Below are 55,643 nucleotides of genomic sequence, written 5' to 3' on the forward strand. Positions count from 1 at the left end.
GGCTCGTTTGCTGTGCATTGCTGCACTGGCTATCGCAAGGAGGCGACCGCGGCGCCCGGCGCGTGTGCAGGGGGAGTGTTTGATGCGGGCCCCTGAAGGTTTATAGCGAACCGCGTTGCCAAGTGATGCAGCGGTTGTTGGCCGGCATGGCCCGGTCTTCCAGCAAGTGGAGGCTCGCCTGGAGGGCCAGCGCATCAACGGCTTCAAAATCACGAAGTCCGCTGGCCGGATTGCCCGCGCGCAGCATGGCGTCAAAGTGGGCATTGCTAGCGCTGGTGAAATGGCCGCCATAGTTGAAAGGGCCATACACCGTGAGCAAGCCGGCTGGCGGCATGCGTGACTGCAGCTCGGTGAAAAGGCGCTGCACCTCTTCCCAGCCCATGATGTGCAAAGTGTTGGCGCTGAAGACAGCATCAAACTGTGCTGGCGGCCATGCCAGGCGAACATCGAGTTCGAGGGGGGCTGGTGTGTTGAGGAGGGCAGATTCCGCCAGCCACAGCTGTATGCCTGGCAAATGATCGGCGACATCAGAGGCTTGCCAGCGCAGCCAGGGCAGGGCCCGGGCAAAATACGCAGCATGCTGGCCGGTGCCGCTACCGATTTCCAGCACCTGGCGGCGGTCAGCAAAGCGTTCGCGCAGAACCTCCAGAATGGGGTCCCGGTTCCTGGTGGTGGCGGGCGCGGTGGGTTTGTCCATGGGAATCGATTGTCACCGCCTGGAACTGCTGTGGTGAAAGGAGATCCAGCATGCCCTGCTGTAGAAGCGGCGTATAACGAAGCCAGCACATTAAAAATCCGTCAGAATCATCCGACACAAAGGACAGCCATGCGATCGTTCAAAATTTTTGCCTTCCTGGCAGCCACATTGTTCTGGCTTGGCGGGTGTGCGCTGCACACTTTCGGTTCCATCGCATCGGGTATGTCGCGTGACGAGGTGGTCTCGCGCATGGGCAAGCCTGACGCGGTGGTGGTGCTCGGCCAGGGTGCACGCATGCAGTACTCTGGCCAGCCGCATGGGCAGTTTGCGTACATGGTGGACCTTGACGCCTCGGGGCGGGTAATGAGCGCCCGACAAGTGCTCAATGCACGCGACTTTGCGCGCATTGAACTGGGCAAATGGACGCGCGACGATGTGCTTCGCGAATTCGGACGACCCGCCGCCATCGAACATGTGGCTTTGTGGCAGGGCGATATCCTGACCTACCGTTGGGTGGAAGTTCACGACATGTTTTACTGGGTCTATCTGGACGCCAACCAGGTGGTTCAAAAAGCTCATCCAGGGATGGAGCTCCGCGGAGAGCGCGAAGAGAGGCGCTGAGGCCTCAGCGCATCAGTTTTTCTTCAACTGCAACGCGGCTTCATACAGCTCATTGCGCGGCGCCCCCGTAATTTCAGCGGCAAGTTTCACTGCAGTCTTCAGCGGCAACTCAGCCAGCAGAAGCTGTAGAACACGGTCGCCGTCGCTTTTTGCCTGGGCCTCTACGCCTGGGTGCAGCACCAGCGCAAACTCACCGCGGGTGCGCTGACTGCCAGCGGCCAGCCAGGCGCTGAAGTCACGCGCCGCCACCGTGGCTATTTCCTCGAACTGCTTGGTCAGCTCCCGGCCCACCGTGAGCCGCCGAGCACCCAGCGGTGCCATGGCGCGCGCCAGCGCCTCGATGCGGTGCGGCGCCTCCAGAATGACGACTGCGCGGCTGTCCGCCTGCAGCGCCAGCACGGCTTGCTCGCGCTCCGCGGCTTTGGACGGCAAAAAGCCGGCAAACACAAAGCCCCCACCGCCGCTGATGCCGGCCACGCTCAGCGCAGCCGTCACGCTGCTCGAACCGGGCAGCGGAAGGATGGCCAGTCCCGCCGCGCGCACGGCCGCCACCAGCCGGGCGCCGGGGTCGCTGACGGCTGGAGTGCCGGCGTCGCTGACGTAAGCCACACGTTCACCGCGCTGCAGACGCTCGATCACGCCGCCGGCTGCCTGCGCTTCGTTGTGTTCGTGCACCGGCAGCAGGGGCTTGTCGATGCCGTACTGGCGTAGCATGGTCTTGGTGTGGCGGGTGTCTTCGCAGGCGATGGCGTGCACCAGCTGCAGCACATGCAGCGCGCGCAGGCTGATGTCCGACAGGTTGCCAATGGGTGTGGCCACCACATACAGGGCGGCTTCGGGATAATGCTGCATGCCCGCCGCAGCGCGGGCGGCAGGCAGTGACAGGTCGAAGGAAGCGTTCAATGTGGTTTTCCAGAAAGCAGGTTGCGAAGGTGCCGGCCGCCACGGGCAGGCAACCGGGCCAGATTACCACCAAGCGGCTCGGTGACGCCGCAGAATTGCTGGCGCGGGACCACTTGGTGCGCGCCGGACTGAAACTGTTGCAGGCCAACTACCGCACGCCGGGCCGCGGCGGCGGCGAGGTGGACCTGATCATGGCCGCGCCCGACGGAACGCTGGTGTTTGTCGAAGTGCGCCAGCGCAGAAGCAGCTCGCACGGCGGCGCAGGCGCCAGCATTGGCACGATCAAGCAGCAGCGGATTGTTTTTGCGGCACGCCATTACCTGATGCGTTTTGCTTCCCCGCCGCCTTGCCGCTTTGATGTGGTGCTGGTTCAGGGCGGCATTGACACCCCGGGTGGGACGACCCTCGAGTGGCTGCGCGGCGCCTTTGATGCTGATTGAGCGGCCTGGCTCGAGATTGGCGCAGACGCCCGATTTTGTAACCATGCATTGCGCAGCGTGGCACAAGGCGGCGTATGTGTGATTTGGAAATGTCTGACCCGTTATCATCGCCCCATGCTCGAACAACGCATTGAACAGCACTTCATTGACAGTGCCGACCTGAAATACCAGGCCGCGCAAGTCCTCTCCAAACCGATTGCTGCTGCGGTGCAAGCCATTCTGGCCAGCGTCACCAGCGGCGGCAAGGTGCTGGCCTGTGGCAATGGCGGCTCGGCTGCCGACGCCCAGCATTTCGCGGCCGAGTTTGTCGGGCGCTTTGAACGCGAGCGGCCCGAGCTGGGCGCGATTGCGCTGACGACCGACAGCTCCATCCTCACGGCGATTGCCAACGACTACGACTTCAGTGTGATCTTTTCCAAGCAGGTGCGCGCGCTCGGCAGTGCGGGCGACGTGTTGCTCGCGCTCAGTACCAGCGGCAATTCGGCCAATGTGCTGGCGGCCATCGAGGCCGCGCATGAGCGCGAGATGACCGTTGTGGCGCTGACCGGCAAGGGCGGCGGCAAGATGACGTCAACACTGCGCGAAACCGATGTGCATATCTGCGTGCCACATGACCGCACGGCACGCATTCAGGAAGTTCATCTGCTGACCCTTCACTGCATTTGTGACGGTGTGGATGCCCAGTTACTTGGTGACCAGGAAAGCCCTTGATGATGAAACCGAACACCTCCCCCCGCCCGCTCAAACGCCTGCTTCTGGCGGCCTGTGCCGCCGCCGTTGTTGGCAGCTCTCTCACCGCCTGCTTCCCGCTGTTGGTGGGTGGCGCAGTCGGCGGCGTCCTGGTGGCGACGGATCGCCGCACCTCTGGTGCCCAGCTTGAGGACGAAGGGATTGAACTGCGTTCCATGGCCCGCCTGCGCGACAACATCGGCAGCCGCGCGCGTGTCAGTGTGACCAGCTACAACCGCCAGGTGCTGCTGACCGGCGAGGTGCTCAACGAAAACGACAAAAAACTGGTTGAGCAGGTGGTCTCGCGTGTCGAAAACGTCAACGGTGTGGTCAATGAGCTGGCCATCCTCAACAGCCCCACGCTGGTGCAGCGTTCGTCCGACGTGCTGATCACCGGTCAGGTCAAGGCCCTGCTGGTCGACGCCAAGGATCTTTATGCTGGCGCCTTCAAGGTGGTGACCGAACGCGGCACGGTGTACCTGATGGGCCGCGTCACCCAGCGCGAGGCTGACCGCGCCACCGAAATCGCCCGCGGTGCACGCGGTGTGCAAAAGGTGGTCCGCATCCTCGAGATCATCAGCGAAGAGGAAATGCAGCGCCTCGTGCCCCCGCCGGCCAAGTCAGCCCCTGCGCCACGTTCTTAAGGTGTGATGAGCCCAGCAAAAAGCCGGCTGCAGCCGGCTTTTTCATGTGCCACCTGAGGCGCAGCGATCCGCCATGGGGGCTCTATTTGAGCCGTTTTATCAGGCTCGACGTATCCCAGCGCTGGCCGCCCATGGCCTGTACATCGGCGTAAAACTGGTCCACCAGCGCGGTCACCGGCAGGCGCGCGCCATTGCTTTTGGCTTCGTCCAGCACCAGACCCAGATCCTTGCGCATCCAGTCCACCGCAAAGCCGAAGTCAAACTTGTCAGCCGCCATGGTCTTGCCACGGTTGTCGAGTTGCCAGCTTTGCGCCGCACCTTTGCCGATCACGTCCAGCACCTGGTTCATGTCCAGTCCGGCTTTCTGGCCGAAAGCGATGGCTTCACTGAGCCCCTGCACCAGGCCGGCGATGCAGATCTGGTTGACCATCTTGGTGAGCTGGCCGGCGCCGCTGGCGCCCATCAGCGTGAAGGCTTTGGCAAACGCCATGCCGGCAGGCTTGACGGCGTCGAAGGCTGCCGCGTCACCGCCGCACATGACGGTGAGCGCGCCGTTTTGCGCACCTGCCTGGCCACCCGAGACCGGCGCATCGACAAACTGCAGCCCGAGCGCCTGCGCAGCCGCATACAGCTCACGTGCTACGTCGGCGGAGGCGGTGGTGTGATCCGAAAAAATCGCGCCCGGCTGCATGCCGGCAAAGGCGCCGTCGGGGCCGAGTGTGACGCCGCGCAGGTCATCGTCATTGCCGACGCAGCAAAAAACAATGTCCGCGCCCTGCGCAGCTTCGCGCGGCGTTGGCGCATGTTTTGGGGCTCCAGCCCCCGCGTATTCTGCGCACCACGCTATGGATTTCGTAGCAGTCCGGTTGTAGACCATGACCTGGTGGCCCGCCAGCGCAAGGTGGCCGGCCATCGGATAACCCATGACGCCCAAGCCGAGAAAGGCGACTTTTCTGGAGACGGCGGGTTCGTAGGTTTTGGGGTTGGTGGTGGAAACGGTCATGAGTTAAATGATGGCCATGTTTTCGGTGCCGGCAGCAAGATCCTGCGTCTTCGCGCGTTGCGAGTTGAGCTTGATCTGCAGCCGAAGGTCGTTGACCGAGTCCGCGTTGCGCAGTGCGTCTTCATAAGTGATCATGTTGCTTTCAAAGGCATCGAACAGCGCCTGATCGAAGGTCTGCATGCCGAGGTTGCGGCTCTTCTTCATGATCTCCTTGATCTCGGAGACGTCGCCCTTGAAGATCAAATCGGAGATCAGCGGCGTGTTCAGCATGACCTCGACAGCAGCGATCCTGCCCTTGCTGTCTTGCTTGGGCACCAGACGCTGCGAGATCATCGCCTTCATGTTCAGTGACAGGTCCATCAGCAACTGCGCGCGGCGTTCTTCCGGGAAAAAGTTGATGATGCGGTCCAGCGCCTGGTTGGCGCTGTTGGCGTGCAGGGTGCACAGGCACAAGTGGCCGGTTTCGGCAAAGGCGACCGCGTGCTCCATGGTCTCGCGGTCGCGCACCTCGCCCATCAGGATCACGTCAGGCGCTTGACGCAGCGTGTTTTTGAGTGCCGCTTCCCAGCTGTCGGTGTCCAGGCCCACTTCGCGCTGCGTGACCACACAGTTCTTGTGGGGATGCACAAACTCAACCGGGTCTTCGATGGTGATGATGTGTCCGAAAGACTGCTCGTTGCGCCAGTCCACCATGGCTGCCAGCGTGGTCGACTTGCCTGAACCAGTGGCGCCGACCAGGATGCACAGGCCGCGCTTGGACATCACGATGTCCTTGAGCACCTGCGGTACGCCCAGGCCGTCGATGGTCGGCAGCACGGCGGGAATCACCCGCATCACCATGCCGACCTTGCCCTGCTGAATGAAGGCGTTGACACGAAAGCGCCCGACGTTCGGGGGCGAGATGGCGAAGTTGCACTCCTTGGTGCGTTCGAACTCGGCGGCCTGCTTGTCGTTCATGATCGCGCGCGCCAGGGCCAGCGTGTGGCCGGCGTTGAGCGGCTGTGGCGAGACCTTGGTGACCTTGCCGTCGACCTTCATGGCCGGCGGAAAGTCGCCGGTGATGAACAGGTCGCTGCCGTTGCGGCTGACCATCAGCTTGAGAAGGTCGTTGATGAATTTACTGGCCTGGTCGCGTTCCATTTTTTCTCCAATTGCATTTGTGCGCCTGGACTGCCCGCAAGAAGCAATCCTCGCCTCACAGCCGGACTAGCCTGGGAAGTTTTCCGGAATTTTTGCTTTGCCGCGCGCCTCGGCGGCAGAGATGACGTTGCGCTTGACGAGGTCGGTCAGGTTCTGGTCCAGCGTCTGCATGCCAACGCTGTTACCCGTTTGAATGGACGAATACATCTGCGCGACTTTGGCTTCGCGGATCAAATTGCGGATGGCGCTGGTGCCCAGCATGATTTCGTGTGCGGCGACCCGGCCCTGGCCGTCCTTGGTCTTGCACAGGGTTTGCGAAATCACGGCCTGCAGCGACTCAGACAACATGGCGCGGATCATCTCCTTTTCTTCGGAAGGAAAAACGTCAATGATCCGGTCAATGGTTTTGGCCGCGCTGGAGGTGTGCAGCGTGCCGAACACCAGGTGGCCGGTCTCTGCGGCCGTCATCGCCAGGCGAATCGTTTCAAGATCACGCATCTCGCCGACCAGGATAGCGTCCGGGTCTTCCCGCAGTGCGGACTTGAGCGCGGCGCTGAAGCTCAGCGTGTGCGGGCCGACCTCACGCTGGTTGATCAGACACTTTTTCGACTCATGCACAAACTCGATTGGGTCTTCCACGGTCAGAATGTGGCCGTATTCGGTTTCGTTGAGGTAGTTGACCATGGCCGCCAGCGTCGTCGATTTGCCCGAGCCGGTCGGACCGGTGACCAGCACCATGCCACGCGGCTTCATCGCCAGGTCGCCGAAAATCTTGGGCGCATTAAGCTGCTCCAGGGTCAAGATTTTCGAAGGGATGGTCCGGAACACGGCGCCCGCGCCACGGTTCTGGTTGAAGGCATTGACCCGGAAGCGCGCCAGGCCCTCGATCTCGAAGGAGAAGTCGATCTCCAGAAACTCTTCGTAGTTCTTGCGCTGGGTGTCGTTCATGATGTCGTACACCATGGCATGGACCTGCTTGTGGTCCAGCGGATCGACGTTGATGCGCCGGACATCCCCATGAACCCGGATCATGGGCGGCAGGCCGGCCGACAAATGCAGATCGGACGCCTTGTTCTTGACGCTGAAAGCCAGCAGCTGGGTAATGTCCATCCCGAGGGTTTCCTGAAAAGTTTTACAGTTGGATTATGACCATGATTGTTGACAGGCTCCAAGCCGTGCGTGACCGGATTACCACGGCCTGTGCCGCGTCGGGTCGCGATCCGGCCGGCGTGCGGCTGCTGGCCGTGTCCAAGACTTTCGGCCCGGATGCGGTGATGGCGGCGATTGCGGGCGGACAGCGCGCTTTCGGCGAGAACTACATTCAGGAGGGGGTTGAGAAAATTCTGACGGTTCGTGAGTCGCTTGCCGGCCTGAGCGCATCAATTTCCAGCCATGCCAGCCCCTTTGAGTGGCATTGCATCGGCCCGATCCAGAGCAACAAGACGCGGCTGGTGGCGGCGCACTTTGACTGGGTGCAGTCGGTGGACCGCCTGAAGATTGCGCAGCGCCTGAACGAGCAGCGGCCCGCGCACCTGCCGCCGCTGCAGATCTGCCTGCAAGTCAACATCGACGGCGGCCCGACCAAGGCCGGGGTAGCGCCAGACGAGGCGCCGGCGCTTGCCGCAGAGGTGGCGCAGCTGCCCCGGCTGCAACTGCGCGGCCTGATGTCCATCCCCGAACCTGCTCCTGATTTTGTAGCAACTTGCGCAGTGCACCAAAGGGCCAGGGACCTGTTTGATCATATTAATGCTGCCGGTGTGTTGCCGCAGCCGATGGACACGCTGTCCATCGGCATGACGGCCGACCTGGAAGCTGCCATCCATGCTGGCAGCACGATGGTGCGCGTGGGGACTGCAATTTTTGGAAAGAGATAGAGCCCCCACGTTCGTTCACTGCGTGTATCTCTCTGCCCCCCAGGGGGGCGCTGCGCCTGCGGACTGGCAGAGCCAGATCCGCGGCCCCTGCTTGTATTGAAGAGGCCGCTCCCGCTTTTGGCGATTATTTTTTAGGCGGCGCCAATAGTTTGATCGCACCGCAGTCGGCTGACAGCCACTTGCCAGCACCGTCCAGCGTCATCTTCTCGGGCTTGCCCTTGACCGTGGTGGTGGTCACCATCTTCATCGTGTAGGCCTCGTTGCTGGTGTACGTGATCTGACCCTCACCGCTGGACGGCGGCTGCATGCAACTGAAGCTGATCTTCTGAGTGTTGCCCACGCGCGCCGAGGTGGTGCTTTGGCAATCGCCCTGCTGCTGCGGCTGCGCGATCTCGTTGCGCTCGACCATCTCTTTGGTCAAGCACACCTTCACGCTGATGCCGCCACCCGTACCGGCGCCCATGCTCATGCCCTGTTTGGCCATCATGTCTTCCATCTGCTTGCGCTGCGCCGGCGGCATGCTGGCCATCTGCTGGTGCATCTGGGCCATGGCCTTGTCCATTTCGGCCGAGCCGCCCATTTTTTGGGTGATCTCCCACAGGCCGGGTTTGGTGTCCTGGGCCATGGAAGGCAGCGCGCAGGCCAGCAAGGCGCCGAGCAATGCGGCGCGGGTGCCGTTCAGGGGAGTAAACAGGGGCTGGGACATGGTTCCTCCGTCCGTGGTGGTCAAGCGGCAAAGTCTAGGGCTGATGCCTGCCCTTTTGCAAGTGCTTCCCTACACCCCCAGCGCCAGCCGCGTGTTGTTCTTGACCTCTTCCATCACCGCATAGGTGCGGGTTTCGCGCACGCCGGGCAGTTGCCACAGCGCGGTGCCCGCAAACTGGCGGTAGGCGGCCATGTCGGCCATGCGGGTCTTGAGCAGGTAGTCGAAGCCGCCGGCCACCATGTGGCATTCCATGATTTCGGGATACACCTGCACGGCGGCCTTGAAGGCGTCGAAGACGTTGGGCGTGGTGCGGTCCAGCAGCACCTCGACAAACACCGTCATGCTGGCGCCCAGCTTGAGTGGGTTCAGCCTTGCCTCGTAGCCGAGGATGTAGCCGTCGCGCGTGAGCCGCTGCACCCGCGCCAGCACGGCCGTGGGCGACAGCGCCACCGCCTCGGCCAGCTTGAGGTTGGCCATGCGCCCGTCCTGCTGAAGCAGGCCCAGGATCTTCAGGTCAATGCGGTCAATATCGGTGGGCAGAGTAGTCATGCTGGTGAATTATGCGGAATATGGTGCCAAATTCAGAGAAAAATTTGGATTGAATCGGTAGAACATCGCGTTATTCACCAGTTTTCAAGGACCACGCATGCCCCGCCCCCAACATTTGCCCCAGCCTTTTCGCCCAGAGGCGGCCATCGTGACCGGCCATCTTGAGCGGCTCGCCGGCGCCCTCGACTGGGCGGCGGCGGTGCCACTGGCGCTGCCCTGGGTGCAGGCCGTGCGCGACAACCCGCCGCCCTTCTGGGCCATGGAAAGCCTGCTCAAGGAATACCCCATTTCCAGCGCCGAAGGCCTGGCCCTGATGCGCCTGGCCGAAGCCCTGCTGCGTGTGCCCGACGCCGAGACCGCGATTGCCCTCACCGCTGACCAGCTTGGCCGAGCTGATTTTGAAAGCACCGGCGACGCCGTGATGGCGCGCCTGTCGGCCTCTGCCATTGCCCTGTCCAAGAAATTTTTGCCCGAAGATGGCCAAAGCAGCATCATGAGCAAGCTCGGCGCGCGCACGGTGGTGGCCGCCACCTTGCGTGCCGTGCAATTGCTGGGCCGGCAGTTTGTACTGGGGCAGACCATTGTTGAGGCGATGGGTGAAGCGCGCGCCGGCAGAAAACACACGCCCGGCCTGCGCTTCAGTTTTGACATGCTGGGCGAAGGCGCGCGCACCGCTGCCGATGCGCAGCACTACCTGGTCAGCTACACCGACGCTATTAAATCAATAGCTGACAGCGCAGACCGGGCGGGGGCTTGTGAGCTAAATGACGGTATTTCCATCAAGCTCAGCGCGCTGCACCCGCGTTATGAAGACGCGCAGCACGCGCGCGTGATGACTGAGCTGGTGCCGCGCGTCTGGGGCCTGTGCGAGCTGGCCGCACGCGCCAACATCAGCCTGACCATAGACGCCGAAGAGCTGGACCGGCTGGAACTGTCGCTGGACGTCTTTGAAGCGCTGGCAGCACGGGTGGCGCAGCAGCACCCGCAGTGGCGCGGCTTTGGCCTGGCCCTGCAGGCCTACCAGACCCGCTCGCTGGAGCTGATCGAACACGTCATAGCCATCGCGCGCACCTACGGCCTGCGCCTGATGTGCCGGCTGGTCAAGGGCGCCTACTGGGATTCAGAGATCAAGCGCGCGCAAGAGCTGGGCTTGCCGCATTACCCGGTGTTCACCCACAAGCAGCACACCGATGTGTCTTATCTTGCCTGCGCGCAGGCCCTGCTGGCCGCAACCGATGCGATTTACCCGCAGTTTGCCGGGCACAACGCGGGCACGATTGCCGCCATCATCCAGATGGCCAGTGCGAGCGGGGGTGCTTCTTCTTCACCAGCCGGGGCCGCGGAACCGGCTCTGCCGGGCCGCAGGCGCAGCGCCCCCTCGGGGGGCAGCGTAGTACGCGAAGCGACAAGCGTGGGGGCTCAGTTTGAACTGCAGCGCCTGCACGGCATGGGCGAGGGCATCTTCCGTGAGGTGCTGAAAAATCCCCAGATCGCCTGCCGCGTGTACGCCCCGGTCGGCGCGCACCGCGACCTGCTGGCCTACCTGGTGCGGCGCCTGCTTGAAAACGGCGCCAACTCCTCGTTTGTGCACCAGCTCGCCGACGAGTCGGTGGGCATGGATGTGCTGCTGACTTCACCGCTGCGCATGGAACCCGAGTCGTCATTTCCACTGCCGCCGGCCCTGTACGGCGCCGGCCGCCGCAACAGCGAAGGGCTGGACCTCACGGTGCAGGCTATGCGTGCGCCGCTGCTTGCCGCGCTGCAGGTGGTGCACGTGCCCAAGGTGCCGGAGTTTGATGCCACATTGGCCTCTGGCCCTTTATCCACGGGCGCAAGTAGCTATCAAAAGTGGAGCAAATTGCCGGTGGCCGAGCGCGCCGCCACACTCCGCCGCGCTGCGGATGCGATGCAGCAGCAGATGCCGCACTTCTGCGCGCTGCTGGTCAGGGAGGCCTTCAAAACCTGGGGCGACGCGGTGGGCGAGGTGCGTGAGGCGATTGACTTTTTGCGCTACTACGCTGATGAGGCAGAGCGCATCATGGCGCCCGTCGCCTTGCCGGGGCCGACGGGCGAGACCAATACGCTGCAGCTGCGGGCGCGCGGCGTCTGGGTCTGCATCAGCCCGTGGAATTTTCCGCTGGCCATTTTCACCGGCCAGGTCGCCGCCGCGCTCGCCACCGGCAACGCGGTGCTGGCCAAACCGGCCGAACAGACGCCGGGCGTGGCTTGGGAAGCGGTCAAGTTGCTGCACGCCGCCGGTGTGCCCGAAGGCGCGCTGCAACTTTTGCACGGCCCGGGTGAAACCGTGGGCGCCGCGCTGGTGGCAGCGCCTGGCATTGCCGGCGTGGTGTTCACCGGCTCCACAGCAGTCGCCAGAATCATCAACCGCGCGCTGGCTGCCAAGGACGGTCCCATCGTGCCGCTGATCGCCGAGACCGGCGGCATCAACGCCATGCTGGTTGACAGCACGGCGCTGCCAGAGCAGGTGGCTGATGCGGTGGTGCAAAGTGCCTTTCGCAGCGCCGGCCAGCGCTGCTCGGCGCTGCGCCTGTTGTGTGTGCACGAAGGCATTGCGGACAAGGTGATTGCGATGATCCGGGGCGCCATGCAGGAGCTGGTGGTGGGCGACCCGGCCGAGCTGGCCACCGATGTTGGCCCGGTGATCGACCGCGAGGCATTTGACACCATCCAGCAGCACCTGCAAGGCCTGATTTCAGCATCAAATAGGCCTCTAGCCCCCGTCCCCTGTGCCCAGGCAGTTCCTGATTTGATAGCAAATCTGGTCCTGCCTGCCGCTGTTGAAGTCAGCAGCATCAGCGAGGTGAAGGCCGAAATCTTCGGCCCGGTGCTGCAGATCGTGCGCTGGTCGGGCGACCCGTCCGCCGTGATCGACCAGATCAATGCCCTTGGCTACGGCCTCACGCTGGGCATCCAGACCCGCATCGACTCGCGCGCCCAGGCGCTCGCGGCGGCGGCGCATGTGGGCAACATTTATATCAACCGCAACATGATTGGCGCCGTGGTCGGCGTGCAGCCCTTCGGCGGCGAAGGCCTGAGCGGCACCGGCCCCAAGGCTGGCGGGCCGCACTACCTTTACCGGTTCTGCTCGGAGCAGACCGTCACGGTCAACACAACAGCGGCGGGCGGCAATGCGGCTTTGCTGGCCGGATCAGCCTGAAACGCCGGCCGGGTTTGACACCCCGGATTTCATGCAGCATGATGGCATGATTGATTTAAAGGATCACGTCATGCTCAAGGAAGTAGGCGCCAGCGGCCAGATCTCGCTGGGTAAAAAATTTGCAGGTCGCCTGTTTGACGTGGTTGTGCACCCTGACGAAAGGTTTGAACTCATTCCTATGAAAGCCGTGCCTGCCAACCGGGCGCCGGAAATACGGCCTGTCGCCGTGGCTGATGGCTGGTTGCCGCCAGGTGGTTACGCAGAATGCAGCCAGTGGGCACTCGACAACCGCGTGGCGCTAGACGCCTATGCGCAGCGCATTGCAGAAGACGGAACGGCCGCCGAGCAGCTGCAGCAATATCTGGCAGACCATCCAGACGCGTTGCAAGGTTGACATGGCGCGTTTCGACGTCTACCGCAACCCGAACCCGCGTGCCAGCCATCAGCTCTACGTGGATGTTCAAAGTGATCTGGTCAGCACAGCCACCCGATGGTGCATCCCCTTGTTAGCCGCCAAACCCGGGTTCCCTGTCGTCAGCCGGGCACAGGGCGTGCTGAGTCTTCTGGGTGACAGCTATGTGATGGACACCCCCAACCTGCTGGCTGTACCTGCGGCATTGCTGCGCCAGTCCGTTTGCCGTCTGGGGCCACCAGAGCAGGCCATGGCCGAAGCGTCCATCGAATTCATGTTGCGGGGATATTGAAAAACCATGACCCCCCAAACCTTCATCGCCAAATGGGGCCCCGGCGGCCCGGCCTTTCACCTCAACAAAGAGCAGGGCGCGCAAAGCCACTTTCTCGACCTGTGCGAGCTGCTGGGGGTGCCCAAGCCCGGCAGCGAGGCCGACTACCTGTTTGAAGAAAAAAACGCCATGGTGGGCGGGCGCACCGGGTATGCCGATGTGTTCAAACGCGGCGCCTTCGCGTGGGAGAACAAGGCCCCCGGCAAAAACCTTGACGCCGCGTTGCGGCAACTGCAAAGCTACAGTCTGGCGCTGAGCAACCCGCCGATTCTGGTGGTGTGTGATCGCCTGCGCACCCACATCTACACCCAGTTCAGCGGCCACCCGACCGAGACCCACGTTGTCTTGCTGGCCGAGCTGGACCAGCCCGACAAGCTGGCGCTGCTGCGCCGCATCTGGCTGGAGCCTGAAAGCTTCCGCCCCAAAAAGACCAGCCGCGACATCACCGAAGCCGCTGCCCGCAGCTTTGCCACCCTGGCCGACAGCCTGCGCAAACGCGGCCCCGCCAAAGAGGCTGACGCAGCCGGTTTTCAGACCCATGCCGACGAGGTGGCGCACTTTCTGACCCAGTGCCTGTTCTGCTTTTTTGCTGAAGACGTGGGCCTGCTGCCCGGCCGCATGTTTGAAGGCCTGGTCAACAACCGCAAGCTCACCAGCGACAAGCTCACCACCGGCCTGGCCAACCTGTTTACCGTCATGCAGGGCGGCGGGCTGTACGGCAACGACGACATTCCGTGGTTCAACGGCGGGCTGTTCAAAACCATCAAGGTGCCGCAGCTCACCGTGCTGGAGATGACCGAGCTGCGCAACGCCGCCGCCCTGAACTGGAGCGCGATTGACGTGTCCATCTTTGGCACTTTGTTCGAACGTGGGCTGGACCCGAGCAAACGCAGCCAGCTCGGCGCCCACTACACCGACCCGGCCACCATCATGCGCATCGTCGAGCCCGTGCTGCAGCGCCCCTTGCTAAAAATTTGGGAGCAGACTGCGAAAGAAATACGCGGGCTGATGGCCAAAAACAAAAAGAAGAATGACGCCAGCTACAAAGCCGCGCGCACCAGATTCATCCAGTGGCTGGACCGGCTCAAAGATTACCGCGTGCTCGACCCGGCCTGCGGCAGCGGCAACTTTCTGTTCCTCGGCCTCAAGACCCTGAAAGACATTGAGCATAAAAGCCACATCGACGCCGCGCTGATGGGCCTGGACCGCGAAGCCGACCTGGTGACCGGCCCGCACAACATGCTCGGCATTGAGCTGAACGAATACGCCGCCGAACTCGCGCGCGTGACGGTGTGGATTGGTGAGCTGCAATGGCGCCTGCAACACGGCTACGAGTTCAAAACCAACCCGGTGCTGGAGCCGCTGGACCATATTGAGTGCCGGGATGCGCTGCTGACCTTTGCTCCTGGCTCCAGTACCAAACTCCCTCTCCCCCCGGGGGAGGAAGGGGGTGCGGGCTCCTCATTTGCGACCGAAGCTGCGTGGCCCAAAGCGAGTGTGGTGATCGGGAATCCGCCGTTTCTTGGCGGGAGCAAGAAGCGACGGGAGTTGGGAGATACGTACTTTGAGGCCTTGGCCACCGTATTTAAAGGCCGGGTGCCCGGTGGTGCCGATCTGGTTTGCTACTGGTTTGATAAGGCGCGCATCGCCATCCAAACCCAAGGGCTAGGTGCTGCTGGCCTGGTTTCAACGCAGTCCATTCGCGCAGGTTCCAATCGCTCAGTGCTGTCCGCGATCTCCGAAGCGACCAACATCTACGTCGCATGGGGTGATGAGTCCTGGGTCAATGAAGGTGCTGCCGTGCGTGTGTCATTGATCTGCTTCGGCCATGCTGATCAGGAGTCAATGCTTGATGGCAGGGTTGTGTCACGCATTGGGGCTGACCTGAGCGATGTTGCGGGGGCCGATATAACAAAAGCAGTTTCGCTGGTCGAAAATCAAAATGTGAGTTTTGAGGGAACGAAAAAATACGGCGATTTCGATGTTCCAGGCGAACTTGCAAGGCAGTGGCTGCAATTGCCGAATCCTCATCAAAATCCCAATTCGTGTGTAGTGAAACCCTGGCGCAACGGGCAAGGTCTTTCTACGAGGCCGACTGATACGTGGATTATTGATTTCGGTTCTGGAGTAACTGAGTCTGAGGCCGCATTGTTTGAAGCTCCTTTTGCTCACGCACTGCGCTTTGTAAGACCCCAACGGATAAAAGCTAAGCTGCCAGAGAACTGGTGGTTGCATGAACGTCCTCGTGGGGCAATGCGCGCTGCCTTGTTGCCGGTTCTTCGATACGTTGCTACGGTTCGCGTGTCAAAGCATCGTTACTTTTGCTTTTTGGACTCCACGATCCTGCCAGATACCCGTCTGAACGTTTTTGCGCGCTCGGACGATGTAAGTTTTGGCATTCTTAGCTCGCATATCCACGAGGTTTGGGCACTCGCGCAGGCGTCCATGCACGGGGTCGGGAACGATCCCACTTACAACGCGAAGTCCTGCTTCGAAACCTTCCCTTTCCCCGAAGGCCTTACCCCCGCCGACACCGCGCACCAGACAACCGAGGCGATGGAAGGCGGTGCGCTGATTCCAGCCGGACTTTCAGCATCAAATCGGCCTCCAGCCCTTATGGAATTTGCGCAAGCAGCTATGAATACAGGAGCAACCCGCGCCGCAGCTGAAGCCATCGCCATCGCCGCCAAGCGCCTGAACGATTTGCGCGAAGCCTGGCTCAACCCGCCGGAGTGGACGCAGCGGGTGCCCGAGGTGATTCCGCTGGGCATGACCGTGAGCCCCTACCCCGACCGCATTCTGCCAAAAGATGGTTTTGAAAAAGAGCTGGCCCAGCGCACGCTCACCAAGCTCTACAACCAGCGCCCGGCCTGGCTGGACGCCGCGCACAAGGCGCTGGACAGCGCCGTGGCAGCGGCCTACGGCTGGGCCGACTACGCCGCCGACATGCCGGACGAAGAAATCCTCAAGCGGCTGCTGGCGCTGAATCTGGCGCGGTCTGGCGCGCAGGACTGAAAAGCCGTACAACACGGGTGTTCAGCTAATATCGCAAGAACTCATGCGCCCCTCTCAAACACTGGAACTCAAGCGACACGCCGTGCTGGCGGCGACTGCCCGCTTTCGCACGGCCAATCCGCGCGTGTTCGGCTCGGTCGCGCATGGCAATGATGTGGAGGGCAGCGACATCGACTTTTTGGTGGATCCCTTGCCTGGCACGACCTTGTTTGATCTGGGTGGGCTTCAGGTCGAACTCGAAGACCTGCTGGGCGTGTCTGTCGACTTGCTCACGCCCGGTGACCTACCGGAGAAGTTCAGAGGGCAGGTACTTGCGGAGGCCCGTCCGGTATGAGCGCAAACCGTGTGCCGGACTACCTGGACCACATGCTTGAGTCGGCGCATCAAGCTTGCGCCTACGTCGAAGGGATGTTGAAGGAGGTCTTCCTTGAGGACAAGCGCACGCAGCAAGCTGTCATTCTGAATCTCATCCTGATCGGCGAGGAAGCCACCAAGTTGCTCAAAGACCACGAGGGATTTGCAGACCAGCATCCGCAGGTGCCTTGGCGCAGCATGAAGGGCATGCGCAACCGTATTGCACATGGCTATTTTGAAATCAACCTGGAGACTGTCTGGGAAACCACACAGACAGCCTTGCCCAGCTTGATCGCACAGTTGCCGGCGATCCGAAACAGCATACGCTGACCCTGTTTTCCCAAAACTCAGGGATCCACTGCGGCCGGTTTCGGTGCGCAGCCCGACCAGGCCGGTCACCGGAAATTAATGATCAAAAAGTGGCCCCAGCCCCTATAGGACGGGCGCCAACAGCTATCAAAACAGTAGCGCCCGACAGCTGCGGCAGCTCTCAGACGGTCTGGCTCTCAGGCGCCTGTTGCAGTTTGGCGATAAACGCCTCCAGCTCATCGATAGGCAGCGGCCTGCTGAACAGGTAGCCCTGAAAGCAGTGGCAGCCGTGGCGCGCCAGGAAGTTGCGCTGGGCCTCTGTTTCCACGCCCTCGGCCATCACACCCAGGCCAAGGCTCTGCGCCAGGCCGATGATGGTGCGGGCAATCGCTGCGTCGTTGGGGTCGGTCAGCACGTCCTTGACAAAGGCGCGGTCGATCTTGAGCTGGTCCAGCGGCAGGTACTTGAGGTAGGACAGCGCTGAGTAGCCGATGCCAAAGTCGTCGATGGACAGCGTCACGCCGGCGTCTTTCAAAATCCCCATCTTGGCAATCGTCACATCCATGTCGTTGGCCAGCAGGCTTTCAGTCAGCTCCAGCTTGAGCCGGTGGGCGCTGATGCCGGCGCTGGCGATGGCCGCCATCACCTGCTCGACAAATTCCGGATGCCGGAACTGGCGCACGCTGACATTGATGGCGATGCTGAATTTGCAGGTTTCCGGCCGCTGGGACCACAGGCCCAATTGGGCGCAGGCGGTGTCCAGCACCCACTTGCCCAGCGGCAGGATTAGCCCGCTTTCCTCAGCCTGGCCGATAAAGTCATTGGGCGCCACCAGGCCGCGTTGCGGATGGTTCCAGCGCAGCAGCGCCTCGACCCCAACCATGTTGCCCACTGAGCCAACCTGGGGCTGGTAGTACAAAACAAACTCGTTGTTGCGCAAGCCCTGGCGCAATTCCCTGGTCAGGGCGGCGTTGGCGGTGGCCACTGCCTGCATGCCGGGGTCAAAAAAGCAGATGGTGTTGCGGCCCGCTGCCTTGGCCTGGTACATCGCCAGGTCGGCCTGCTTGAGCAGCTCGCCCACGCTTTGCTGGTGCTGCGTCACCAGCGTGACGCCTATGCTGCAGGTGCCGTCGTACTCGTTGCCGGCCAGGTCGCAGGGCTCGCACAAAGTGGCCAGAATTTTCTGCGCCACGCCCCGGGCGCGCTCGCTGGCAGCCTCTCGGTCGTCGCCCAGATCGTCCAACAGCACCACGAATTCGTCCCCACCCAGCCGCGCCACGGTGTCACGCAGCCGCACGCAGGAGCTCAACCGCTGCGCGACCTGTTGCAGCAACAGGTCGCCGACGGCATGGCCGCGCGTGTCGTTGAGAACCTTGAAGTTGTCCAGATCAATGAACATCAGCGCGCCGGTTCGGTCAGGGTTGTCGGTGGGCAACAGGGCCTGGCGCAGGCTGTTCATCAGCAACTGGCGATTGGGCAACTGCGTGAGCGTGTCATAAAACGCCAGGTGCTCGATCTCTTCCTCGGCGGCCTTGCGTGTGGTGATGTCGCGGGCCACGGCGACCCAGTGCGTGAGGCCCCGGCTGAAATAGTCGACCGGCACGATATCCAGCTCCAGCCAGAACTGCTCGCCGTTTTTCTTGTAGTTGATCAACTCGGCGCGCACCGGCTCGGCCTGCTGCAGCGCCTTGCGGATGCGGTCAAGCTCAACGCGCTGCGTTCGCTCGCCCTGCAGCAGGCGCGGCGTCTGGCCCATCACCTCGTCGCGTCTGTAGCCGGTGTGCCGCTCAAATGCATCGTTGACAAACACAATGCGCGGTCCCGGGTCATCCACGGGGCCGGCCTCGGTGATCAGCACCAGGTCATTCAGCCGGGAAATGCTGGTTTGCAGAAGCAGCAATTGTTCCTGCGACTGGCGCCTTTCAGACACGTCGCGCAGGTACAGCGCCAGCCCGTCGTCAAACGGATAGACCCGCAGCTCCAGCCACTTGCCGGCGTTGGTGTAGAAAGCCTCGAACTCATGGTGGCTGGCATTGCCGAAGGCGGCGGTCAGGTTGTGCCGCAGTTGCGCGACGCCGTCGCTGTCCAGCGCTTCCCAGATCGGCAGGCCCAGCACCTCGGCGCCGGCTTTGCCGATCAGCTTTTCGCTTAGAGGATTCAGATAGGTCAGGCGGCCTTCACGGTCCACGGTGACAAAGGCGTCATGAATGCTGGCCAAGGTGGTGGCCAGCCGCATGGTCATGCTTAGTGCTTCCTGCTCAGCGCGTTTCTGGACCGTCAGGTCCCGGATCACGCCCGAAACCTGGACTACCGTGCCGTCGTGGTCCCGCACGACGTCGCCAAGTGCGCGTACCCACAGGCGCTGGCCGGCAGCGGTGACTATTTGTGCTTCTTCGTCAAAAGCTGTTCCGTTGTCCAGACAGGCTGACAGCACCGATCTCATGCGCATGCGCCAGTCAGGGGCAAAAATGTCAGAAAAATCCGCCCAGACTAGTGGCGGGGAGCCTTCCCTGCCGAGCAGCTTGGCCAGCGGTTCAGACCACACCAGCCCGCGTTGGGGCATCACCAGCACCCAGCTGCCGGCACATGCAGCGCGTTCAAGAAGCAACAGCAGCGCGGGTGACGGGCGAAGTCCGTCCTGGCCTGGTTTGAACAGCGTGTGCTGGCGCAGAGGAGGTAGGGGCGATGGCATGGCAGCACGGTAACACGGGCGCCTGCCCCTCGGCGCTGCCGGGATTGCTCGTCAGGGTGTCGGACGTTGGCTTCGTTCCTGGCCCAGCCAGACATGAAGCCGGTCAAGTGTGCGCACGCAATCGAGCACTGAGGCCTGTACCAGGCTGGCCGACAGGCTGGCCGAGTGGTAGGGGATGTCCGGCAGCTCACCGAGATGCTCGCCCACGGCATGAAGCAAGCGGGAGCGTACCGCATCAAACATCAAATCCCAGTCCGCGACAGTAACGCTCTGGTCATCATCGGGCGATGAAGCAACCGTCCAAGCGCAGGCCTGTCGCAGGCGCGCTGAGCTTGAAGCCATTGAGGGGGGTCGACCCGCTGGCCCCGCAGCGGGGGATGTGGGAGAGGAGCTCATGGAGCCTCTTTCATGGGTGCAGGCGTGGCTTGCAGAATTTGCCGCAGGTGCGTTTGACCAAGCGCCTTTGCTGTTTGTAAGGCCTGTGCGGACGTCCGTCCGTGCGTTATCGCACATTGCCCGGCACTGCTGGCGTGCTCTTTAGGCGAAAGCGGAAATTCGGGTCAGCCGTGTCGGGCTTGCAACACTGGCGATGGCGTTCAGCCCAGCAACTCGTCGTAGGTTCGCCGGTCGGCCGCATAACAAGTGCAGGCCATTGCTTCCAGTCCGGTGCGGTTCAAAACCGTCAGTTCGCCGCGGCGGTATTCGATGAGACCGTCCTTTTGCATCTGGCTGGCAGCAGCGGTGACGCCGACACGCCGCATGCCCAGCATGTAGGCCAGAAACTCGTGCGTGACACGAAAGCTGTCCGAATGCGCCCGGTCCTGGCTCATCAGCAGCCAGCGTGCCAGGCGCTGATCGATCAGGTGAAAGCGCAGGCAGCCAGCTGAAGCGGCTTGCTGGGCCATCAGCACATATAGGTAATGCTTGAGGTCACGCTGCAGCGCCGGACTGGCTGCGAGTGCGTGTGTAAAGAGGGCTGACTCCATGCGCCAGGCCGTTCCCTGGCCTTGTACGAGCGCGCGCCAAGGCGCCTGTTTGACGCCAAGTACAAGCTGCACGCCCAGCATGCCTTCGCGCCCCACCATTCCAACCTCGACGCCAGGCCTGTCTTCCACCAGGGTGACCAATGAAACATAGCCATCCGATGGAAAATACACATGGCGGATAGGCTGGCCGGGCTCGTAGAGGATGTCCGACAGCACGAGCTGCACGGGCTCACAGAGGGACAAAAAGCGCTTGCGATAACGCAAGGGAAGGCGCTCTATGAGGTGGTTTTCGACATGGGCCATTGAGGCTCTCCGGTGATGGGCGCACCCCTCGGGCGGGGAAGAGTTCGAGCCTGCCTGCTGTCGAATCAGGTCTGGTGCCGTGATGCTTTAGGCATGCAACACGGCACGAGTCGGTGCCCAGTATGCCCTTGGGGCTGCGGGTCCTTGTAGGTCAAGGCGCCCTACCCGCGACAGGACGCGTCTAACTGGCTTGCGTGCTCGGCAGCAGGCGGTCGTATTCGCGCTTGACCACCGCATAACATTCGCAGGTCCGCTCTTCCAGACCCAGCCGATCAATGACCGTGATGCGGCCGCGCGAATAACGGATCAGTCCCTGGTTTTGCAGTTTGATCGCGCTTTCGGTCACGCCTTCGCGGCGCACGCCCAGCATGTTGGCAATCAGCTCCTGGGTCATCACCAGTTCGTTGCCCTGCAGCCGGTCCAGGCTGATCAACAGCCAGCGGCACAACTGCTGGTCCAGCGAGTGGTGGCGATTGCAGGCAGCGGTTTGTGACATTTGCGTGATCAGGGCCTGGGTGTAAAGCAGCAGCAGGTGCAGCACCGGTGCGCGCTTGAATTCTTCCTTGATGGCTGCGGCAGGCATGCGAAAGCCGCAGCCTGCGCTTTGCACCACGCCGCGGCTGGGCGTGGATTCGCCGCCCATGAACAGCGAGATGCCGACCACGCCCTCGTGGCCAACCACCGCAATTTCGGCCGAAGCGCCGTTTTCCATCACGTAGAGCAGCGAAACAATGGCGGTGGTCGGGAAGTAGACATGGCTGAGGGTGCTGCCAGACTCGTACACCACCATGCCCAGCGGCAGATCGACCGGCTCCAGCAGCGGTAGCCAGCGCTGCCACTCTGCGTCTGGCAATGCCGCCAGCAACTGGTTTTTTTTCGGGTCGGGGGAAACGGACATCGACAGGGGGCTCCGAAGCGGGACTGATTTTTAGCGGCGCATCTGGAAGAGGCTGTGGCGCACCGGCCAGCTGTTAGTCTAGGACGCTTGGAGCATTTTGTATGTGCGATATCGAACAAACCGATCAGCGGTATGTTGTTTTGGGGCAGGGTGAAAACCGCTTGCCCTGCTGCCGCTGCCGCCGGGCGCGAACATCGCACCTGTCTGTGTGTCAGCCGATGGCGCTAACGCTGCTTTGCGTGGGGTAGCGAACAGACGCTGTGTTGTTCCATAGGCAAGGTCCGGCAAGTCCAATGGGTCGTTGATCACATTGCCCGTCCGTAAACAAAGTGACCCAGGCGCCACCATTTGAGCGGGTGGCTGCGTATGGCGCTTCACCGCCCTATCGAACCGAGAGCAAGGCCGCAAGAGGCGGTGTCCTACAGCGTGTAACGATGTTCCCCCCGCGCACTTTAGCGGTCGGCTTTTATATTTCCTACAACCTAAGACTTACCCGATTAACCCGATGACTCACACTTGCAGGGGAATGACTTCATGAATATTGCTCTCGACCAGCTTCAGAAATTTTCTGATATCGGCACGCTGAAACCGGCTATTCACTCGCTTTGCTCGCGTTATGGCTCGGTGGCCCGGCTCGACATCCTGGCAGCCAGCCAGGCCGGCAAACGCCAGGCGCTGTGTTTTGTGCGCATGGACTCCGCAGAACAGGAGCGGCAGCTGATGACTGAGCTGGGCGTGGGCCGGTTTGCCGGCGACCTGGTCATGATTGTGGATATGGACACGCCGGGCTTTGTGCGGGCCGAAACTGCCGGGATGCAGCGAGCATGAGTGCGCTGCTCCCGCTGCGTGCAGGCGCCGTCGTGCACGACATTCTGCTGGTCTCGGGTACGCGCCCGGAAATCATCAAACTCGCGCCGGTGTACCACGCGCTGCGTGACGCGCCATGGGCCCGCGTATCTTGGTTGCACACCGGCCAGCACGGCGACATGGCGGACCAGATCCTCGCATGTTTTGACGTGGTGCCCGATATCTCGCTCACGCGCGGGGGCGACAGCCTGCTGGACTTCAGTACCGGTTGCCGGCAACAGCTTGATGCCGTGATGCAGCAGCGTGCTTGGTCACTGGTGATGGTCCAGGGCGACACCGAAAGCGCCTTTCAGGGCGCGCTGGCAGCGTTTTACCACCGGGTACCGGTGGCTCACGTCGAGGCCGGCTTGCGTACTTACAACCTCGCCCGGCCCTTCCCGGAGGAAGGCCTGCGCCAAATGATCAGTCGGCTGGCGCGCTTTCACTTTGCGCCCACCCAGCGCTCCCGCGTGGCCCTACAAACGGAGGGCATTGCTGATGACTTCATCACCCTGACCGGCAACACCGTGATTGATGCCCAACAGTGGACCTGTGCCCACCGTGGCGTACAGCGCAGCGTGCAGGGGCGAGGCCACCTGCTCGTGACGGTGCACCGCCGCGAAAACTGGGGCCATGATGTGCAGGAAATCTGCCATGCCATTGCCGACATTGCGCGCCTGCAACCGGAGTTGCAGGTGCTTTTCCCCGTCCACCTCAACCCAGTCATTCAGGGGCCAGTCAATGACATCCTGGGCGGCATCAGCAACGTGACGCTGACATCGCCGCTGGACTACACCGGCATGCAGCAGGCGCTGGCCGATGCGTGGATGGTATTGACGGACTCTGGTGGCCTGCAGGAAGAGGCCCCGACCTTCGGCGTGCCAGTGCTGGTGTTGCGCGACGAAACCGAGCGCCCCGAGGCCATTGAAGCGGGCTGCGCCCTGCTCATAGGCGCCACCCGCAGCGCCATCGTCAGCGAAGTCACCCGGCTCACGCAAGACAGCGCTGCATGGACACGGATGGCGCGGGCCGGCAACCCTTTCGGCGACGGCACAGCTTCCGCGCAGATCGTGGCCGCACTCCACCACAGTCTGGTCGGCGAGCCTGTGGCGCAGCCGGAACTGGCCTGATCGATCCTCTTACCGGAGCCCTGCCCATGTTGCATTCTTCTTGCGGCCTTCCGGCCGCTGTCTCCGTTCCCGTCATCCGGCGGTCTGGCCGGGCACGCGTGGCGTACGCCATTGCGGCCGCCGCCTTCATCGGCGCTGGCCCGGCCCTGGCGCAAGCCCAGTTGACCGGTGCGCTGATTCCCTCGTTCAAGGACTACCCAGTCGCGGCCGTCATGACCTCGCTGCTGTTCCTGATCGTGGTGAGCATGATGGTTTACGGCGTGCGCCATTTCATGTTCACAATCAACCGGCTGACCGGCGTGCAGCGCCATCCGTATATCGACATCGCCGTGGCGCGTTGGCCCATGGTCACCGTATTCATTGCGGCGCACAACGAGGAAAAGGTCATCGCCGGGTGCATCGAGGCGCTTCTCAATACCGACTATCCAGCAGATCGGCTCAAAATCATCCCCGTCAATGATCGGTCAAAAGACGGCACCGGCGAGATCATCGACGGTTATGTGGCGCGTTTCCCTTCGCGCATGTCACCGTTTCACCGCACCACCGGCAAGGCCGGGAAATCGGCTGCGCTGAAAGACGCCCTGCAATTCGCCGAAGGCGACATTGCGATTATTTTTGACGCGGACTACGTGCCCGGTCGCGGCTTGCTCAAGCAGCTGGTAGCGCCGTTTTTTGATCCTGAAATTGGCGCAGTGATGGGACGTGTGGTACCCGTCAATAGCGGTGCCAACCTGCTGACCCGCATGCTGGACCTGGAGCGCTCGGGCGGCTACCAGGTGGACCAGCAGGCGCGCATGAACATGAACCTGCTGCCGCAGTACGGCGGAACGGTCGGCGGGGTGCGCCTGTCGGCGGTAGAGGCGGTGGGCGGCTGGCACGACGATACGCTGGCCGAAGACACCGACATCACCTTCCGGCTCATGCTCAACGGCTGGAAGACGGTGTATACCAACCGATCGGAATGTTATGAGGAAGTGCCCGAGGACTGGGGCGTGCGCATCAAGCAGGTGACGCGCTGGGCCAAGGGCCACAACCAGGTGATGACGCGTTACTGGTGGAAATTTGCCACCAGCGCTTACCTCACGCCGGCGCAGCGCATTGACGGTTTGTTGCTGCTGTTCGTCTTCGTGATTCCGCTGGTCATGCTGGCTGGATGGTGCCTGGCGCTGGGCTTGTACTTCCTCAACGCGGGCTCTCTGCTGTCGTCGCTGATCCCCATTTTTGCGCTGATGATTTACGGAACGCTGGGTAATTTCGCCGCATTTTTTGAAATTGTGATCGCGGTGCTGATTGACGGCAATCGCCGGCGTCTCCGGTTGTTGCCTTTCAATATGCTGGGCTTTCTCGTCAGCCTGTTTGCCATTTCCGGTGCTGTCTGGAGCCTGCTGCTGGACCGAATTTTCGAACGTGAGATGGTCTGGGACAAGACCATTCGTTATCGCCCCAAGGCTGCCGAATAATGACTCAAGACTACATCACCTACGCTGCTTTTGTATCGATCTGTCTGCTGCTGCTGACGCTGCCGTTTGTGCCGGCGTTTAGGGAATGGCGGCAGCCCACTGACTTTGCGGCCTTGCCGATTTCGGCCAACTACACGACCGATATCGACCACTTTGCCCGGCGCCTGCACGCGGATGTTTCGGCCAGGCTGGGGCAGGGCGAGCCCACCGGGTATGAAGACTTCGAATTTGTCGGTGATCCAGACTGGTCGGCTGGGACCGAGCTGGATTGGGGCAAAGCGGACAAGCGGTTGATTGCACGCAGCAGCATTGCCAGCCCCTTGCCTATTCGCAGCGCGCAACCGGTTTACGTGCAGGGAAACCTGAGCGCCGGTGCTGAATCAGTCTTTCCAGCGCTGTATGCCACGGGCGATATTGACCTGGGGGAACAAAGCACCGTCAACGACTGGGCGCACGCCGACGGCATCATGCGCATGGGGCCGCGCAGTGTAGCGCTCAGGCGGGTGTCCGCAGGCAGCGCCATCGAGCTCGGCAACGAGACATGGTTTGAACGTCTGCATGCGCCTGCCCTGCGTTTTGGCTCACATGCCAGCGACGGTTTGCCACCCCTCAGCGCGGAGCAGACGCCGGGCAGTTATGCCGATCTGCCGGGCGCCGTCCAGCAAACGCCGCTGCTTTTTCTGATCCGCGGAGACTGCGCGCTGCCGCCAGCCCGCATTTACAGTGGATCGCTGGTCGTGACGGGTTTTCTGACCGTCGGGGCGGGGACCACCGTCATCGGCGACGTCAAGGCGCGCGAAGGGGTGAGCATCGGCCATCGCGCCAGCGTGCAGGGCGCCGTGACGTGCGAAAAGCGCGTGTACGTTTACAAAGATGCCCGGGCCTGGGGGCCCGTGGTGTCGGAAAGCGACATCCTGATCGGGGCCAGCGCGCTGGTGGGCTTGCCTGATGTGCCGACCACCGTCACGGCCAGCAACATCATCGTGGAAGACGGTGTGGTTGTGCACGGGACCGTGTGGGCGCGCGAAATCGGCATGGTGAAGCAGGCATGAGGCTCAAACAACTGTTGACAGTCTGTTCGATGGGCGCGATGTTGCTGATCCAGGCGGGATGCGCCAGTGCCGCGCCACGGCTAGAGCTGAGCGGCTACACCGACGACAGCGGTGCCATCACCGTGCTGCATGGCGGTGACTCTGCGGACCCCTATTTTGCAATGCAGGCCCTGTTGCTGGCGCACGAAAATGGCATGGACATCTCGGTGCCGGCTGAAAAGTTTGCCAACTGGCTGGTACCGCGGCAAAAGCCGGATGGCACCTTTGACCGGTTTTGCCGGGGCGCCGACAAAAAATGGGTGTCCTGCAAGACGGCGGACGCCGATGACTCCTTGCTCGCGATCTGGATGAAGCTGCTTGAAACCATGCCGGCCAAGCTGACTGGCAACCCGGTCTGGCGCAAGAGCCACGATGCCAGCAAGGTCGCGCTGGAGCATTTGTACCAGCCGTCGCGCGGCATCTACATGGTCTCGCCAGTGGTATTACATGGCCTGTTCATGGACAACCTGGAAGTCTGGTCGCTCAAGGTGCACCTGAAGCAGCCGCAGCAAAGAGCCGCGTCCGACAAGCTGGCGCGTGCCATTCATGACACCTTCTGGGACCCTGTCAACAAGCGGTTTTTGGTGTCCACCCAGCTGGAGCAGCGTTCGCAGAAGCCGGCGTTTTACCCCGACCATGTGGCGCAGATCTTCCCGCTGCTCTTCGATTTTCCGCTGGTGCCGGGCAACGCGCGCCAGTATTACCGCGACTGGATGAAAGTCCACCGTGCAGAGTGGCTGATCCAGGGCGAAGCCGATTACCCCTGGGGCTTGCTTGCCGTGCTCGCCCTGCGCCAGAACGACAAGGCCACGGCCGCTTGCTGGCTGCGCCAGTCAACGCCGCTGCGCCACTCGTCCCGCTGGGCAGTGAGCGATGAAGCGTCCTACCAGATCCTGTTGAGCCGGGGAGTGACGGCTGCGGCCAGCGAAGCGAATTGCAAATGAGAGGCCGCAGCGCTTTCCCTCCCGCGCCTGTGCGCACGACGTCAGTTTTTTTGGAGTGAGCTTTCATGTTTAGACCCGTTTATCTTGCCCTGCCCGTGGTGTTGACCGCAGCAATGCCGGCCCTGGCCCAGACCGGCACCCCGGTTGGCACCCCCTCCGCCACCTACAACGCAGCGGCTCCCGCTGCGCCCGGGGGCCAGGACGCGCTGCGGAGCCTGGAGCTCAGCACGGGCGTACAAAAACTCACCGGTGGCTTCGGCAAATGGGACGACGTAACACTGCGCGGCGCTTATGGCGCCGGGGCACATGTGTTCCAGGGCGAGTTGTCACACCAGCATCGCTTCGGCCAGTCGGGCACCTTCGTCGGAGTCAGCGACACCTACACCTTCAATCCCGACTGGCATGCATCGGTAGCCCTGGGCGCAGGTGACGGCGCTTTTTACCTGCCGAAATTTCGCGTCGATGCGACCTTGTACCGCAAGTTTTTACCCGCGCGAAACCTGGTAGGCTCGGTGGGGGTGGGTTACTACGACGCACCGACGGGCTATACCGACCGCAGCGTGTCGTTGGGCGCGGCCTACTACTTTGAAGCGCCGTGGGTCGTCGAGGGTGGCGTGCGTTTCAATACCAGCAATCCGGGCTCGGTGAAGAGCCAGCAGCAGTTTGTGGCAGTGACCTGGGGTCGCAACAAGCAGGACTTGGTGACAGGCCGCTACGGCTGGGGCAGCGAGGCTTATCTGGCGGTCGCTGCCGGTGCCCAACTGGTCGATTTCAACAGCCGTGAGGCCAGCCTGACCTGGCGCCACTGGCTGACGCCGAGCACCGGGGTGCTTGTCGGCGCCAACCGCTACACCAACCCGTTCTACCGCCGCAGCGGTGTGAATGTGGGCATCTTTCACGACTTTTGACCACGCATCATGAGTACCAGAACCCAATCCCTGACTGAAGCTGCGCGTGAGCAGGATCGGCTTTTCAACGCCTCTTTTTCTGCTGCGCGGCAAGCCCGAGCCCGGCGTGTGCTGGTGCGCCCGCACCGGGCCATCACGCCGCTCAAAGTGACACCTTGGCTGCTGGCACAGGCGGTCATCCTGCCGCTGATCCTGTGCGCGCTGGTGTACTACGGAAAACCGTTGTTGTTTGATCTCTGGCGCGATTGCATCCTGTTCTGGTCCGCAGGTCTGGACCTGCCGTTCACGCTGACCAATCAGCTCGACGATACGGGGCAATACGCGATGTTGCTGTCGAGCGGGCCGGACGACAGGCCGCTGCCGAGCCGAACCATCCTGCTCGTGACTGCGGTGGTGACGCTGCTGGCGCTGGCCTTGTCAGTGCGCATGAAAAACGCGCAGTTGCCGCTGAAGTACCCTTTGCGTATCGTTGGCGTCATTCAGCTCGTCACGGTCATCTATTTCTGGCTATCCCCGGATGCTTTTCCCTACAGCATCGCACGCCACAGCGAAGAGCTCATGACCATCGGTTACGTGGTCATGCTGGCCACCCCGGTGATGCTGGCGATGGGGTATTACATCCTGAAGCAGGGCCTAGTCATCAAGCTGTTTCACACGGCGCTGATCCTGGGCTTCTTCGCCGTCATGATTCCCCACCAGGTGCTGGCGCAAGCGTTCATCATGCAGCACCTGTCGGTGCTGTTCATGCCGGTGCTGTACATCTGCATGGGGGCCGTCTTTGACGCGCTGGTGTTTGTCGCCCTGTACTCCTGGGCGGTCAGCAGCGCGCCGCAAGAAGCGACCGTCTGAGCCCGGCGTCGCAGGGCGTCACATCACGGGGGCGACCACCCCGCGTTTCTGGGGGTTCCCATTTGATGTCCACCTTAAACGAACGGAATGCAACCTCCTTGCGCGCGATTGGGCACGGTCATGCAGACGCCAGAAAATGGGTGTACCGATGGCGCGTGAGCTGCATTCAATCGTGAGCAGGTCGCGCAGACCCCTGTGCAGGCGACCGATCAGGAAAAGCCGGGGCGGTGTCCTACAAGTAGGGACGGCTTTCACTCAGTTACATCCAAGTTAGTACTTTTTACTCTTCACTGGAACCAAAAATAACATTTGTTACACAAACCCACCTGGTTGCAACCTCTATGAACACTGCAATTGAACAGCTGAAAAACCTTTCGGATATCGGTGCGATACGCCAAGCACTGCATTCGCTTTGTTCGCGTTTGGTTCCGTTGCCAGGCTGGACATTCTGGCGGCCAGGCAGGAGGGCAAGCGGCAGGCCCTGTGTTTTTTGCGCATGGATTCAGTCGAGCAGGAGCAGCAAGTCATGCGAGAGCTCGGCGTGGGTCGTTTCGGTGGCGCCCTGGTTGTGATTGTTGATTTGCTGGGCTCTGGTCCGACGGTGGATCTCGGCCCAGGCGCGCGGATGGCCTGATCCGGCCGTGAACGCGGCACATACCCCGACTCGTCTATTTTTCGGCGTCTTTCGCTTTTCCCCGTTTTGCATGCACCCCTGTGTAGGCAAACACCTGCTAACCAGTCCGCATTTCCGTGGGCAAACGCGCTTACCGGCGCCCTACAAGGCTAGAGAACTTTCATGAACACCCTGTCCCGCCCCCCGGTTTCCCTGTTTCGCCTGGCGCGCGGCCCTGTCCTGTTGCTGACAGTCTGTCTTCCGCTGTTGACCAACGGACAGACCGCCCCCAGTCCGGCCGTGAGTGTGCCGACAAGTGCCGCCGAAGTCTTCAACCGGCTCGCCGCTGATCGTTGGGTCTATCGCGAGGTCCGCTTGGCCGATCTCGGCTTCACCGGCCCGCTGGTGCTGGGCGCGCCGGAGACCGTGCGGGAGCTCTACTTCCCCGTCCCGGCCAACGTGCCCTTGAGCGGTGGGGAAATCAAGCTCAACGCAAACTACATGCGTGCCGACGGCGGGCGTACCAGCTTTGTGGTGTCGCTGGATTCTTATCCGGTGTCGTCGCGTCCGATGGCGCAGGATAAAGGCGACGCCAGCCTTGTTCTCGGTGTGGATGGCTCGCCGCGGCCCAGCGGTTTTGTGCGAATGGGCCTGAACTGGAGCACGGCGCTGGGCGCGGAATGGCTTTGCACCGACGGCCGTGCCGCCGGCAATGTGCTTCGTATCGAGCCCGACTCGCGTTTTACCTATCGCTATGACAGCAGTGCGGTGCGTGACCTGACGACCGCTTGGGGTTCGCTGCCCTCGGCACCGGTGATCCTGATTTCCTCGAACAACCTGAGTTCAGGCGCGTATGACTCGGCCTGGCGCATGGGGGTGGCGCTGGAGCGGGCCGGCAAGCGTGCACAGGTCAGGGCACTGCCTGCTGTGGGCGATACGGTCAACCTGGACGGCATGGTGGTGCCCGCAGCCCTTCGCGGCATCCCGGCTTTCGCTGCCCTGGCCCAAGGTGGCCAGTACAAGATCAAGGATGCCGCTGAAGTGGGCGCTCTGCTGTCGCTGGGTGCCGCCAGCCCCTTTCGTGCCGACATCATCATTGCTGACAAGGCCATCAATACTGGCGTGACCACTGCCCTGGATGCCCTGCGCACCCAGATGCAGACGTCGGCACCCGACGCCGTCGCCGGTTTTTCAGAGTGGCGGATTCGGGCGCTGGACCCTGCTGCGCAGGCTGCGGCCCCAGGAGAGATCCGCCTGTCGCAGGCCTTTGGCAATCCCGCGATTGTGGTGGCTGCCGACGCCGGCGCGCAGGCAGCCGGGATGTTCAGCACGTACTGGAACAAGCTTGCGGTAGGCTCATCGATGCTGGTGCAGGCTGCGGCCGACCCTGCGGGCGACGGATCTGCTGTGTCATTGAAATACCTGGGCGGCAAGCCCGGCAGCTTTGATGTGCTGTCGCATGCCGACTGGAATGCCAGTTTCGATATCGGTGCGGTTTCTGCGGATGGTCGCCTTCCTTCCAGCCTGGTGCTGGACGTGTCTGCAGCGCCGAGCGCGGCGCGTACCCCACCTGTGGTTTCCGTGTTCATGAATGACATCCTGCTGGGCGCCCGGCAACTGGACGCAGAAGGCCAGGTCGAACGTGTCACTGCCCGCATCCCGGCTTACGCATTGGCCTCGCGCAACACACTGCGTGTTTCCTTCGTGCGCCAACTCGCCAGCGACCGGTGCCGCGAGACACCGGAGCCCTACCCGGTTTCTGTCCTGCCCAGCAGCCACATGTTGCTTGAGAAAGCAGATCTCTCAGCTAACTTCACTGGCATGGTGGCCCGTTATGCCGCTGGTGCACACGTGATGGTTCCCGCTGCCTATCTGGCTGATGCTGCAGCGACGCTGCCGCGCCTCATCCGTCTGGCCCTGACTGCCGGTGTGTCGCCCACGAAGGCACGCTTCACTGCGGTGACCGGAGACGCCGTTCCTGCGCCAGGCGGTCCTTTCCTGGTCATGGATCTGCCTTTCAAGAATGCCGATTCCAAAGTAAAACTTGAAGGGGGCAGGCTGGTGATGAATGGCAAGGGCGATGCCGCAGTGCTTGACGTCGGGGGGCTGGACAACGTGGCCATTGTTGAAGTGGTCAAGGTCAGCGGTGACAGAGGTGTGGTGTATCGCATGGTCGGAAAGCAAGCTCCAGTCATGAGCAAGGCAATGTTGCTCGGAAGCGGTGACGTCGCCGTGATCGGAGCCGGTGGTTTGCTCACCGAAATGAACACTGCTGACCCAGGCGGGCGCAAGGTGGTGGAGAACAATGCCGGACCCTGGCTCCTTGCCCAAGGCTACTGGTGGATGTTGCCCGTGCTTGGCGTTGTATTCATGATTGCGCTCCTGGTGTTCGCAAGCCGCATGCGCCGGCGCAAGGCGGCTGAGCAGGCAACCAGGCTGTAGGCTGGTTTCCGCGAAAAACTGACATGGCCTGGACCCTGTTTACCGCGAACTATTACGCGGCCCTGGAGATCATGGCCGCCGTGGTGGCAGTGCTGATCTTCATCTCTTCGGTTGACGACCTGTTCATTGACCTGTGGTACTGGACGAGGCGCGTTTTCCGCTCGCTGACGGTCGGGCGCAAGTATGCGCCGATGACTGCTGAGCAGTTGCGCGAGAAGGGCGAGCAGCAGCTGGCCATCATGGTCCCTGCATGGCTGGAATATGACGTGATCGCGGCCATGGTTGAAAACATGGTCGAAGTCCTTGAGTACCGGAATTACGTTGTTTTTGTCGGGACCTATGTCAATGATGCGAAGACCATAGAAGAAGTTGAGCGCATGCAAAAGCGCTACAAGCAGCTTCACAGGGTGGAGGTGCCCCACGCGGGACCAACATGCAAGGCGGACTGCCTGAACTGGGTGGTCGAGGCTATTTTTGCCTATGAAGAGGCGCACGGCATGGAGTTCGCCGGTATCGTGTTGCACGATAGCGAAGACGTGCTGCATCCGCTTGAACTCAAGTTCTTCAACTACCTGTTGCCCCGCAAGGACATGATCCAGCTGCCGGTCGCCTCACTGGAGCGCGAATGGTATGAATTGGTGGCAGGCACGTACATGGACGAGTTTGCCGAGAGTCACGCCAAGGACATGGTAGTCAGGGAGAGCGTGGCTGGCGTGGTGCCATCGGCGGGTGTGGGCACCTGCTTTTCAAGACGCGCCCTCCAGGCGCTGGTGGGTTCCACGCGCAACAAGCCCTTCAACACTGACAGTCTGACCGAAGATTACGACGTCGGCAACCGCCTTGGGCAACTGGGCATGCAAGCCATCTTCGGCGTCTTTCCGGTGAATTTTCGCGTGGCACGGACGTCATGGTTTGGTGGCAAAGGCAAGCGCGAGGTGCTGGTGAACATGCCTTTGTCGGTGCGCGAGTTTTTCCCGGATACCTTTCGCCAGGCCTACCGCCAGAAGGCGCGCTGGGTGCTGGGGATCGGCCTGCAAAGTTGGGAGCAGATTGCCTGGCAGGGCTCCCTCGCGGCCCGATATCTGCTGCTGCGGGACCGCAAGAGTACCGTCACTGCGCTGGTCAATGTGTTCGCCTATTTGCTGGTCGTGCAGTTCCTGGTATTTCACATCGGCATACTGACGGGCTGGTGGAGTGTCTTTTATCCTTCGCTGTTTGCCGAGAACAGCGGCTGGCGTGTGCTGATTTACCTCAATGCCATCACGCTGATTATTCGCTGCGGGCACCGCATCTACTTCACCACGACCCTGTACGGCTGGGAGCACGGTCTGATGTCCGTGCCGCGCATGGTGGTCAGCAATTTCGTCAACTTCATGGCCGTGGCTCGGGCCTGGCGTCTTTATTTGTCTTATCTCTTCCGAGGGAAGGCGCTGGCTTGGGACAAGACCATGCATGACTTTCCGACCGGCGGCCAGTTGCTGCGCCGCCGCCAGCGGCTCGGCGAGTTGTTGCAATCGTGGAAGGCGGTGGACGAAAGCATGCTGTCCAGAGCGCTCACGGAGCAGGCGACAACCGAGATGCCTCTTGGGCAGATCCTGATATCCAATGGCTGGCTTGACGAAGATACCCTGGCCGAAGCCATTGCGTATCAGGCCGGCCTGACACGCGCGCGCCTGACCAAGGAGCTGGTCATGGACAATGCGGGTGCAACTCCCAAGGATTTTGGCACACGGTTTCGAGCCGTTTATCTCGGCCTGGACGCAAGCGAAAAGCCCGTGCTGGCGGTGGCGACTCCGGTTTCGGAAGAGACAATGGCCGAGCTGGTGGAGATTTTTGGCACGGAACCGCAGCAGCGCATCGTGCGTGAGAGCGAACTGGCGATTGCTTTACGCCTACTGCGTGGGGTCGATGACAGCTTCTCCAAGCTGGAACGGGGTGTGGCAGGCGTGCCCCTGCTCGGTGACATGCTGGTGGAACAGGGGCTGCTCAAGCGCAATGTTTTTGAGGGCGCGATGCAGAATTACCGCCCGGAGCGCCATGGGCGGGTCGGTGACTACCTGGTGGATCAGGGCATTTTGCTGCGAGAGGTTATTGAGCGGGTGGTTGACCAGCAGCGGCTGATGCATGCCGAATTGGCGCGTGTGGAATTACCGGAATAACAGCGTGAAAATCCTCCATAAAACCGGAACCACGGTTCTATATGTAGCAAGTCTGGCACTGGCTGCGCCAGGTTTACAAGCGCAGTCGGACTTGCCCCTGACCGGGCCGGCCTGGGCGCTGGCCGACGAGGGGTACAAAGCCTTTGCCCGTGGTGACTATGGCATTGCGCGGGAAAAAGCACGCGAAGCCTTGCGGCTGCGACCCGATGCGGTACAGCTGCAGGAACTGATTCGCAAGATCGATGCGGCACAACGCCCTGCTGCGTTTCAGTCAAAGCCGACGGCCCCCCGGGCCCGGGTATTTCGTTCTCCACCGGCCATTGCCGATATGCAACCGGCGCCTTCTCCACCCCGGCCTGATCCTGCCTTCGCGGCCGCGGCCGAGGGCTACAAGGCGTATGACAGTGCGAAGTACGCTGCAGCGGTTGGTTTTGCGCAGGAGGCAGTGCGCCTTGCGCCAATGAACCGCGACTACCGGCTGTTGCTTGTCAACGCGCTGCTGGCGGACGGCCGGTTGCCCGAGGCGGATCAGGCGATCACGGCAGCCATCGCCGAAGCCGGCGACGACGGCCGCCTGGTGGCCCAGCAGCAGCCGCTGCGCCGCCGCATGCAGGACGCACAAGCCTTGGCCTTGGGCACTGCGGCCTACGCTGATTTTGAGCGTGCGGATTTTGCAGCCGCCGCCAGCAACGCCAGGCAGGCCTTGCAACTGACGCCGGGGAACCGCGACTACCAGACTTTGCTTGTACGTTCGCTGTATCGCAACAATCAATACGCCGAGGCCGAGCAGCAGGCGGACATCGTCATCGGGCGTGCGCCTGATGCGTCGCTGTTCATGTTGCGCGGCCAGATACGCCAGAAACTCGGACAGGAGGCAGGCGCGCGCGATGACTTCGAATCCGCCCTGCGTCTGAAGCAGCTCACGGCCGCTGAAGAGGTCGCGCTGCTGCTCGACCTGGGCCGCAAGAGCGAAGCGCGGACCCGCTTTGAACAGGCGCGCGCGGACGGCTCGTTGGCGCTGTCGGGGGCGGAGCTGGGGTACCTTGCCGTCCGCGTGGGGAATGATGAGCAGGCGCTGAAGGCTTTCAACCAGGCCGATACGGCGGGCAAGCTGCGCAGTTCAGCGTGGGGTGATGCCGCATATGCCGCCGTGCGGGCGGGTGAGGACGCACAGGCGATTGGCTATTTCAAGCGCACTATCGACGACGCTGGGCCCTTGAAGCTGGCCATGACGCCCCAGATGCTGTTCGAAACAAGGCGGGCGGTGGCAGAAGTCTCCCGCGAGTTTGGTGCTATCGCCTCGGTCAGTTACCGCGGGAGTGTCTCCGGGTCAGGCTTGCCGCCCGGTGCCCCCACAGACAGTGTGCAGGGTGGTGCGGAGCTTTACTGGCGACCGTGGGGTTATCGAAACGCGCGCTACACGGAGATATTTGTCCGCGGGTTTCAAACGTTTGGCAGCAAGGGCGGTGGCGCGACTGGCAGCCAGACCCTGCAGACGGCAGCCGGCATACGTCACAAGCCCTTCACCGATGTCAATCTTGTAGGGTCCATCAGCCGGGTGTTTGCGCCTTCGGGTGGAAAGGATGACTGGCTGGCCCAAATCGGTTATTCCGGGGGGACCGGCGGCGATCTTCGGGTGGATGTGCCATCGTGGTGGACCAGCCGGACCTCCGCAGAAGTCGGGCGTTATCTTTCGGCTGGGCAGACTTACGCTTTGGCGCAGGCGGACCTCGGCCGCAGCTTCCGGGTCGGCGAGTCCGGCAGGTGGGTGGTATTTCCCCATCTGTCGCTGGCAGCGGACTACAGCTCTGTTGCCCAGTCGCGAAGTTCTGCAGGCATAGGCCCTGGTATCGGCGCGCGTTACTGGTTTCGGGAAGACGTCTATAACGCACCGCGTTCCTATCTGGACGTGTCTTTGCAATACCGCGGGCGCGTGACTGGTGCGCCCCGCGCCGGTGGTGTTTTCCTGCTCACCACCCTGTCCTACTGATGAAGCAGCGCATAACGTCCAGGCTCGCTCGCCCTTCGGTCGATTCCTGCAGGCCGTGGCTGGCCGCCATGCTGGCGGTGGCGCTGATGCTGGGTGCCTGCGCGGGACCGCCGGCAGTGATTCCGCCGCTGGCCGGTATGGTCTGGCAACCGGACAACAAGACGCTGGATCCGCGCGGCAACTGGCAGCGCCTGGGCGCCACCGAATTGCTGGTGCAATGGACGGCCGTTGACGGGGTGGCCTATGTGGACAACCCCCTGCTGCCGGTGGCAACGCAACGTCCCCCGTGGCACCGGATTGCGGGCGAAGCCTGGGCACAGGGCGTGATTCTGGGTCTGGCAGGACGCTTTGACGAAAAGGCGGCACGCGCGGACATCGTCAAGCTTGCTGAGGCCTCGGTGGTGCTGGCGGGGCTGCCTACGCCACTGAAGGTGACAGGATGGTATTTTCCCGTGGAGATCGACCCGACCTGGACCGAGGCGCCAACCTTGGCACCCCTGCTTGCCACCTTGCCGCGCCCGCTGTGGATCAGCGTCTACGACAGCGCCAACGTTGGCCCCGAAGCACTGGTGCAGGGTCTGGCCAAATGGTTGCCGCCTGATGTTGGGGTGTTTTTCCAGGATGGGGTCGGTGTGCACGCGCGGGAAGCGCACGTCGCCCGCCAATATGCCGACGTGCTGTCGGCGAAGCTGGGCCGGGAGCGGGTACGGGTGATTGCAGAGGCTTTCCGCCCGCAAACCGGTGGCGGCTTTCGCAGCGCGACGATTGGTGAGCTCAGGCCGCAGCTGGCGAACTACGCGGGCTACCGCATCTATCTGTTTGACGGGCCGCACTATGTACCGGACTCCCTGACTGCGGAGATTGCAGCCGCGCAGGTGCCCGCCCCTAAGGCTCAATAGCGCACGCTGCAGACTTCCAGCGCATTCAGGCCGTGGTCGGTAATGATGTAGCCACCGGTGCCATCGTCGTCCAGAAAGCCGTGTTTGTGCAATGAGCTCACGGTTTTCAGGCCATGGGCACGGGTTTTGTGCGGTTGCGGCTGTTTGCGCTCTGATGGCGCCACGGCAACAATTCGGAAACCATAACGCGCATCCTCCAGGCACTCGTACTGCTTGTAGGTCAGGGTCTTCAGGGGCAGGGCGCCGGTGGTGGTCCCGCTCCATTCAAATTCGGGTGGTGCGTAGCTGACTTGGTAAGCGGTTTCTTCGGCGGCGGTTTTCGTGGCGGCCGCGAGGTCGATATTGCGTCGCTTCCTGCGCAGCCACAAAAAGGCGGCCAATCCCAGCAGCGCCAATAGGACAAGCACAAACACCACGAGTTCCACAACACGCCTTTCAGTCTATACGGGGATTATCGGCAAAACGGTTGCGTGGGGTTGTTGCACGCTGCCAGACGGTCTGTGGCGGCGGGTTCAGCGGTCGCCGATGTCGAGCTCATAGTGTGCGTCGCCCATATAGCGCTCAGCGCCGAAGGCGGCACGTGTTGCGGCCAGTTCGGCGGCTTCCCACTGGTCTGCCAAGACCTGTTCGGCCGGGTTCAGGTCCCAGGGACGGTCCTGCTCCCCATGTGCAAGCAACAGCCTGAGCCATGCCCGGTATACCGGTGCCACCAGGCTGGCGTCACCCAGCGACGCTTCTAGTGCCGCGCGAAAACGCTGCGCTGCGGCCTCACGCTCTGCCGCGCTGACGTCGTCGGTGTGAAAGATCCGCAGTGTGTAGCTCATGCGGCAAGTCTATCGTTTGCGCGTCGGCTGCTTCGCATGCGGGGCGCTGGCGGGCGTAGCGCGTGGCAGTGCAATTAATTTCGTTACTCATCTTGCATTAGCAGTGGAGACTTTTGAAAACCGTGTCCGTACCATCGGACTCTTTTGAAGGAAACCTCATGGCATTGCAATCACCGTTCTTCGGCAAGCGCGACAACGAACCCACCAGCCTGCGTCACGGCAGTCCCAACGCCAACCCCTATGCCAATGGCACGCCGGCAGCAGCCACATCTTCCGCCGCAGTGAACACGCAGGCAACGCCAGTGCAGGAGAACGCGGCGGCAGCCGTCGGGACTGCGCGCGAAGGCGGCAGCAAGCTGACGGTGGGCCCCAACATCAAGCTCAAGGGCGTAGAGATCACCGATTGCGACACCCTGGTGGTCGAAGGCCTGGTCGAAGCCACCATGGACTCGCGCGTGATCCAGATCGCCGAGCACGGTGCGTTCAAGGGCTCAGCCGAAATCGACATTGCCGAAATTCACGGTGAGTTCGACGGCAACCTCACGGTGCGCCAGAAACTGGTGATTTATGCGACCGGCAAGGTCACCGGCAAGATCCGTTATGGCAAGCTGGTGATCGAAGAAGGTGGCCAGCTCGCCGGAGAAATTCTCTATGGCGCAGTGGCTGGCACCAAGGCGGCGCTGGTCGGCAAGCCGGGCCTGCAGGTCGCCTGAATCGGCTGTTGACAGAGGGCTGATCTCCACTGGTGGGTGGCTGCACGCCCGGTGAGCGTGCGTGTCACCGGCTTGACCGGCCTGGCCGGTGCCCGCGGCGCACAATCGTCGCATGAACGCTGTCCATTCCCCCCTGCAGGCCCGCATTGTCCAGTGGGCCGTCGCGCCCGGTGATGTTGTTGCTGCTGGCGACCTGTTGCTGATTCTTGAAGCCATGAAGATGGAGCACGAGGTACGTGCGTCAGTAGCCGGACAAGTCACAGAATTGTTCTTCGCAGCCGATGAACTGGTCGAGTCGGGTGCCCTGCTCGCCACTTTGCAAGCCGGCACAGCGAGTGCTGTTGCGCGCGCGCCGTCGCCTTCCGCGCAGGTGGCGTCCACCGCACTTCGGCCCGACCTGCAGCGCGTGCTGGACCGCAACCACAAGACCGCGGACGCCAGCCGCCCTGAAGCCATGGCCAAACGCCATGCGCTCGGGCTGCGCAGCGCGCGCGAGAACATCGCCGACCTATGCGACGAAGGGTCATTTATTGAATACGGCGCGCTGGCCGTCGCGGCGCAGCGCAGCCGCCGCAGCGAAGAAGACCTGATGGCCAACACGCCGGCCGACGGCATGGTCACCGGCATCGGCAGCATCAACCGCGCCTTGTTCGGCGCCGAAACCAGCCGCGCCGTGGTGATGGCTTACGACGCCACGGTGCTGGCCGGCACCCAGGGCATGCGCAACCACCAGAAGACCGACCGCATGCTGGGTATCGCGCTGCAGAACAAGCTGCCAGTGGTGTTGTTTGCCGAAGGCGGCGGCGGCCGACCCGGTGACATCGATATGCCCATCGTCGCGGGCTTGCATGTCGCCACTTTTGCCAGTTATGCGCGGCTGTCGGGCCAGGTGCCGGTGATCGGCATCGTGGCCGGGCGCTGTTTTGCCGGCAATGCGGCCTTGCTGGGGTGCAGCGACGTGATCATCGCCACCCGGGGCAGCAACATCGGCATGGGCGGGCCGGCCATGGTTGAAGGCGGCGGCCTGGGTGTGTTCAAGCCCGAACAAATTGGCCCCAGCGATGTACAACACGCCAACGGCGTGATTGATGTGCTGGTGGACGACGAGGCGCAGGCCGTCGCTGCGGCGCGCCATTACCTGTCCTTTTTCCAGGGCTCAGTGAAAGACTGGCTGGCACCCGATGCGAATGCCCTGCGCGGTGCCGTGCCCGAGAACCGCCTGCGTGTGTACGACACGCTGGACGTGTTGAAGGGCGTGGTGGACAGCAACAGCCTCCTGCTGCTGCGCACCGGCTTTGGCGCCGGCATCCACACCGCGCTGGCACGTATCGAAGGGCGCGCGGTGGGCATTCTTGCCAACAACCCGCAGCACTTGGGCGGCGCCATTGACGCCGATGCCGCCGACAAGGCTGCGCGCTTCATACAACTGTGCAACACCCACGGCCTGCCGCTCGTGAGCTTTGTCGATACCCCTGGCTTCATGGTTGGCCCCGACGTGGAGGCGCAGGCGCAGGTGCGCCATGTCAGCCGCATGTTTGTGGTCGCCGCGGCCTTGCGTGTGCCGTTTTTCAGCGTGGTGCTGCGCAAGGGTTACGGCCTCGGCGCGATGGCGATGACGGCTGGCGGCTTTCATTCGCCGATGTTTACCGCCGCCTGGCCCACCGGGGAGTTTGGTGCGATGGGGCTGGAAGGTGCGGTGAAGCTGGGCTACCGCAAGGAGCTGGAGGCGGTGCCCGAGGGCCCTGAACGCGACAGGCTGTACGCCACGCTGGTGGCGCGCCAGTATGAAAGCGGCAGCGCCCTCAACATGGCGACCACGCTGGAAGTCGACGCGGTGATTGACCCGGCGCAGACGCGGCCCTGGCTGGCGCGCGGCCTGACTTCGGCCCGTGCTCGGCCCGATACCGGGGCGCGGTTTGTAGACACCTGGTGAGTGGTCAAGCTGCCGATTGATGATCAAATCGGCATCTAGCCCTTGCTGGATATGAGTGAGTAGCTATCAAAAAGATAGTAGACGAAACATCAAGGGCAGCAACAGCGAGGCCAGCACCACCTGCAGGCCCAGCGCCAGGCCCGCATAGGCGCCCGCGTCGGCATTGACCTGCAGCGCGCGCGCCGCGCCTATTCCGTGCGACACCGTGCCCAGCGCAAAACCGCGCGCCGCCCAGCCGGCGCTGTCGAATGGAATGCGGCACAGGTCGAACAAATATTTGCCGGCCAGCGCACCGACCAGACCCGTCATGACCGCGAAGACCGCTGCCAGCGCCGGGATGCCGCCAATTTTGTCGGCAATGCCCATGGCCACCGGTGCGGTGACCGACTTGGGCGCCAGCGACAGCAGGACCTCGGCCGGCAGGCCGACGGCCCAACCCAGCGCTACGGCCGAGCCGATGGTCGCCGCCCCGCCGGCCAGTGCCGCCAGCAACAAGCGGTCCCAGCGCTGACGCAATTCGATACGGCGCTGCCACAACGGCCAGGCCAGCGCCACGACCGCCGGCCCGAGCAGGAAGTGGATGAACTGCGCGCCGGCAAAATAGGTTGGGTAAGGCACGTCGGTAACCAGCAGCACCGCGGCAATCGTCAACACTGTCCAGAACACCGGATTCGCCCAGGATGCGTGCTGCAGCCGTGCATAAGCGGCCTGCGCCAGCACATAGACCACCAGCGTTGCCGTCAGGCCGAACAGCGGCGTGGCGGAAAGGTAAACCCAGAGTTCAACGAACTTCGGCATCGCCCTTGCGCCCCCAAAAGTTGAGCAACAGCGCCGTCACCACCAGACCGATCAGCGTCGAGAGCACGATCACCAGCAGCAAGCGCCCACCGTATTCGCTGATCAGTGACAGGTGGGTCATGACGCCGACACCGACCGGCACAAACAGCAGCGACAGGTGCGCAAGAAGAAAGTCGGCGCAGGCAGCCACCGGCTCACGCACCAGCGGCCAGTTCAACGCCATCAGCAGCAAAATCATGCCCACCACCGGGCCGGGAAAAGGCAGCGACAAGGCGCGCGACATCAGCTCGCCAAGGGACTGCAGAAGAAGCAGCCAGGCCAGGCCGCGCAAACCTGTCATGACGACCGCAGCGCCGGGCAGCCCCAAGCAAGGTCAGCCCGCTCCGGGGGGCAGCGTATTACACGCACTGAAAAGCGTGGGGGCATCAGTATCTTGGAAGGTCGGGATGCGTGATCTGCCCGCCGCGCACCAGCATTTTTCCGTACTCGGCGCAGCGCTGCAGCGTCGGAATCACCTTGCCCGGGTTGAGCAGGCCCTGCGGGTCAAACGCGCGCTTGACGCCGAACATCTGCTCGTTTTCCGCCGCCGAAAACTGCACACACATGGAGTTGAGTTTTTCCACACCGACGCCGTGCTCACCTGTGACGGTGCCGCCCATGGCGACGCTGGTCTCCAGAATGTCGGCGCCAAACAGCTCGCAGCGGTGCAGCTGGTCGGGGTCGTTGGCGTCGAAAAGGATCAGCGGGTGCAGGTTGCCGTCGCCAGCGTGGAACACATTGGCACAGCGCAGGCCGTACTTGATCTCCATCTGCTGGATCGCCAGCAGAATGTCGGCCAGGCGCTTGCGCGGAATGGTGGAGTCCATGCACATGTAGTCGGGGCTGATGCGGCCCGAGGCCGGAAAGGCATTCTTGCGGCCGCTCCAGAAACGCAGGCGTTCGGCCTCGTTCTGGCTCACTGCAATCGCGGTCGCGCCGCACCTGCGTAGCACGGCGCTCATGCGGCCAATTTCTTCCTCGACCTCTTCCACGGTGCCATCGCTTTCGCACAGCAGGATGGCCTCGGCGCTCAGGTCGTAGCCCGCATGCACGAAGTCCTCGACTGCCGCCGTCATGGGTTTGTCCATCATCTCCAGGCCGGCCGGAATGATGCCAGCGGCAATCACCGCCGCCACCGCGTCCCCGGCCTTGCGCAGGTCGTCGAAGCTGGCCATGATGCAGCGCGCCAGCACCGGCTTGGGCACCAGCTTGACGGTGACCTCGGTGGTGATGGCCAGCATGCCTTCGCTGCCGACCAGCACCGCCAGCAGGTCGTAACCGGCGCCATCAAGCGCATCGCTACCGAACTCGACTTCTTCGCCCTCCACCGTGAAACCGCGCACCTTGAGCACGTTGTGCAGGGTCAGGCCGTACTTCAGGCAATGCACGCCGCCCGAGTTTTCAGCGACATTGCCGCCTATGGTGCAGGCGATCTGGCTGGAAGGATCGGGCGCGTAATACAGGCCCAGCGGCGCAGCGGCCTCGCTGATGGCCAGATTGCGCACGCCGCCCTGGACCACGGCGGTGCGGCTGGCCGCATCCACTTTCAGGATCTTGTTGAATTTGGCCAGCGACAGCGTCACGCCCAGCTTGTGCGGCATGGCGCCGCCGGACAGGCCGGTGCCGGCACCACGCGCCACCACCGGCACGGCCAGCGCGTGGCAGGTCTTGAGCACCGCCTGCACCTGCCCATAAGTCTCGGGTAGGGCCACGACCAGCGGGCGCTGGCGGTAGGCTGTCAGGCCGTCGCATTCATAGGGCGTGGTGTCTTCGCTGTTCCAGAGCAGCGCGTGCGCCGGCAGCACTGCCTGCAGGGCGCGCACGACCTCGGCCTGGCGTGCGACGCGTTCCATCTGTTGTTGCGGGGTGGCCAAAGGTGCATTCATGGGCGGGCTCGCAGGCTGGGTCAAAAAAGCACTTTAATGCAAAGCACGCGCGGCCGGTGTGAAGAAAATGCAGGCTGGCCGTGAAAAACAAAACGCTATCAAATCAGTAGCTGCTCGCGCCCGCCCAATAAGGGCTGGAGTCCCAAAAGATCAACAATTGTGGCGACAAGCTCAGGTGACCGATTTCTTGAGCCAGTCGGCAAAGGCCGCGCACTCCCAGCGGTCCATCAGGCCGGTGCGCCAGCACAGGTAGTGGGCATGCGGGCTGGGCACGTTGCGCTCGTACAGGCGCACCAGCGAGCCGTTGTCCAGCCAGGGAGCGCCCAGCTTGAGCCGTATCAGCGCCACACCCATGCCGGCCGCTGCTGCGTCGCACATCAGGCCGATGTCGTTGAACTGCGAACCATCCACCGGTTCCGGCCAGTCCAGCGCGTGCGCCGCAAACCAGGTTCGCCAGGGTTCCAGCGGCGAGCGCAGCAGCGCTTCGCCGTCCAGGTCCTCTGGCGCTTCGAAGGGCCCGTGCTCGCGCACATACGCCGGTGAAGCCAGCGGCGTGACCTCGTCCTTCATCAGGCAGACATGTTCGACATCAGCATAACGCCCGGTGCCGAAACGCACCATCAGGTCGGCATCTTCGGCCACCACGTCGAGCAGTGGAATCGACACCTGCAAGGTCAGGTCGATCTCGGGGTAGGCATCGGTGAACTGGCGCAGGCGCGGGATCAGGATGGAGCGCGCAAAGGTCGGCGTGACGGCCAGGCGCAGCTTGCGTTTGCCAGGTGTGCCACTCTGGCCGGCCGTGCCGGGGAACTTCTGCAGGATGGCGATGCCTTCACGCACATGGGCCAGATACTCGCTGCCCTCGGTGGTCAGCGAAAAGTCGGCCCGACCAAACAGCTTGGTGCCGATGATCTGCTCGAGCTGCTTGACCCGGTGGCTGACCGCACTCGGCGTGACGTTGAGCTCCTCCGCCGCCTGCGTGACGCTGCGCAGCCGCGCCAGTGTTTCGAAGGTGAGCAAGCACTGAATGGGCGGGATTCTTGGTGCACTCATTCGGCGATGTCTTTACCAGCAGGGGCCGCGGGACCGGCTTTGCCGGACCGCAGGCGCAGCGGCCCCTACGGGGGGCAGCGCAGTACACGCAGTGACAAGCGTGGGGGGCATATTCATTTGAAAATCACCGTTTTGTGTCCATTCAAAAGCACCCGGTGTTCGCTGTGCCACAACACCGCGCGTGCCAATACCTGGCTCTCGGTGTCGCGGCCCATCGCGGTCAGGGCTTCCACGGTTTTGCTGTGGTCGGCGCGCGCCACGTCCTGCTCGATGATAGGGCCTTCGTCGAGATCCGCGGTCACGTAATGGGCCGTTGCGCCAATCAGCTTCACGCCGCGCGCATGCGCCTGGTAGTACGGTTTGGCGCCCTTGAAGCTGGGGAGAAACGAGTGGTGGATGTTGATGGCCCGGCCTGCGAGCTTGCGGCACAGGTCGTCGCTGAGGATCTGCATGTAACGCGCCAGCACCACCAGCTCGGCGCCTTCGGCCTCGATGATGTCGTACTGGCGTTTCTCAGCCTCGGCCTTGGTCGCTGCCGTCACCGGGATGTGGTGGAAGGGGACGTTGTAGCTGGCCGCCAGCTGGTAAAAATCGCGGTGGTTGGAGATGATCGCGCGAATGTCCAGCGGCAGCAGGCCAGACTTCCAGCGGAACAGCAAATCGTTCAGGCAATGGCCTTCCTTGCTGACCAGCAGCACCGTGCGCATGGGCTGCGTGGCCTGGTGCAGGCTCCAGCGCATGCCAAACTGCGTGCCCAGCGCCTTGAGTTGTTCCTTCAGCGCTTCGAAGGACAAATGGCTGCAGCCGAAGCTGACGCGCATGAAAAACAGGCCCGTGGCATCGGCGGCCGCGTCGTCCCGCTTGTCGTCGCTGAACTGCGCCGCTTCCAGGATGTTGCCGCCACGCTCAAACAGAAAGCCGGAGACAGCGTGAACAATTCCTGGCCGGTCTGGGCAGGACAGGGTGAGGATATAAGTGGGGCTCATGGGGGATGAATTGTCGCAGGTGCCGCGCCCCACGGTGCCCTCGCTCAGCGGATTGTCGCCCGGAGTGCCAGAATGCATCAGACGCCGCCAAACCGGCTGCCGCCCAATTCAAAAAAAGGAGATATTTGATGGCTTACCCCGACTTCAACATGGACCACCAGTGGCTGCCGTTCACACCCAACCGCAGCTTCAAGAAGGAGCCGCGCGTGTTTGTGGCGGCTGACGGCATGTTTTTCACCACCCACGACGGCAAGCAGGTGCTCGACGGCATCTCCAGCCTCTGGTGTGTGGGCGCTGGACACAATCGCAAACCGATCAACGAAGCCATCAAGAAGCAGCTCGACACGCTGGACTATTCCACCGCCTTCCAGGCCAGCAACGACCAGGCCTTCCAGGCCGCCGAGATGATTGCCGCCATGGCGCCGGGCGACCTGAACCAGGTGCTGTTCTGCAACTCCGGCTCGGAGGCGGCCGATACCTCGCTGAAAGTCGCGCTGGCCTACCACCGCGCGCGCGGCGAAGGTCACCGCAATGTGTTCATTGGCCGCGAAAAGGGTTACCACGGCGTCGGTTTCGGCGGCATGAGTGTGGGCGGCATCCCGGCGAACCGCAAGGTCTACGGCGCGGCCCTGCTGCCGCGCGTGGACCACCTGCGTTTCATCCATGACCCGGTGAAACACGCCTACATCCACGGCGCTGAGCCGGTCTGGGAAGAAGACCTGTTGCTGGAGCTGGAAAACCGCATCCTGCCGCTGCATGACCCGAGCAACATCGCGGCCGTAATCGTCGAGCCGGTGGCCGGCAGCGCCGGCTGGTATCTGCCGCCCCAAGGTTATCTCAAGCGCCTGCGCGAGATCTGCGACAAGCACGGCATCCTGCTGATTTTTGACGAGGTCATCACCGGCTTCGGCCGTCTGGGAACCAACTTCGGCGCGGACTATTACGGCGTGGTGCCCGACATGCTGAACTTCGCCAAGGCGGTGACCAATGGCGTGATTCCGTTGGGCGGCGTGATCTGCACCGACCGCATCTACAACACCATGATGGAGGCCAACGCCGGCAGCCCGGCGCATGCCATCGAGTTCTTCCATGGCTACACCTACTCGGGGCATCCGGTGGCCTGCGCGGCGGCCATGGCTACGCTGAACCTGTTTAAGGAAGAAAAGCTATTTGAACGCGCCGGCCAGATGGGCGTGGTGCTGGGTGACGCGGCGCACAGTGCCTTCAAAGGCCTGCCGAATGTGATCGGCATCCGCAGCCTGGGGCTGGCGGCGGCGGTGGAGTTGTCGTCGATTGCCGACTCGCCCGGCAAACGCGCTTACGACATCTTCATGGACTGCTTCCGCAACGGCGTGCTGGTGCGGCCGGCGGGTGAAAACATCGTGATCTGCCCGCCCTACATCGTCGAGAAAGAACATGTGGAACGCATCGTCAGCGTGGTGGCCGACGCGATCAAAAAGAACGCCTGATTTTTCCGGTGTGAACCCGTTCAGGATGGTTTGATCCTGTCTTTCAGGTCGGCGCAATAGTCTTTCACCGGCACGGCCGGCGTGGTCCAGATCACGTCGAAGGCTGGCGCTTTGCCGGTGCTCGCACGCGTATCAGGCTCCACCGGTGGTGGGGGGCCGGCGCGCAGCAGCACCGCCTTGACTGTCATGCCGTCTGGCAGGTGTCTCGGCACGCCCAGCTCGCGATTCACATGGCCGCTGCCGGCTAACAGCACCACGGTCTTGCCGGGCAATGCCGCCTGTTCAATGGTGCGGGCCATGCTGATGTCGCGCGCCACCTGGATACGCGTCATCGGCGAAATCTGGGTCTCAGGCAGCAGATCGCAGTGGCTCCCGCGGATCGCTTGCTGCTGGGCTTTGAGTGCCGGGCCCGGCAGCCGGGTATCGAGTTGCGAGTCGGCCATGGCGGCCCGCATCTGCGTCGCCGGCAGGTTGGCACCCAGCACCGGCACACCGGCCTTGACCGCGACCATCACGGCCGGGCCGTAGGCGGCCCAGGGCCAGCTTTTGCTGTTCCAGCCCAGCGCTTGTTGCACCTGCAGCTGCGTGCTGTTTGATTTGAGCGCGGCGGTGCTGCTGCCGGCGTCGGCCATCTCCAGCGCCAGCGCGCCCAGCTTGCCCTCCACAGCCAGCCGTGCCACCACATGCTGGTGGATGTGCTGGTGTTCTGCGGCGTCGTGCTGTTCTCCCAGCAAGACCACGTCAGCAGGCAGCAGGGCATCGGTGCGCACGGTGATGTCGTTCGGCGCCTCGGGAAACAGACGGGGCTCGGGCACGCGGGCGCAGGCCGACAGAATGACAAGCAGGACGCAGCAGGTCCATCGCGCGGAAGAAGGAGGCATGGTGGCGGGGTACATACGAGGCACATCGTAAAGCCTGGCGCATGCCTGTCCCGCTTTTCTCCCCTGATCTCCCTGCTTTCCTTGTTGATGTCCGTCAAGCCTTGGCACATTGCCTGCACCCTCCTGCTGGCGCTGGCTGCTGCCGGCCTCTGCATTGACCTGCGCACGCCCCTGCCCTGGATGATTGGCCGCTGCTGGCCGTCGCCTGCGCTTCGGTGGCCACTGCGCTCGGGCTTTATTTCACGCCGCAGGTCATAGCGCTGGTGGCCAGCCTGTGGTGGGCGATTGTCTGGGCGCTGCTGCTGGGCCTGGGGTTTGGTGCCTGGTAGGTGTGCCGACTGGTGGCCGTGCTGGTGCTGGTGGCGCCGCTGTACCGCTGGCTGTATCCGCTTGCTGCGCAATCGCAAGCCCCGCGGCCGTGAATTCGGGCTTTCAGTGCAGCGAAACCGGTGTGTGCGCCAGTTCGGCGTAGCCCTCGAGCGTGTCCTCGATTTCTTCCTGTGTTGGCGTGTTTTGTTGCCAGCCGTTCAGGCGCTGCTGAAACATTTCGGCCCAGGAGCCATCGAGGTAAACCTCTTTGCCCGAGCGCTTGTCGACGATTTCGAAACCATGGCGAGCGAGCTCGGGCACAGCCGGGGCCGGTGCCGACTCTTCGGGCGCGTTGGCGTGGATTTGCACCACCACAAATGATTCTGAGTCGTAGAGCATGTGCATAGAGCTTGGGTCCTTGTACATAAGATAGCAACGGACCGGCCAAGTTCAAGGCTTACAGGGTAAATCCGCGAATTGCGGGAAAAATCACGGAAATCAGCCTGGCCACGCGGCATGCGAAGCGGTTCCTCGGGGGCGGGGCGCTACATGCAGTGAACAACCTCTTGGGAAACTACAGCCAGTCAAAGCGGCTTTTCAGTGCTGCGCAACTGCTGATCCACAAAATCACCGTTTTGCTGGGTGATGCGGGTGCGCACCGGCAGCCAGCCGATCGCAGGGGCGAGCCAGACTTCGACGGTCTGGTCATAGTCGCGTTGCGGCTTGCGTGTGAGTTTGACGGCGATGAATTCGCCGGCGGGAAGGCTGAGCTTTTCCTCGGCCTCGACGACAAAAGTCCAGGTGTCGGCGGTGGTGGGGCCGGCGGTGTAAAGCGAGATGCTGCTGCCGCGTGGATACCTCGCCGGGTCGCCGGCCAGCAGGCTGGCGAGCTGCACAAAAACGCTGACCCTGTCCTGTGCGCCGGCCTGCCAGGGCACATCGGTCGTGTTGACGCTGAAAGTGATCTTGCCCTTGTCGGGCTGGAAGTGAGCCGCGCGTTCACTGCGCGACTTGTCGAGAAAACGCGTGGGCGCCAGTCCGTCGCCGGTGAGGCGGCCCTTGCTGGTCATGGAACGCTCGCCCAGTCCGAAGGCGCTGACCACCATGCTGAGCTGGTAGGCCTCGCCATCCTGCTGCCAGTCCAGCTGGGCCTGCGCGTGATAGTCCATGGTCTTGGAGCGGCCGGTCATGCTGTATTTCAGACGCGCCGACCCGGGGATGCTCAGCGCCCCGGCCGCCGCCACCAGTGTCGGGGGGGCAGGTGCTGCAGCAGGGACGGTTTCGGGCACGGGTGCAGAACTGGCCTGGGGTACTTCGCGAGCTGCCGGTTCTGGTGCCGGCGTTGCTATTGATTCGATAGCTGCTTGCGCAGGCAGTGAAAGGGCTGGAGGCACATTTGCTTGTGAAATGGAAGCCGAGGGCCGGATCGGGCGGCGAACCGGCGGCGGCGCGGGGGGTGCGGCTTCAGGGCTGAGGGGCTTGATCTCAATGCTGCGCGTGATCAGGGGCCGCAGCGTGAGCGGCGTGTCGGTCGCCACGCCCCATTGCGCCGGTGCGGCCTGCAGCAGCAACACATGGGCCAGCACCACCGCGCCGGTCAGCAGCAGCAGCGGACGCAGCGGCGGCGCCGCAGTCATCCGGGCCGGCAGGGTGTTCATGCGTTGGCGTAACCCAGATCGCTGCTGAGCTGGCGTGCAGCGGCTGACAGCGGTCGTGCCACGGCGCCGTCCCAGTCCGGGTCGAAGTTGGCCAGCGAGCCCAGCGTCACCATGCCCAGCACCAAGTGGCCGTCGGCGTCGAACACCGGGGCGCAAAAGCCGGCGACGCCGGGCAGGAGGGTGTCCACCACCCGTGCCATGCCGCGGCGCCGGACCTCGTCGAGCAGCGCCGTGACTTCAGCCATGCTTCTGGGGACGTCCTTGCGCGCGAGCTTCTGCATGCGCGCCAGCTCGTCCCTGAGCAGTGGCGGCAGGCGGTCGTGCGACTGATGGCTGTTGTTCGCCCAAGGGCGGGTGCTTTCACCAGCCGGCTGCGCCATGAAGGCCGAAAAACACAGGCCGGTGGCCGAGGTCAACAGCGGCATGACATCGCCCAGGCGCAAATTGACAGTGATGGCCTGCGGCGACTCTTCCCAGTGCACGATGGTCGGCCCTTGGTTTCCCCAGACAGCCAGTGCCAGGGTCTGGCCGATTTGCTCCATCAGCGGCGCCATGCGCTGGCGCGCGAGTTTGACGCTGTCCAGCCGTGACAGCGAGGCCAGGCCGAGCGTGAGCGCCGCCGGGCCGAGGTCGTAACGTGTGGTGCCGGGGTCCTGGGTCACCAGTTGCAGGCGCTGGAAGCTCACGAGGTAACGGTGCGCCTTGGCGGCGCTCATGCCGGCCGCAGCGGCCAGGTCACGCAACATGAGCGGACCGGGCGAGGTGCCCAGCACCTGCAGCAGGCTGAAACCGACTTCCACCGACTGGATGCCAGCACGCTGCGCGGGCAGGCTGGTCGGTGCTTTGGCGGGGATGGTGCGCTCTTTCATGAAATTCGACTAAAATTGAAAATTACATTTAGGTAAACTGATTTCACTTATCGTAACTCCAATCGCGCGCCGCTATCCGTCGCTGCGCGCCCCATCATCCCCGAAGGAACCCCATGAAGCTCGCAACCTATAAAGACGGCTCCCGTGACGGCCAGCTGGTGGTCGTCTCGCGCGACCTGACGACGGCCCATTATGCGACCGGCATCGCCAGCAAACTGCAACAGGTGCTGGACGATTGGGGCTTTGTGTCGCCGCAGCTGCAGGACCTGTACGACGCCTTGAACAACGGGAAGGCGCGCCACGCGTTTCCCTTTGACCCCGTGCAGTGCATGGCGCCGCTGCCGCGCGCCTACCAGTGGGCCGACGGCTCGGCCTACATCAACCATGTGGAGTTGGTGCGCAAGGCGCGCGAGTCAGAGGTGCCCGGCAGCTTTTACAAAGACCCGCTGATGTACCAGGGTGGCAGCGACGACTTCATCGGCCCCTGCGACGACGTGGTCTGCCCCAGCGAAGACTACGGCATCGACTTCGAGGCCGAGGTGGCCGTGATCACCGGCGACGTTCCCATGATGAGCACGCCCGAGCAGGCGCTCGAAGGCATACGGCTGGTGATGCTGGTCAACGACGTGAGCCTGCGCAACCTGATCCCCAACGAGCTGGCCAAGGGCTTCGGTTTTTTCCAGAGCAAACCGGCAACGGCCTTCAGCCCGGTGGCGGTGACGCTTGACGAGTTGGGTGACGCCTGGGACCAGGGCCGCGTCAACCTGACCATGCAAAGCACCTGGAACGGTCGCAAGGTCGGCATGTGTGATGCGGGCTCCGAGATGACCTTCCATTTCGGCCAGCTGATCGCCCACATCTGCAAGACCCGCAATGTGCGCGCCGGCTCCATCATCGGCTCGGGTACGGTCAGCAACAAGGGCGTCGAGTCTGACGGCAAGGCTGATTGGCCCAAGGGGTACAGCTGCATCGCTGAAAAACGTGCGATTGAAACCATTCAGGACGGCAAACCGTCAACCGAATTCATGAAGTTTGGCGACACCATCCGCATCGAGATGAAGGGCAAGGATGGCGAGCTGGTATTTGGCGCGATTGACCAGAAGATCGTGCAGGCCGCGCCGGTGAAATAAGGGGCGGTGGACGGGTCACCGCGCCCCGTCTCAAGCGGCGTAGATCGCGTCCAGGTCCCGGAAACCCTTGATTTCCAGCGGGTTGCCGAAGGGGTCGCAAAAAAACATGGTCCACTGCTCGCCCGGCTGGCCCTCAAACCGCACTTGTGGTGCGAACAGAAAGTCGGTGCCGGCGGCTTGCAGGCGTTTGGCCATGGCCTGCCAGTCGGGCAGCGCCAGCACCAGGCCGAAGTGCGGCATGGGCACCAGCGTGTCGCCGACGTGGCCGGTGCGTTCGGTCTTGAAGGGCTGGCCCAGGTGCACCGAAAGCTGGTGGCCCACGAAGTCGAAGTCCACCCAGCTGTCGGTACTGCGGCCCTCCGTGCAGCCGAGCACATCACCGTAAAAACGGCGGGCCTGGTCGAGGTCGGAGACGTTGAAGGCGAAATGAAACAGGCTGCGCATGGCGCAAGGATAGCAGTCCACGCGCGATCCCGAAGCGCGCCGAACGCCAACCTCAAGCGCTGGCAGGGTCGCCGGCCATGGCGTTAATTTTTTTGAAATAGTGCCGCGCCAGCATGACCAGTTGGACCTCGCCAGGGTGGCCGCTGCCCACCGAGTCCACGGTGGCATCGCCCATGGCGCCCACGACGTCCGAAAAAAAAGTTGGCTGTGGGGCCAGGGCTTCACGAAGGTCAAGCAGATGCTGCGACCGGTGCGGGGCACAATTGCTGAATCTTTGGCACCCCGACGGAGAATTGATGACCGCCCAGACCCCCGACTACAGCGCCTACCAGACCCTCAACATCACGCGCCGTGGCGCCGGCGGCTCGGTGCTGGACATCCAGATGAAAGCCCTCAATGGCAAGCTGCCGACCGCTGGCCACGCCGGCCACCGCGAGCTTGCGCAGATCTGGCGCGACGTCGGCAGCGACGATTCGGTGCGCTGCACCGTGCTGCGTGGCGAAGGCATGGGGTTTTCCGGCGGCGGCGATCTGGCACTGGTGCAGGACATGGCCGATGATTTTGAAACGCGCACCCGCGTCTGGAAGGAAGCCCGCGACCTGGTTTACAACGTGATCAATTGCGACAAACCGATTGTCAGCGCGCTGCATGGTCCGGCCGTCGGTGCCGGCCTGGTGGCGGGGTTGCTGGCCGACATCTCAATTGCGGCGAAAACAGCAAAAATCGTGGACGGCCACACGCGCCTCGGAGTGGCTGCCGGTGATCACGCCGCCATTGTGTGGCCGCTGCTGTGTGGCATGGCCAAAGCGAAGTATTACCTGATGCTTTGCGAGCCGATTAGCGGCGAGGAAGCCGAACGTATCGGCCTGGTGTCGCTGGCAGTGGACGACGACGTTTTGCTGCCGAGAGCCTATGAGGTGGCCGACCGGCTTGCCGCCGGCTCCAGGACGGCGATCAGCTGGACCAAATATGCGCTCAACAATTGGCTGCGCCAGGCGGGCCCGGCCTTCGACGCTTCGCTGGCGCTGGAGTTCATGGGTTTTGCCGGCCCGGATGTGCGCGAGGGCGTCGCCAGCCTGCGCGAGCGCCGTCCACCGTCCTATTGAGTCTCGCAGTCATAATGCTATGAAAAATATAGCTACTCGCCCTTGTCCGACAAGGGCGGAAGGCTGTTTTTGCTTGCAAGCTTGCGCATGACGCACCAGCCGGTGGTCTTTTGCAGAAACGGGTTGACGTGCTGCCCCGACCCTGCACAATCAAACCAGCGTGACCCGGACCACAGCCCGGGGCACTTCCTACAACATCAGGAGACAGGCATGAGCGACACAGACAACTCTTCCTTTGCGGGCTTTGGCAAGCTGGTTCCGGGCTTCGATTTTTTGCAGAACCTGGCCAAGCAGGCCGCCGGCAGCGCCAGCCAGAGCATTCCCCAGCTGCCGAATCTGGGCAACTGGGTCGCACCGACGCTGAATGTCGAGGAGCTCGACAAACGCATCGAGGAGCTCAAGGCGGTCCAGTTCTGGCTGGACCAGAACGCCATGGCGCTCAAGGCCACCATCCAGGCGCTGGAGGTGCAGAAGATGACGCTGGCCACGCTCAAGGGCATGAACTTCAACATGGGCGATGTGACCAACGCCTTCAAGCTCAAGGTGGCCAACACCGTGGCCGGCGGTGTGCAGAAGGCGGCGGACACGGCCCGGACCTTTTCTGGCCTGGAGGTGCCGCCCACCAGTTATGACAAGGCGCCAAAGACCAGGACGAAACCACTGTCCAGAACCAAAGCAGGCCCGGATGCGCCCGCTGCCGGCGTGGTGGACCCGATGCAGTGGTGGGGTGCGCTGACGCAGCAGTTCCAGAACATTGCCACCACGGCCATGCAGGATGCAGCCAAAAAAACTGCCATGGACGCTACCAAGGGCATGGCAGCCGGCCTGGCCAAAGACGCGATGAAAACTGCCACCGGCCTGGCCAAGGGCATGGCCGATTCGGCTGGAAAAAAGGTGGCGCAGGGCGCGCGTTCGGCGATGAACACAGCGCTGCGCAGCGCCCAGGCCTGGCCGACGCCGGCCGCACCAGCATCCGCGCCTCGGGCGAAACCGCAAGCCAAAGCGCCGGCACGCAAGGCCGCGGCTCGAAAAGCCGCCCGAAAACCGGCGCGTTGATGGGCCCACCGTGGCACGGGAGAACAGCGCCAGCGACGATTTTTGACCTTTTCCTCCAGGACCCCATGAAGCTTTTCCCCTACGGCCACGCCACCCATCCGCAATGGCGCATGGCGGCCGGGTTGGTGCTGGCCCAGCTGCGCGCGCACATGACCTTGCCCGCCTACGCCAGCTCGCCCACGCTGGGCCTGCTGTACATCACTGACCACTACGCCGGCCAGGCGCAGGACATCCTGGACCATCTGAGCGGGGAATTGCCCGAAATCACTGACTGGGCCGGCACCGTGGGCATCGGCATTGCCTCCAACAATGTCGAATACTTCGATGAACCGGCGCTGGCCGTCATGCTGTGCGACCTGCCGAGTGACCAGTACCGCGTTTTTTCCGGCATCTCACCCTTGCCACCGGCCAGCGCGACCCACTTCAAAGCGCATACCGCGTTGGTGCATGCCGATGCCGGCACGCCTGATGTGGCCGACCTGATAAACGAGATGGCCCAGCGCACCGGCAGCGGTTATGTCTTCGGCGGGCTCGCCTCCAGCCGTAGCGAGGTGGTGCAGTTCGCGCTCAGCGGCAACGGCAATGTCAGGGGCCACGGCGCTGCCGGCGGCGTGTTCAGCGGCGGCCTGAGCGGCGTGGCTTTTGCGCAGGGCGCGGCGCTGATGTCGCGCGTCACCCAGGGCTGCCAGCCGATTTCTGCAGAACATGAGATCACCGCCTGCGATGGCAATGTGGTCACCGCCCTGGATGGTCAGAGTGCGCTGGACGTGATGCTGGCTGACCTCGATGTGTCGCTGGAGGAGCCGCGCGAAGCCCTCGAAAAAGTGCGCTCGACGTTGGTCGGCTTGCGCAGTGCGGGTGCGGACCTGCAGGACGGGCGCATCCGGCGACCGGGACAGTTCGGCGCCGATGTGGTGGTGCGCCACATCATCGGTCTGGACCCGGCGCGCACCGGAATTGCGGTGGCCGACATGCCGGTGGTCGGCATGAAGCTGGCTTTTTGCGAGCGCAATGCCGAGGCCGCGCGCGCTGACCTGGTGCGTGTGTGTGCCGAAATTCGCGAGGAACTGGAGCCGGAAGAACTGCCGCTGGAAGTGGCCACCGCCCTGAGCGGCAGTCATGCCGACGCGGCGCCGCATCCTGCGCGGCGCATCGCTGGCGCGATTTATGTCAGCTGTTCAGGTCGAGGCGGCCCGCATTTCGGCGCGCCCAGCGCCGAGCTGCAGATCGTGCGACGCGCGCTGGGCGACGTGCCGCTGGTCGGATTTTTTGCCGGCGGCGAGATCGCGCGCCATCACCTCTACGGTTACACCGGTGTGCTGACGGTGTTCACCGCACCCGCTGCCTGAACCCGGGCTGGATGGCCTGTTGAGC

Annotated in this window: 53 protein-coding genes and 2 pseudogenes; 31 read left to right on the plus strand and 24 right to left on the minus strand. The window is 62.9% G+C overall.

The genetic code is table 11. From position 1 onward, the window contains the following. Window positions 1-100: 100 nt before the first annotated feature. Window positions 101-697, minus strand: a complete 597-nt coding sequence (locus tag H0W47_RS01470) for a DUF938 domain-containing protein (RefSeq protein ID WP_296919694.1) — start codon at window positions 695-697, stop codon at window positions 101-103. Window positions 698-826: 129 nt separating this feature from the next. Between H0W47_RS01470 and H0W47_RS01475 the strand changes: the two genes are divergently transcribed. After that, window positions 827-1,318, plus strand: coding sequence for a hypothetical protein (locus tag H0W47_RS01475; RefSeq protein ID WP_296919696.1), 492 nt, complete (start codon window positions 827-829; stop codon window positions 1,316-1,318). Window positions 1,319-1,330: 12 nt separating this feature from the next. Here H0W47_RS01475 and rsmI read toward each other — a convergent pair whose 3' ends face one another. Then, a complete protein-coding gene (gene rsmI / locus H0W47_RS01480; RefSeq protein ID WP_296919847.1) occupies window positions 1,331-2,170 on the minus strand; it encodes a 16S rRNA (cytidine(1402)-2'-O)-methyltransferase in 840 nt (279 codons plus the stop codon). Window positions 2,171-2,220: 50 nt separating this feature from the next. Here rsmI and H0W47_RS01485 point away from each other — a divergent pair, with 50 nt between their 5' ends. The 3 genes from H0W47_RS01485 (at window position 2,221) to H0W47_RS01495 (ending at window position 4,034) form a co-directional block, all read left to right on the plus strand. Then, window positions 2,221-2,661, plus strand: coding sequence for a YraN family protein (locus tag H0W47_RS01485; protein WP_296919697.1), 441 nt, complete (start codon window positions 2,221-2,223; stop codon window positions 2,659-2,661). Window positions 2,662-2,775: 114 nt separating this feature from the next. Then, window positions 2,776-3,372 (plus strand): phosphoheptose isomerase, encoded by a 597-nt coding sequence (locus H0W47_RS01490; protein WP_296919699.1) that lies wholly within the window; start codon window positions 2,776-2,778, stop codon window positions 3,370-3,372. A 2-nt stretch (window positions 3,373-3,374) separates the two neighbouring features. Continuing rightward, window positions 3,375-4,034: a BON domain-containing protein gene (locus H0W47_RS01495; protein WP_296919701.1), complete on the plus strand. Its 660-nt coding sequence runs from the start codon at window positions 3,375-3,377 to the stop codon at window positions 4,032-4,034. A gap of 82 nt (window positions 4,035-4,116) precedes the next feature. Here the strand turns inward: H0W47_RS01495 and H0W47_RS01500 are convergent, their stop codons facing one another. The 3 genes from H0W47_RS01500 to H0W47_RS01510 all read right to left on the minus strand — a co-directional run bounded on the left by H0W47_RS01500 (window position 4,117) and on the right by H0W47_RS01510 (window position 7,287). Beyond that, the gene (locus H0W47_RS01500) at window positions 4,117-5,037 is read right to left on the minus strand and encodes an NAD(P)-dependent oxidoreductase (protein WP_296919703.1); all 921 of its coding nucleotides are present in this window, start codon (window positions 5,035-5,037) and stop codon (window positions 4,117-4,119) included. A gap of 3 nt (window positions 5,038-5,040) precedes the next feature. Then, entirely contained in the window at window positions 5,041-6,177 is a 1,137-nt protein-coding gene (locus H0W47_RS01505) for a PilT/PilU family type 4a pilus ATPase (RefSeq protein ID WP_296919705.1), read from the minus strand. Window positions 6,178-6,243: 66 nt separating this feature from the next. Next, window positions 6,244-7,287: a type IV pilus twitching motility protein PilT gene (locus H0W47_RS01510; RefSeq protein WP_296919706.1), complete on the minus strand. Its 1,044-nt coding sequence runs from the start codon at window positions 7,285-7,287 to the stop codon at window positions 6,244-6,246. A 35-nt stretch (window positions 7,288-7,322) separates the two neighbouring features. Here H0W47_RS01510 and H0W47_RS01515 point away from each other — a divergent pair, with 35 nt between their 5' ends. Continuing rightward, on the plus strand, window positions 7,323-8,051 hold the full coding sequence (locus tag H0W47_RS01515) for a YggS family pyridoxal phosphate-dependent enzyme (protein ID WP_296919708.1): 729 nt from the start codon (window positions 7,323-7,325) through the stop codon (window positions 8,049-8,051). Between the two features lie 124 nt (window positions 8,052-8,175). On the opposite strand, the gene H0W47_RS01520 is transcribed toward H0W47_RS01515, so the two are convergent. Then, window positions 8,176-8,757: a DUF3617 domain-containing protein gene (locus H0W47_RS01520; protein WP_296919710.1), complete on the minus strand. Its 582-nt coding sequence runs from the start codon at window positions 8,755-8,757 to the stop codon at window positions 8,176-8,178. A 69-nt stretch (window positions 8,758-8,826) separates the two neighbouring features. Then, a complete protein-coding gene (locus tag H0W47_RS01525; protein WP_296919712.1) occupies window positions 8,827-9,306 on the minus strand; it encodes an Lrp/AsnC ligand binding domain-containing protein in 480 nt (159 codons plus the stop codon). A gap of 97 nt (window positions 9,307-9,403) precedes the next feature. On the opposite strand from H0W47_RS01525, the gene H0W47_RS01530 reads away from it, so the two are divergent. From H0W47_RS01530 to H0W47_RS01555, 6 genes are all read left to right on the plus strand, one after another. Beyond that, complete coding sequence (locus H0W47_RS01530) at window positions 9,404-12,484, plus strand: L-glutamate gamma-semialdehyde dehydrogenase (protein WP_296919714.1); 3,081 nt, start codon at window positions 9,404-9,406, stop codon at window positions 12,482-12,484. 70 nt (window positions 12,485-12,554) lie between these two features. Further along, on the plus strand, window positions 12,555-12,878 hold the full coding sequence (locus tag H0W47_RS01535; RefSeq protein ID WP_296919716.1) for a hypothetical protein: 324 nt from the start codon (window positions 12,555-12,557) through the stop codon (window positions 12,876-12,878). A gap of 1 nt (window position 12,879) precedes the next feature. Further along, window positions 12,880-13,188, plus strand: coding sequence for a CcdB family protein (locus H0W47_RS01540; RefSeq protein ID WP_296919718.1), 309 nt, complete (start codon window positions 12,880-12,882; stop codon window positions 13,186-13,188). Window positions 13,189-13,194: 6 nt separating this feature from the next. Then, a complete protein-coding gene (locus tag H0W47_RS01545; RefSeq protein WP_296919720.1) occupies window positions 13,195-16,242 on the plus strand; it encodes a DNA methyltransferase in 3,048 nt (1,015 codons plus the stop codon). 43 nt (window positions 16,243-16,285) lie between these two features. Continuing rightward, window positions 16,286-16,576 carry a nucleotidyltransferase family protein gene (locus H0W47_RS01550; RefSeq protein WP_296919721.1) on the plus strand — a complete coding sequence of 97 codons (291 nt, stop codon included), beginning with the start codon at window positions 16,286-16,288 and terminating at the stop codon, window positions 16,574-16,576. After that, window positions 16,573-16,926 (plus strand): DUF86 domain-containing protein, encoded by a 354-nt coding sequence (locus H0W47_RS01555; protein WP_296919723.1) that lies wholly within the window; start codon window positions 16,573-16,575, stop codon window positions 16,924-16,926. The genes H0W47_RS01550 and H0W47_RS01555 overlap by 4 nt, the downstream gene beginning before the upstream one ends. Window positions 16,927-17,086: 160 nt before the next feature. Here the strand turns inward: H0W47_RS01555 and H0W47_RS01560 are convergent, their stop codons facing one another. From H0W47_RS01560 to H0W47_RS01575, 4 genes are all read right to left on the minus strand, one after another. Beyond that, window positions 17,087-19,597 (minus strand): EAL domain-containing protein, encoded by a 2,511-nt coding sequence (locus H0W47_RS01560; protein WP_296919725.1) that lies wholly within the window; start codon window positions 19,595-19,597, stop codon window positions 17,087-17,089. 51 nt (window positions 19,598-19,648) lie between these two features. Further along, the gene (locus H0W47_RS01565) at window positions 19,649-19,939 is read right to left on the minus strand and encodes a hypothetical protein (protein WP_296919727.1); all 291 of its coding nucleotides are present in this window, start codon (window positions 19,937-19,939) and stop codon (window positions 19,649-19,651) included. Window positions 19,940-20,193: 254 nt separating this feature from the next. Then, window positions 20,194-20,886: a Crp/Fnr family transcriptional regulator gene (locus H0W47_RS01570; protein ID WP_296919729.1), complete on the minus strand. Its 693-nt coding sequence runs from the start codon at window positions 20,884-20,886 to the stop codon at window positions 20,194-20,196. Between the two features lie 181 nt (window positions 20,887-21,067). Beyond that, a complete protein-coding gene (locus H0W47_RS01575; RefSeq protein WP_296919731.1) occupies window positions 21,068-21,784 on the minus strand; it encodes a Crp/Fnr family transcriptional regulator in 717 nt (238 codons plus the stop codon). Between the two features lie 534 nt (window positions 21,785-22,318). Between H0W47_RS01575 and H0W47_RS01580 the strand changes: the two genes are divergently transcribed. From H0W47_RS01580 to H0W47_RS01635, 12 genes are all read left to right on the plus strand, one after another. Further along, on the plus strand, window positions 22,319-22,612 hold the full coding sequence (locus H0W47_RS01580; protein WP_296919733.1) for a hypothetical protein: 294 nt from the start codon (window positions 22,319-22,321) through the stop codon (window positions 22,610-22,612). After that, window positions 22,609-23,760, plus strand: a complete 1,152-nt coding sequence (gene wecB, locus H0W47_RS01585; RefSeq protein WP_296919735.1) for a non-hydrolyzing UDP-N-acetylglucosamine 2-epimerase — start codon at window positions 22,609-22,611, stop codon at window positions 23,758-23,760. Before H0W47_RS01580 ends, wecB begins: the two co-directional genes overlap by 4 nt. A gap of 26 nt (window positions 23,761-23,786) precedes the next feature. Then, window positions 23,787-25,220: a glycosyltransferase family 2 protein gene (locus H0W47_RS01590; protein WP_296919737.1), complete on the plus strand. Its 1,434-nt coding sequence runs from the start codon at window positions 23,787-23,789 to the stop codon at window positions 25,218-25,220. Continuing rightward, window positions 25,220-26,272, plus strand: a complete 1,053-nt coding sequence (locus H0W47_RS01595; RefSeq protein ID WP_296919739.1) for a polymer-forming cytoskeletal protein — start codon at window positions 25,220-25,222, stop codon at window positions 26,270-26,272. The genes H0W47_RS01590 and H0W47_RS01595 overlap by 1 nt, the downstream gene beginning before the upstream one ends. Further along, a complete protein-coding gene (locus H0W47_RS01600) occupies window positions 26,269-27,255 on the plus strand; it encodes a hypothetical protein (protein ID WP_296919741.1) in 987 nt (328 codons plus the stop codon). The genes H0W47_RS01595 and H0W47_RS01600 overlap by 4 nt, the downstream gene beginning before the upstream one ends. A gap of 65 nt (window positions 27,256-27,320) precedes the next feature. Continuing rightward, on the plus strand, window positions 27,321-28,163 hold the full coding sequence (locus H0W47_RS01605) for a YaiO family outer membrane beta-barrel protein (protein WP_296919742.1): 843 nt from the start codon (window positions 27,321-27,323) through the stop codon (window positions 28,161-28,163). 9 nt (window positions 28,164-28,172) lie between these two features. Continuing rightward, window positions 28,173-29,012, plus strand: a complete 840-nt coding sequence (locus H0W47_RS01610) for a hypothetical protein (RefSeq protein ID WP_296919744.1) — start codon at window positions 28,173-28,175, stop codon at window positions 29,010-29,012. A gap of 412 nt (window positions 29,013-29,424) precedes the next feature. Beyond that, a complete protein-coding gene (locus H0W47_RS01615) occupies window positions 29,425-29,646 on the plus strand; it encodes a hypothetical protein (RefSeq protein ID WP_296919746.1) in 222 nt (73 codons plus the stop codon). A 162-nt stretch (window positions 29,647-29,808) separates the two neighbouring features. Continuing rightward, on the plus strand, window positions 29,809-32,067 hold the full coding sequence (locus tag H0W47_RS01620; protein ID WP_296919748.1) for a cellulose biosynthesis cyclic di-GMP-binding regulatory protein BcsB: 2,259 nt from the start codon (window positions 29,809-29,811) through the stop codon (window positions 32,065-32,067). Window positions 32,068-32,090: 23 nt separating this feature from the next. Next, entirely contained in the window at window positions 32,091-34,226 is a 2,136-nt protein-coding gene (locus H0W47_RS01625; RefSeq protein ID WP_296919750.1) for a glycosyl transferase family protein, read from the plus strand. A gap of 4 nt (window positions 34,227-34,230) precedes the next feature. Next, window positions 34,231-36,216 carry a tetratricopeptide repeat protein gene (locus tag H0W47_RS01630; RefSeq protein ID WP_296919752.1) on the plus strand — a complete coding sequence of 662 codons (1,986 nt, stop codon included), beginning with the start codon at window positions 34,231-34,233 and terminating at the stop codon, window positions 36,214-36,216. Window positions 36,217-36,302: 86 nt separating this feature from the next. After that, window positions 36,303-37,115 (plus strand): hypothetical protein, encoded by an 813-nt coding sequence (locus tag H0W47_RS01635; RefSeq protein ID WP_296919849.1) that lies wholly within the window; start codon window positions 36,303-36,305, stop codon window positions 37,113-37,115. On the opposite strand, the gene H0W47_RS01640 is transcribed toward H0W47_RS01635, so the two are convergent. Together H0W47_RS01640 and H0W47_RS01645 are read right to left on the minus strand one after the other, a co-directional pair. Continuing rightward, entirely contained in the window at window positions 37,109-37,540 is a 432-nt protein-coding gene (locus H0W47_RS01640) for a hypothetical protein (RefSeq protein ID WP_296919754.1), read from the minus strand. The two genes, H0W47_RS01635 and H0W47_RS01640, sit on opposite strands and share 7 nt — an antisense overlap. Window positions 37,541-37,627: 87 nt before the next feature. Further along, the gene (locus H0W47_RS01645; RefSeq protein ID WP_296919756.1) at window positions 37,628-37,939 is read right to left on the minus strand and encodes a hypothetical protein; all 312 of its coding nucleotides are present in this window, start codon (window positions 37,937-37,939) and stop codon (window positions 37,628-37,630) included. Window positions 37,940-38,097: 158 nt separating this feature from the next. Between H0W47_RS01645 and H0W47_RS01650 the strand changes: the two genes are divergently transcribed. Continuing rightward, on the plus strand, window positions 38,098-38,652 hold the full coding sequence (locus tag H0W47_RS01650; protein ID WP_296919758.1) for a polymer-forming cytoskeletal protein: 555 nt from the start codon (window positions 38,098-38,100) through the stop codon (window positions 38,650-38,652). A 118-nt stretch (window positions 38,653-38,770) separates the two neighbouring features. Further along, window positions 38,771-40,585, plus strand: a pseudogene (locus H0W47_RS01655) (carboxyl transferase domain-containing protein); the annotation flags it as partial. 66 nt (window positions 40,586-40,651) lie between these two features. On the opposite strand, the gene H0W47_RS01660 reads toward H0W47_RS01655, so the two are convergent. The 5 genes from H0W47_RS01660 to purU form a co-directional block, all read right to left on the minus strand. Further along, window positions 40,652-41,383, minus strand: coding sequence for an LrgB family protein (locus tag H0W47_RS01660; RefSeq protein WP_296919760.1), 732 nt, complete (start codon window positions 41,381-41,383; stop codon window positions 40,652-40,654). Beyond that, complete coding sequence (locus H0W47_RS01665) at window positions 41,367-41,723, minus strand: CidA/LrgA family protein (protein WP_296919762.1); 357 nt, start codon at window positions 41,721-41,723, stop codon at window positions 41,367-41,369. The genes H0W47_RS01660 and H0W47_RS01665 overlap by 17 nt, the downstream gene beginning before the upstream one ends. An 85-nt stretch (window positions 41,724-41,808) precedes the next feature. Beyond that, window positions 41,809-43,308 (minus strand): FAD-linked oxidase C-terminal domain-containing protein, encoded by a 1,500-nt coding sequence (locus H0W47_RS01670; protein WP_296919764.1) that lies wholly within the window; start codon window positions 43,306-43,308, stop codon window positions 41,809-41,811. Between the two features lie 171 nt (window positions 43,309-43,479). Next, entirely contained in the window at window positions 43,480-44,361 is an 882-nt protein-coding gene (locus tag H0W47_RS01675) for a LysR substrate-binding domain-containing protein (RefSeq protein WP_296919766.1), read from the minus strand. A gap of 113 nt (window positions 44,362-44,474) precedes the next feature. Further along, window positions 44,475-45,347, minus strand: a complete 873-nt coding sequence (purU, locus tag H0W47_RS01680) for a formyltetrahydrofolate deformylase (protein WP_296919767.1) — start codon at window positions 45,345-45,347, stop codon at window positions 44,475-44,477. A gap of 128 nt (window positions 45,348-45,475) precedes the next feature. Between purU and H0W47_RS01685 the strand changes: the two genes are divergently transcribed. Then, the gene (locus H0W47_RS01685; protein ID WP_296919769.1) at window positions 45,476-46,816 is read left to right on the plus strand and encodes an aminotransferase class III-fold pyridoxal phosphate-dependent enzyme; all 1,341 of its coding nucleotides are present in this window, start codon (window positions 45,476-45,478) and stop codon (window positions 46,814-46,816) included. 20 nt (window positions 46,817-46,836) lie between these two features. Here H0W47_RS01685 and H0W47_RS01690 read toward each other — a convergent pair whose 3' ends face one another. After that, window positions 46,837-47,697: a ChaN family lipoprotein gene (locus tag H0W47_RS01690; protein WP_296919771.1), complete on the minus strand. Its 861-nt coding sequence runs from the start codon at window positions 47,695-47,697 to the stop codon at window positions 46,837-46,839. Between the two features lie 87 nt (window positions 47,698-47,784). Between H0W47_RS01690 and H0W47_RS01695 the strand changes: the two are divergent. Continuing rightward, window positions 47,785-48,023 (plus strand): annotated as a pseudogene (locus H0W47_RS01695) (AbrB family transcriptional regulator); the annotation flags it as partial. A gap of 106 nt (window positions 48,024-48,129) precedes the next feature. Here the strand turns inward: H0W47_RS01695 and H0W47_RS01700 are convergent. The 3 genes from H0W47_RS01700 to H0W47_RS01710 form a co-directional block, all read right to left on the minus strand. Further along, window positions 48,130-48,411 (minus strand): DUF3567 domain-containing protein, encoded by a 282-nt coding sequence (locus H0W47_RS01700; protein ID WP_296919773.1) that lies wholly within the window; start codon window positions 48,409-48,411, stop codon window positions 48,130-48,132. A gap of 179 nt (window positions 48,412-48,590) precedes the next feature. Further along, window positions 48,591-49,664 carry a DUF3108 domain-containing protein gene (locus tag H0W47_RS01705; RefSeq protein WP_296919775.1) on the minus strand — a complete coding sequence of 358 codons (1,074 nt, stop codon included), beginning with the start codon at window positions 49,662-49,664 and terminating at the stop codon, window positions 48,591-48,593. Further along, window positions 49,661-50,494: an IclR family transcriptional regulator gene (locus H0W47_RS01710; protein WP_296919851.1), complete on the minus strand. Its 834-nt coding sequence runs from the start codon at window positions 50,492-50,494 to the stop codon at window positions 49,661-49,663. Before H0W47_RS01710 ends, H0W47_RS01705 begins: the two co-directional genes overlap by 4 nt. Before the next feature lie 152 nt (window positions 50,495-50,646). Between H0W47_RS01710 and H0W47_RS01715 the strand changes: the two genes are divergently transcribed. After that, entirely contained in the window at window positions 50,647-51,663 is a 1,017-nt protein-coding gene (locus H0W47_RS01715) for a fumarylacetoacetate hydrolase family protein (RefSeq protein ID WP_296919776.1), read from the plus strand. Window positions 51,664-51,693: 30 nt separating this feature from the next. Here H0W47_RS01715 and H0W47_RS01720 read toward each other — a convergent pair whose 3' ends face one another. Together H0W47_RS01720 and H0W47_RS01725 are read right to left on the minus strand one after the other, a co-directional pair. Next, entirely contained in the window at window positions 51,694-52,107 is a 414-nt protein-coding gene (locus H0W47_RS01720) for a VOC family protein (protein ID WP_296919853.1), read from the minus strand. Window positions 52,108-52,159: 52 nt separating this feature from the next. Then, window positions 52,160-52,282, minus strand: a complete 123-nt coding sequence (locus tag H0W47_RS01725) for a hypothetical protein (protein WP_296919778.1) — start codon at window positions 52,280-52,282, stop codon at window positions 52,160-52,162. 121 nt (window positions 52,283-52,403) lie between these two features. On the opposite strand from H0W47_RS01725, the gene H0W47_RS01730 reads away from it, so the two are divergent. The 3 genes from H0W47_RS01730 (at window position 52,404) to H0W47_RS01740 (ending at window position 55,618) form a co-directional block, all read left to right on the plus strand. Continuing rightward, entirely contained in the window at window positions 52,404-53,213 is an 810-nt protein-coding gene (locus H0W47_RS01730; RefSeq protein WP_296919779.1) for an enoyl-CoA hydratase/isomerase family protein, read from the plus strand. A gap of 210 nt (window positions 53,214-53,423) precedes the next feature. Further along, window positions 53,424-54,269, plus strand: coding sequence for a PhaM family polyhydroxyalkanoate granule multifunctional regulatory protein (locus H0W47_RS01735; protein WP_296919781.1), 846 nt, complete (start codon window positions 53,424-53,426; stop codon window positions 54,267-54,269). A gap of 65 nt (window positions 54,270-54,334) precedes the next feature. Continuing rightward, complete coding sequence (locus H0W47_RS01740) at window positions 54,335-55,618, plus strand: FIST N-terminal domain-containing protein (RefSeq protein ID WP_296919783.1); 1,284 nt, start codon at window positions 54,335-54,337, stop codon at window positions 55,616-55,618. Window positions 55,619-55,643: the final 25 nt, after the last annotated feature.

It is taken from the genome of Polaromonas sp. (assembly GCF_013817205.1).
Classification (GTDB): domain Bacteria; phylum Pseudomonadota; class Gammaproteobacteria; order Burkholderiales; family Burkholderiaceae_C; genus Polaromonas.

Excerpts from the sequence above, each read along its gene's own strand:
- H0W47_RS01515 (WP_296919708.1), top strand. The coding sequence starts at position 7,323 with ATGACCATGATTGTTGACAGGCTCCAAGCCGTGCGTGACCGGATTACC.
- H0W47_RS01550 (WP_296919721.1), top strand. The coding sequence starts at position 16,286 with ATGCGCCCCTCTCAAACACTGGAACTCAAGCGACACGCCGTGCTGGCG.
- H0W47_RS01470 (WP_296919694.1), bottom strand. The coding sequence starts at position 697 with ATGGACAAACCCACCGCGCCCGCCACCACCAGGAACCGGGACCCCATT.
- H0W47_RS01660 (WP_296919760.1), bottom strand. The coding sequence starts at position 41,383 with ATGCCGAAGTTCGTTGAACTCTGGGTTTACCTTTCCGCCACGCCGCTG.
- H0W47_RS01510 (WP_296919706.1), bottom strand. The coding sequence starts at position 7,287 with ATGGACATTACCCAGCTGCTGGCTTTCAGCGTCAAGAACAAGGCGTCC.
- H0W47_RS01725 (WP_296919778.1), bottom strand. The coding sequence starts at position 52,282 with ATGGGCGATGCCACCGTGGACTCGGTGGGCAGCGGCCACCCTGGCGAG.
- H0W47_RS01495 (WP_296919701.1), top strand. The coding sequence starts at position 3,375 with ATGAAACCGAACACCTCCCCCCGCCCGCTCAAACGCCTGCTTCTGGCG.
- H0W47_RS01530 (WP_296919714.1), top strand. The coding sequence starts at position 9,404 with ATGCCCCGCCCCCAACATTTGCCCCAGCCTTTTCGCCCAGAGGCGGCC.
- H0W47_RS01600 (WP_296919741.1), top strand. The coding sequence starts at position 26,269 with ATGAGGCTCAAACAACTGTTGACAGTCTGTTCGATGGGCGCGATGTTG.
- wecB (WP_296919735.1), top strand. The coding sequence starts at position 22,609 with ATGAGTGCGCTGCTCCCGCTGCGTGCAGGCGCCGTCGTGCACGACATT.
- H0W47_RS01665 (WP_296919762.1), bottom strand. The coding sequence starts at position 41,723 with ATGACAGGTTTGCGCGGCCTGGCCTGGCTGCTTCTTCTGCAGTCCCTT.
- H0W47_RS01610 (WP_296919744.1), top strand. The coding sequence starts at position 28,173 with ATGAGTACCAGAACCCAATCCCTGACTGAAGCTGCGCGTGAGCAGGAT.
- H0W47_RS01525 (WP_296919712.1), bottom strand. The coding sequence starts at position 9,306 with ATGACTACTCTGCCCACCGATATTGACCGCATTGACCTGAAGATCCTG.
- H0W47_RS01685 (WP_296919769.1), top strand. The coding sequence starts at position 45,476 with ATGGCTTACCCCGACTTCAACATGGACCACCAGTGGCTGCCGTTCACA.
- H0W47_RS01570 (WP_296919729.1), bottom strand. The coding sequence starts at position 20,886 with ATGGCCCATGTCGAAAACCACCTCATAGAGCGCCTTCCCTTGCGTTAT.
- H0W47_RS01645 (WP_296919756.1), bottom strand. The coding sequence starts at position 37,939 with ATGAGCTACACACTGCGGATCTTTCACACCGACGACGTCAGCGCGGCA.
- H0W47_RS01545 (WP_296919720.1), top strand. The coding sequence starts at position 13,195 with ATGACCCCCCAAACCTTCATCGCCAAATGGGGCCCCGGCGGCCCGGCC.
- H0W47_RS01505 (WP_296919705.1), bottom strand. The coding sequence starts at position 6,177 with ATGGAACGCGACCAGGCCAGTAAATTCATCAACGACCTTCTCAAGCTG.
- H0W47_RS01715 (WP_296919776.1), top strand. The coding sequence starts at position 50,647 with ATGAAGCTCGCAACCTATAAAGACGGCTCCCGTGACGGCCAGCTGGTG.
- H0W47_RS01575 (WP_296919731.1), bottom strand. The coding sequence starts at position 21,784 with ATGTCCGTTTCCCCCGACCCGAAAAAAAACCAGTTGCTGGCGGCATTG.
- H0W47_RS01590 (WP_296919737.1), top strand. The coding sequence starts at position 23,787 with ATGTTGCATTCTTCTTGCGGCCTTCCGGCCGCTGTCTCCGTTCCCGTC.
- H0W47_RS01735 (WP_296919781.1), top strand. The coding sequence starts at position 53,424 with ATGAGCGACACAGACAACTCTTCCTTTGCGGGCTTTGGCAAGCTGGTT.
- H0W47_RS01675 (WP_296919766.1), bottom strand. The coding sequence starts at position 44,361 with ATGAGTGCACCAAGAATCCCGCCCATTCAGTGCTTGCTCACCTTCGAA.
- H0W47_RS01555 (WP_296919723.1), top strand. The coding sequence starts at position 16,573 with ATGAGCGCAAACCGTGTGCCGGACTACCTGGACCACATGCTTGAGTCG.
- H0W47_RS01520 (WP_296919710.1), bottom strand. The coding sequence starts at position 8,757 with ATGTCCCAGCCCCTGTTTACTCCCCTGAACGGCACCCGCGCCGCATTG.
- rsmI (WP_296919847.1), bottom strand. The coding sequence starts at position 2,170 with ATGCAGCATTATCCCGAAGCCGCCCTGTATGTGGTGGCCACACCCATT.
- H0W47_RS01595 (WP_296919739.1), top strand. The coding sequence starts at position 25,220 with ATGACTCAAGACTACATCACCTACGCTGCTTTTGTATCGATCTGTCTG.
- H0W47_RS01625 (WP_296919750.1), top strand. The coding sequence starts at position 32,091 with ATGGCCTGGACCCTGTTTACCGCGAACTATTACGCGGCCCTGGAGATC.
- H0W47_RS01670 (WP_296919764.1), bottom strand. The coding sequence starts at position 43,308 with ATGAATGCACCTTTGGCCACCCCGCAACAACAGATGGAACGCGTCGCA.
- H0W47_RS01535 (WP_296919716.1), top strand. The coding sequence starts at position 12,555 with ATGCTCAAGGAAGTAGGCGCCAGCGGCCAGATCTCGCTGGGTAAAAAA.
- H0W47_RS01620 (WP_296919748.1), top strand. The coding sequence starts at position 29,809 with ATGAACACCCTGTCCCGCCCCCCGGTTTCCCTGTTTCGCCTGGCGCGC.
- H0W47_RS01690 (WP_296919771.1), bottom strand. The coding sequence starts at position 47,697 with ATGCCTCCTTCTTCCGCGCGATGGACCTGCTGCGTCCTGCTTGTCATT.
- H0W47_RS01580 (WP_296919733.1), top strand. The coding sequence starts at position 22,319 with ATGAATATTGCTCTCGACCAGCTTCAGAAATTTTCTGATATCGGCACG.
- H0W47_RS01740 (WP_296919783.1), top strand. The coding sequence starts at position 54,335 with ATGAAGCTTTTCCCCTACGGCCACGCCACCCATCCGCAATGGCGCATG.
- H0W47_RS01700 (WP_296919773.1), bottom strand. The coding sequence starts at position 48,411 with ATGCACATGCTCTACGACTCAGAATCATTTGTGGTGGTGCAAATCCAC.
- H0W47_RS01605 (WP_296919742.1), top strand. The coding sequence starts at position 27,321 with ATGTTTAGACCCGTTTATCTTGCCCTGCCCGTGGTGTTGACCGCAGCA.
- H0W47_RS01500 (WP_296919703.1), bottom strand. The coding sequence starts at position 5,037 with ATGACCGTTTCCACCACCAACCCCAAAACCTACGAACCCGCCGTCTCC.
- H0W47_RS01485 (WP_296919697.1), top strand. The coding sequence starts at position 2,221 with ATGTGGTTTTCCAGAAAGCAGGTTGCGAAGGTGCCGGCCGCCACGGGC.
- H0W47_RS01730 (WP_296919779.1), top strand. The coding sequence starts at position 52,404 with ATGACCGCCCAGACCCCCGACTACAGCGCCTACCAGACCCTCAACATC.
- H0W47_RS01560 (WP_296919725.1), bottom strand. The coding sequence starts at position 19,597 with ATGCCATCGCCCCTACCTCCTCTGCGCCAGCACACGCTGTTCAAACCA.
- H0W47_RS01720 (WP_296919853.1), bottom strand. The coding sequence starts at position 52,107 with ATGCGCAGCCTGTTTCATTTCGCCTTCAACGTCTCCGACCTCGACCAG.
- H0W47_RS01705 (WP_296919775.1), bottom strand. The coding sequence starts at position 49,664 with ATGAACACCCTGCCGGCCCGGATGACTGCGGCGCCGCCGCTGCGTCCG.
- H0W47_RS01635 (WP_296919849.1), top strand. The coding sequence starts at position 36,303 with ATGCTGGGTGCCTGCGCGGGACCGCCGGCAGTGATTCCGCCGCTGGCC.
- H0W47_RS01540 (WP_296919718.1), top strand. The coding sequence starts at position 12,880 with ATGGCGCGTTTCGACGTCTACCGCAACCCGAACCCGCGTGCCAGCCAT.
- H0W47_RS01565 (WP_296919727.1), bottom strand. The coding sequence starts at position 19,939 with ATGGCTTCAAGCTCAGCGCGCCTGCGACAGGCCTGCGCTTGGACGGTT.
- H0W47_RS01475 (WP_296919696.1), top strand. The coding sequence starts at position 827 with ATGCGATCGTTCAAAATTTTTGCCTTCCTGGCAGCCACATTGTTCTGG.
- H0W47_RS01490 (WP_296919699.1), top strand. The coding sequence starts at position 2,776 with ATGCTCGAACAACGCATTGAACAGCACTTCATTGACAGTGCCGACCTG.
- H0W47_RS01650 (WP_296919758.1), top strand. The coding sequence starts at position 38,098 with ATGGCATTGCAATCACCGTTCTTCGGCAAGCGCGACAACGAACCCACC.
- purU (WP_296919767.1), bottom strand. The coding sequence starts at position 45,347 with ATGAGCCCCACTTATATCCTCACCCTGTCCTGCCCAGACCGGCCAGGA.